Origin of the sequence: Jiangella rhizosphaerae (genome assembly GCF_003579925.1) — a bacterium.
Taxonomy (GTDB): Bacteria; Actinomycetota; Actinomycetes; order Jiangellales; family Jiangellaceae; genus Jiangella; species Jiangella rhizosphaerae.
Map to the genome: position 1 here is coordinate 1 of NZ_QUAL01000154.1, position 55,783 is coordinate 55,783.

Sequence of the window (55,783 nt, forward strand, 5' to 3'; positions counted from 1 at the left end):
CGTCCGCGCCCGTGGCTCCGGCCCGGCCGGCGCCGCAGCCCGAACCGCAACCTGCTCCGCCCGTCGGCGACCCGAGCGGCCCGGGCGACCCCGGCCCTGACGCACCGTCGTCCGGCCGGGCCGCCGCGGCGAAGCAGGCCGCCCGTGCGGTCAAGGAGCAGAGCGGCGCCGCGGCCGCCGGAGCCACGGCAGCCACCGGGGCCGGTGTCGCACCAGCGCATCGGGCCACCGACGACGACGCCGACCCCGACGACGACGCCGATCTGGCCGACGACGGTGTGTCCGAGCGCGAGCTGCTCGAGCGGACTCTCGGCGCCACCGTCATCGCGGAGATCGAGCACGAGTGATCACGTCGTCAACGACCTGGTCAGATCGGGCCGGGTGGGTGACGTAGGCTCGCTGTGACCATGTGCCGTGACAAGACCCCGCGTGGGTGAGGAGGCAGCCGTGTTTCCGCCTGGTTCCGAAGGCTTCGACATGAGCCAGCTGCTGCAACAGGCCCAGCGCATGCAGGAGCAGCTCCTCTCCGCCCAGCAGGACCTCACCGAGGCCGAGGCCACCGGCAGCGCAGGCGGCGGGCTGGTCCGGGCCACCGTCACGGGCGCCGGCGAGCTCACCGACCTGCAGCTCGACCCGTCCGTCGTCGACCCCGATGACGTCGAGACGCTGGCCGATCTCATCATCGCCGCGGTCCGCGACGCGCATGCCGAGATCCAGCGCCGCGCCAACGAACAGCTGGGCGCCATCAACGCCGACGTCGCCGGCCTCCTCGGCGGCCAGGGCGGCGGCGCGGCTGCTGGCGCGCCGGGCGGCCAGGACACCATCCGGGGCGAGATCGAGGGCGACGACAGCGGCGACGACCGCCCGTCCGGCCAGCGCGGCTGAGCCGAGGCGAGCACCATGTACGAAGGCGTCGTCCAGGACCTGATCGACGAGCTGGGGCGGTTACCCGGCGTCGGGCCCAAGAGCGCCCAGCGCATCGCCTTCCACCTGCTCGCCGCCGACGCCGACGACGTCCGCCGGCTGGTCGCCGCGCTCACCGAGGTCAAGGAGAAGGTCCGGTTCTGCACGGTGTGCGGCAACGTCGCGCAGCAGGAGCAGTGCCGCATCTGCCTCGACCCGCGCCGCGACCCGTCCGTGCTCTGCGTCGTCGAGGAGCCGAAGGACGTCGTCGCCATCGAGCGCACCCGTGAGTTCCGCGGCCGCTACCACGTGCTCGGCGGCGCCATCAGCCCCATCGAGGGCGTGGGTCCCGACGATCTGCGGGTACGAGAGCTGATGACCAGACTGGCCGACGACACCGTGCAAGAGATCATCCTGGCCACCGACCCGAACCTCGAGGGCGAGGCGACGGCGACGTACTTGGCCCGGATGATCAAGCCGATGGGGTTGCGCGTCACGCGGCTGGCCAGTGGACTGCCAGTGGGCGGTGATCTCGAGTACGCCGACGAGGTCACACTGGGCCGAGCATTCGAGGGACGGAGACTGCTGGATGTCTAGCGCTGTTGCACGACCCGCCGACGACCCTGCCGTCGAGTACGGCGACTTCGCCGCGGAGATCGCCGACCAGATCGAGAGCTTCCTGCTGGCCGTCCGCGAGATCGCTCGCGGCGCCGACCCCGGCAGCACGCTGTCGCTGCTGCTCCTCGAGGTCAGCCAGCTGTGCCTGGCCGGCGGCCGCCTCGGCGCCATCAGCGACGTCGTGCCCGACGAGCGGTTCGAGCCCGATGCCGGCCCCGACGCCGACGTCGACGAGCTCCGGCTGCGCATCGCCGCCCTGCTCGAGCCGGTCGACGGCTACGTCGAGGTCGTCGACCCCGTCGACCCCGAGCGCGGCGCCACCGGGTTCCGGCTCTCCGACGACCTCGCCAGCATCGCCCAGGACCTCCTGCACGGCCTGTCGCACTACAAGGACGGCCGGGTCATCGAGGCGCTGTGGTGGTGGCAGTTCTCCTACCTGTCCTCCTGGGGCTCGACGGCGGGCGCCGCGCTGCGTGCGCTGCACTCGCTGATCGCCCACACCCGCCTCGACCACCATGACGAGCAGATCGAGGTCGCCCAGGAGGCGCTGCTCCCTGTGGAGGCCGAACTCTGAGCAACCCGTCCCGCGATCCGGACGTCTCGGGGCACAGCCAGCAGGTCGCCTAGACTGCCAGAGGCACTGATGGCTGTGGGAGGAGTGTGCCGTGGGGCTGGTTGTGCAGAAGTACGGGGGTTCCTCCGTCGCTGACGCCGCCGCCATCAAGCGGGTGGCGCAGCGCATCGTCGCCACCAAGAAGGAGGGCCACGAGGTCGTCGTGGTCGTCTCCGCCATGGGCGACACCACCGACGAACTGCTCGATCTGGCCCAGCAGGTCTCGCCGCTGCCGCCGGCCCGAGAGCTCGACATGCTGCTCACGTCCGGCGAGCGCATGTCCATGGCGCTGCTGGCCATGGCCATCGGCGACCTCGGTCACGAGGCCCGGTCGTTCACCGGTAGCCAGGCCGGCGTCATCACCGACTCCGCGCACGGCCGCGCCCGCATCATCGACGTCACGCCGGGCCGCATCCGCCAGGCGCTCGACGGCGGCGCCATCGCCATCGTGGCCGGCTTCCAGGGCGTCAGCCAGGACAGCAAGGACATCACGACGCTCGGCCGGGGCGGCTCCGACACCACGGCCGTCGCGCTGGCCGCGGCGCTGGACGCCGACGTGTGCGAGATCTACACCGACGTCGACGGGGTCTTCACCGCCGACCCGCGCATCGTGCCGGCGGCGCGGCGCATCCCGAACATCTCCTATGAGGAGATGCTCGAGTTGGCCGCGTGCGGGACGAAGATCCTGCACCTGCGCTGCGTCGAGTACGCGCGCCGCTACGGCATCCCGATTCACGTGCGATCCAGTTTCTCGACGCTCACCGGCACGTGGGTGTCCGATTCCGAGGGAAGTGAGCAGGCCGACATGGAGCAGCCGATCATCTCCGGCGTCGCGCACGACAGCAGCGAGGCGAAGATCACCGTCGTGGGCGTTCCCGACAAGGTCGGCGAGGCGGCCACGATCTTCAGCTCGGTCGCCGCGGCCGACGTCAACATCGACATGATCGTGCAGAACGTCTCGGCCGTCGACACCAACCGCACGGATATCTCGTTCACGCTGCCGGCCAGCGACGGGCGCAAGGGCGTCGAGGCCCTGACGGCCATCCAGGCCACCGTCGGCTTCGAGTCGCTGCGCTACGACGACGGCATCGGCAAGGTGTCGCTCATCGGCGCCGGCATGCGCAGCCACCCGGGCGTGAGCGCGAAGTTCTTCAGCGCGCTCGCCGACGCCGGGGTGAACATCGAGATGATCTCGACCTCCGAGATCCGCATCTCGGTCGTGGTCCGCGCCGACGACATCGACACCGCGGTCACCGCCATCCACCGGGCCTTCGACCTCGACGCCGACCAGGTCGAGGCGGTCGTGTACGGGGGGACCGGGCGATGAGCGACAACCGTCCCACCCTCGCCGTCGTCGGGGCCACCGGCGCCGTCGGCACCGTCATGCGCGACATCCTGTCGACCCGCCAGAACGTCTGGGGCGAGATCCGGCTCATCGCGTCGGCCCGCTCGGCCGGCCGCCGCCTCACCGTCCGGGGCGAGGAGGTCGAGGTCCAGGCCCTGACCGCCGACGTCTTCGACGGCGTTGACGTCGCGATGTTCGACGTGCCCGACGAGGTGTCCGCCGAGTGGGCGCCGGTCGCGGCCGAGCGCGGCGCCGTCGTGGTCGACAACTCCGGCTCGTTCCGCATGGACCCCGACGTCCCGCTGGTGGTGCCCGAGGTCAACGCGCGCATGACCCGCAACCGGCCGCGCGGCATCATCGCGAACCCCAACTGCACGACCCTGTCGATGATCGTCGTGCTCGGCGCGCTCCACGCGGAACTGGGGCTGACCGCGTTGAACGCGTCGTCGTACCAGGCCGCCTCCGGCGCCGGCCAGGCCGGCATCGACACCCTGCACGACCAGCTCAACAAGGTCGCCGGCAACCGCGAGCTGGGCACGCACCCCGGCGACGTCCGCCGGGTGGTCGGCTCCGACCTCGGCCCGTTCCCCGCGCCGCTCGCGCTGAACGTCGTCCCGTGGGCCGGCTCGCTGAAGAACGACGGCTGGAGCTCCGAGGAGCTGAAGATCCGCAACGAGTCGCGGAAGATCCTCGACCTCCCCGACCTCAAGGTGTCCGCCACCTGCGTCCGCGTGCCGGTCGTGACCACCCACTCGGTGGCCATGCACGCCACGTTCGAGAACGAGGTCACCACCGAGCGTGCCTGGGAGATCCTGCGCGACGCGCCCGGCGTGGTCCTGTACGACGACCCCGCGCGCGGCGAGTTCCCGACCCCGGCCGACGTCGTGGGCACCGACCCGACGTGGGTCGGCCGCATCCGTCGCTCGCTCGACGACCCGTACTCGCTGGACCTGTTCGTCTGCGGCGACAACCTCCGCAAGGGTGCGGCGCTCAACACCGCGCAGATCGCCGAGCTGCTGGCCGCCGAGCTGACCACCGCCTGACGACGGAGCGCGGCCGGCGCGGTCAGGGTGCCGGCCGCACCGCCGCGAGCGTGGCCGGCCCGCCCGTCCCCCACCTGCCGGTCAGGACGTGGGCGTCCGCCGGCTGCCCGGTGCCCAGGACACGGAGGACGATCACCTCGAGGCCGCCCGCCCGCACGACCGTCGTCGGGCCGTCGTCCAGCGGGGTCAGCGGTGTGTCCTCGGGCAGCGCGGGGTCGGCCTCGCTGCCGCTGCCCGTCACGCGGGCCGTCGGCTCGCGGGGCACGAGCTCGCCGTCGACGTCGACCAGCTCCTCGGCCTGCGGGGCTCCGGCGAGGACCGCGCGGGCCAGCGCCGCGACCCAGACCGGGTCGGCGCAGCCGTCGTAGACCCAGCGGGCGCCGAGGACGGAGTGCTCGGTGGTGCCGACGAGCGCGTGCTCGGCGCCGGCCAGGGGGGCGCCGCGGTAGGTCAGCGGTACGTGCAGCACCGTGCCGTCGTCGGCCTGCAGGATGTGCGCCTCGAGGCCGACCTCGCCCGCGGGATCGTCGAACCGGTAGGCGCCGGCCTGCTGGAGCGCACCGGCGCCCGCGGCCCACGGCCGGCCGGGCAGCCAGGCCGTCAGGAGCTCGAGCTTGGTCGGGCTCAGCGTCGCGCGGTGGATGAGCGCCATCAGGCGAGCTTCGCCTTGACGGCGGCGGCGACCTTGCTGCCCTCGACCCGGCCGAGGACCTGCGGCTGCACGAGCTTCATGACCTTGCCCATGTCGCGCGGCGACTCGGCCCCTGCCTCGGCGATGGCGGCCGTGATGATGACGTCGAGCTCGTCGTCGCTGAGCGGCTGCGGCAGGTACTCGGCGATGACGGCGGCCTCGGCCTCCTCGTTCTCGGCGCTGTCTTCGCGGCCGCCCGTCCGGAACGCCTCGGCGGCCTCGCGGCGGCGCTTCACCTCACGGGTGAGCACGGTGGTGACCTCGTCGTCGGTGAGCTCGCGCGCGGAGGCGCCGGCGACCTCTTCGGTGCCGATGGCGGCGAGGACCATGCGCAGCGTCGCCTTGCGTACGTCGTCCCTGGCGCGGATGGCGGAGGTCAGGTCGGCTCGGAGTCGGTCCTTCAGGGCTGCCATGGGTCTTAGTCTGCCCTAGCGTCCGTGCGACGGCGGCAGGCCCGGCGCGGAGCACGGCGCCGGGGTCGACGCGGACTGCTCCGCTCCCGCGGGGACGGTGACGGCTTCGGCTTCCGCCGGTTCCGTCAGCGCCCTCGGGCGCAGCGACATCGCGGCGACGGCGCCGACTGCCAGCAGCGCGGCGCACACGCCCATGGCGATCCGGTAGGCGTCGGTGAGCAGGTCGGGGTCGGCGTAGGCCTCGCCCGACAACCCGGCGACGGCGGGCAGTGCCGCGACCGCCAGCAGCCCGGCCGCGCGGGCGACACCGTTGTTGACGCCGCTGGCCACGCCGGCCAGGTGCTGCGGCGCCGATGCCATGACCGTCGCCGTCAGCGTCGGGACCAGCGTGGTGAGCCCGATGCCGAGCAACGTCACGCCCGGCAGGACACCCAGCAGGTAGCTGTCGCCGTCGTCGACCATGATCAGGAGCGCGACTCCGGCCGCGCCGCACACCGAGCCCGTGACCAGCGGCGGCCGGACCCCGAACCGCTTGGCGAGGTCGGCCGAGCGGCCCGAGAAGAACAGCATGAGGATGGTCGTCGGGATCGTGGCGATGCCCGCTTCGAGCGGTGTCCAGCCGAGCGTCACCTGCAGCTGCAGCACCAGGAAGAACATGACGCCGGACAGCCCCGCGTACACCGCGAACGTCATGAGGTTGATGCCGCTGAACGTGCGGTCCGAGAACAGCGTGAGCGGCACCATGGGGTGCGCGGCGACCCGTTCGCGGTAGAGGAACCCCGCCGCAGCGGCCAGCGACAGCACGGCCATGCCGACGTTCAGCGCCGACGCACCGGAGTCGGGCCAGCTGATCAGGGCGTAGGTGCTGGCTCCGAGGGCGACCGCACCGAGCACGGCGCCTTCGACGTCGAAACGGCCGGCGGCCTCGTCGTCGCGGCTCTCCGGCGCGCTGACCACGATGAGCCACACCGTCAGCGCCGCCAGCGGGACGTTGATGGCGAACACCCAGCGCCAGTCGTACTCCAGCAGCCAGCCGCCGAGCAGCGGCCCGATGACGCCCGAGACGCCGGTGAGCCCGGCCCAGGCGCCGATGGCCCGCGGCCGGTCGTCGGGATGCATGGCGGTCTGCAGGATGGCCAGCGCCCCGGGCGTCAGCAGTGCGCCGCCGATGCCCTGCAGTGCCCGTGCAGCGATCAACACCTCGGCCGTCGGTGCGAGCGCACATAGCACCGAGGCGGCCGTGAACCAGACCACCCCGAGCAGGTAGATGCGCCGCCGGCCGAGGCGGTCGCCGAGCGAGCCGCCGAGCAGGATCAGCGCCGCCAGCGTGAGCGTGTACGCATTGACCGTCCACTGCAGCTGAGCCAGCGTGGCGTCGAGTTCGCGGCCGATGGTCGGCAACGCGACGTTGACCACGGTGCCGTCGAGGAAGGCCATGCCCGAGCCGAGCGCCGTCGCCGCCAGCAGGGCGCGGCCGCGCGGGGTGGCGAGCCGCACTCCGTCCGTCATGGGCAAGCAGCGTACGCGGGTCGGGTCGGGTGTGGGAGATTGGAGGCATGGTCGGGAAGCGGGTTGCGCTCGGGGTGGCGGCAGCGGCCGCCGCCGGGCTGGTCTACTCGGCCGGCTACGAGGTGAACTCCTATCGGCTGCGCCGGTTCGACGTGCCGGTGCTGGCGCCGGGGAGCCGGCCGTTGCGCGTCCTGCACATCTCCGACCTGCACCTCACCCCGTCCATGCACCGCCGGGCGGCCTGGATCCGCGGACTCGCGGCGCTCGAGCCCGACCTCGTCGTCAACACCGGCGACAACCTCGCGCACCCCGAGGCGATCCCGACCGTGCTCGAAGCCCTCGAGCCGCTGCTCTCCGTGCCGGGTGTGTTCGTCTTCGGCTCCAACGACTACTTCGCGCCGCAGTTCAAGAACCCGGCCCGGTACCTGCTGCCGCTGGAGCGGATCCAGCGCAGCAACGCCCGCACCCACGCCACCGCCGTCGACCTGCCCTGGAAGGAACTGCGCGACGAGTTCCGCTCGGCCGGCTGGCTCGACCTCACCAACACCCGCGGCACCCTGACGGTCGACGGCCGGCGGCTCGCCTTCGCCGGCGTCGACGACCCGCACCTGGGCCGCGACCGGCTGAGCGAGGTCACCGGCCCGCCCGCCGCCGGCGCCGACCTCGCCGTCGGCGTCGCGCACGCGCCCTATCTGCGTGTCCTCGACGCCTTCCAGCGAGACGGCTACCGGCTGCTGCTCGCCGGCCACACCCATGGCGGCCAGCTGTGCGTGCCCGGCTTCGGCGCGCTGGTCACGAACTGCGACCTCGACACCGCCCGGGTCAAGTGGGTGTCGCGGCACCCCCGCGCGGGCGGAGCGGGAGCGGCGTGGATGCACGTGTCGGCCGGCCTGGGTACCTCCCCCTACGCGCGGGTGCGCTTCGCCTGCCCGCCTGAGGCGACCCTGCTGACGCTGACGGGCGAGCGCTGAACCGAACCGGCCGCACCCGGCAGCCGACCGAGTGCTGAACCGGATTTCGATCCTGCGCCCGCCTCGGATATGCTGGCTCAGCACTTCGGGGTGTGGCGCAGCTTGGTAGCGCGCTTCGTTCGGGACGAAGAGGTCGCAGGTTCAAATCCTGTCACCCCGACCAGCCATCATCGCAGCTCACGAGCCCTCTTCGGAGGGCTCTTCCGTTTCTCCGGGGTCGCTCTCGTCGGCCGGAGTCAGCGGAAAGTCAGCGAAGGCGTCTGTGAGCCGCTGGTCGAAGCCCAGCCGTGCGTGCGTGTACAGATCGAGCGTGGTCGACGGGCGCTCGTGTCCCATGACCCGCTGCACGTCGTTGACCGGCACGCCGTCGGACACCAGCCAGGTCGCGTACGAGTGGCGCAGGTCGTGGAACCGCAGCCCGCCTGAGCAGCGGCGGGCGACCTCGTTGACGGCGTGCTGTTCCTTGGCGAACGTGGCCCGGTGCTCGTGCCCGGCGTCGTCGCGCCAGGTGGCCTCGAACTGGTCGATCGCAACCTGAGCCACGTCGCCCAACAGCCCGGCCCGCACGAGCGACGGCCGCCAGACCCGAGCCCTGAACAGCGTCCGGCGCGGCGGTCCGCCGACCTCGTTGGTGAAGACCTCACCGGCCGGACCGGGCGCGTAGGTGGCCTGGTGGTGACGAAGCGCCTCGACGACGAACGCTGGCAGCGGAACGACGCGTCGGCCAGCGCGTGACTTCGGAAACGGTTTGCCCGTCACCGTGCCTGCGACCTCGACGGCGACCCGGACGACGTGCACCTGGCGCGCGGTCAGCTCGATGGCGTCCCAGCGCAGCCCGACGCACTCGCCCCACCGCAGGCCCGTCCCGCCGGCCACTGCCACGAGTGCCGCGTACCGGTCCGGGATGACTGGGAGGAGCTTGTGCAGGAACGCCTCACGCGAAATGGTGCGTTCGTCGGTGTCCTTACGTCGACGCTTGGGCATGCGGACTCCTTCGGCGGGGTTGAAGGCGATGATCCGGTCACGGACGGCGGACCGGAGCACGGACGACAAGAGGCGGCAGCACTCCCGCACGGTCGCGGCCGACCGCCTCGTCGACAGCTCAGCGACCCACGCTTGGACTGACGAGTGATCGATCTTTGCCAGTGCGACCGTGCCCCATCGCGGGACGACGTGCGTTCGCAGGATGGAGCGGTCACGTGCCGCTGTGGTGATCTCGTCATGACGACCGGCGAGCCAGGTCGGCAGGTAGTCACCGAGCTTCACCCGGCCCGCGTGCGGGTCGACGTAGAGCCCGCGGTTCCTGGTCGTTTCGACCTCGGCGAGGAACCTCGACGCGTCACGCTTGGTCGGGAACGTCTTGGCACGCTGTCGGCCGGACGGGTCGCGCCAGTTCGCCCGCCAGCTCCCGGCGTCCGTCTTGACGATGTGGCCCATCAGAACAGCCCACCTTGGCCGGGGAGCGGCGGTCCGGGCTCCGGGTCGGGCTCGATGGTGACGTTCTCCAGCCAGTCGTGGAACGCCTGTTTGGGGATCACCCAGCGTCCGCCGAGCTTGCGCGCCGGGATGTCGCCAGACCGGACGAGGGCGTAGGTGCCGCCGAGGGCGAGGTTCAGCAGCTCCGCGACCTCGGCGACGGAGTAGACGAGGGCGTCGACGCGGGGTTGTTGTCCTGGCGGGCGGTGGGCGTCAAGGCGGATCACGTTGTCGGGCATGGCGAGGTTCCTTCCGGGGAGGACGGGTCGGTTGCCGAAACATCACCGGACGGCGGCCCGGTGGCCTGTTTGGCGGCGTCGTACTGCTCGCGCCAGCGGCGGCGTTGCTCGATCGACTTCGCGACGGCCCACACGTAGGAGGGCGCGTCAGGGTCGCCGGGACGGACCGGCGTCCAGACGTAGCGGGCCTTGCCGTCCGGTGCGGTGGCGGTTGCCGAGAGCTGGTCGTGGTCGTCCATCTCGATGCCGGCTTCGGCGAGTACGGCCCGGACGACGGCGGCCCGGTCGGCGCGGTGCTCGGTCAGCGTCTTGCCGGTCCACTTGCGCGAGACGAGTACACGGCGGCCGCCGAGCCCGAGGTGGTCGCGGTCGTGGGCCTTGGACGGGCACCGGCCGGGTTCCATGCCCGGCTTGGCGTTCTTCGGCTGGGTGCCGTAGCGCAGCCAGTTCGCGCACGTCGGCGAGCACGGCAGCCACCGGACTTCCTCGGCGAGCCGGTCGATGTGGGCGCGACGGGCGGCCGAGATGCGGTTCGGGTCGTCGATGTCGAGCGGTTCGGCGATGGACTTCGTGAGGTACTTCGTCAGATAGCCGACGCGTCGGTCAGCGGCCGGCGTCCCGGCGAGGATGCCTTGTAGGTCGACCTGGACGCCGAAGCGCAGCAGGTGGACCGGCTCGGGTTCGTCGCCGAGGTCGAGGCCGTCGCCGTTGTCGACGTAGTCCATGGCCTCGTCCCAGGTCGGCAGCATCCAGCCGCTGTCGTCGACGTAGCCGCCCTGTTCGTCGTCCCACGCCGGCCGGCCGTCGCGGTAGTGGTGGGTGTGGTCGATGCCGGGCCACCAGACCTGGTGATACGTGGCCGCCGCGACCTGCTTGATGAGCTTGCGTGGGATCGCACCGCGGATGGCGGCGTGCAGGTGCGGTGCGAGCCGCCGCTGTGGCTCGACGGCGGCGAAGTACTGCACGTTGTAGCCGGTGGCGCGGCGAAGGTTCTGCCAGAACCGGTCGACGAGCTTCGGGAAGTGCATCGCGTCGAGCGCGGCGCGCCGGTAGTCGTAGCGGTCCGGGTCGACGGGGACGCCCTCGTCGGTCACGCGCCCGTAGGACGGCATCGTGAGCGTGAGGAACATCGACGGCCGGTACGACTTCCCGTCCGGGGCCTCGAAGGTGCGTCCGACGGTGTGCTCCGAGACCGGCAGCCGGGGCAGGTCCGGCACGTCCTCACGCCGCCTGGTGGACCGTACGCGCCGCTCTGTCGGGTCGGCCTCGTCGTCGGCCGCGTGCGTCTCGTCGTCGCTCTCAGCGGCGTCGGGGTCGTCGAGCTCGGGTTCGGTGTCGAGGTGCCATCCCTCGCGGCATTGCTGCATCCGCAGCCGGCGAGCCCGTTCCGCGCACGAGGGGCAGACGGCCTCACGGGTCGCGCCGCACGCGATCGTCACGGTCCGCACGTCTCCGGTCGTCGTGTCGGTCACGCGCGACAGCACCGGACGTACGCAAGCGCCGACGAGGACGGCGGCACCGCGGACCAGTTCGTCGGACAGGGCCGGGCCGAGCGCCATCACGGCCGCCCTGCCGGTCGCGGCGTGACCATGAACTCGGGCTCGTCGTCCTCCGGCCGGTACACGGGCAGGGGCCGGCGCAGCTCGGCGGGATCGACGGCCGGTGTGGCCTCCATCAGGCCGTGCACGCAGTGGCACGCGTCAAGCGGGCCGAGCACGCCGAAGCCGTCGCAGTCGATGCACACGATCCACACCGACCTCTCGTGCAGGCCGACGCAGCGCGGCGACGCACACCACCGGTAGCCGCACCAGATGCACACCTGGGCGAAGTTCAGCCGCAGCGGGCGGAGCGTCGCCGCCATGGCCGAGGCGAGTGTCTGGGTCGTCATCGTGACCTCCGGGGATAGGGGATGACTCCATCCGACACTCAACACGTTATAACAAGTAGGACGACTGGACAAGGCAGTATCCGACACGCCACGCTGACCGCCACAGTTAGGCGGGCGACCGCCCAGGTGGAACACTTGTTCTGTCGAGTAGAGGGGAGGGCCTGTGGCGGACTTCAGGGGTCGCCCTGCCTACCTGCAGATCGCTGACGACATCCGCAGCCAGATCCTCGACGGCACGTTGCAGGCCGAGGACCGGTTGCCCAGCGAAGCCGACCTCATGGCCGACTACGGCGTCTCCCGCATCGTCGTGCGCAACGCCGTCGAAGTCCTCCGGTCCGAAGGACTCGTGGTCAAGCAGCAGGGACGCGGCAGCTTCGTCCGCGCGCAGCGGCCACAGCGCACCCGCGTCGTCGGCGACCTCTACAGCGAGCGCCCCGAAGCCTCACCGTTCGCCGCCTCAGCCCGAGCGTCCGGCCAGGTGCCGGAGTGGGAGTACCAGACCCGCCGCACCACCGCCTCCAAGACCATCGCCGACCGACTCGGCATCCAGGCCGGTGACCCCGTGATGCGCACCAGCTACCGCTTCTTCGCCGACGGCGAGCCCGCGATGCTCTCCACCTCGTTCGAACCGCTGGCCATCACCGAAGGCACGCCCGTCGAGCAGCCCGAAGGCGGCTCCGTTACCGGCGTCGTGCCCCGCATGGACGCCATCGGCATCCACATCACCCACGTCGTCGAGGACGTCACCGGCCGATCCGCACGCCCCTACGAGGCCGAGACACTGAAAGTGCCGGTCGGCGTGCCCGTGCTCGCCATCGAACGCACGTACTACGCCAAGAGCCGGCCCATCGAAACCGCCGACATCGTCGTCTCCTCCGACCGCTACGTCCTGTCCTATCGGCTCCCCGTGCCACCACGGACGGATCAGCCGACGCCGCGATGACGCTCCAGAACGTACACGACGACGTTGCCAGGCTGGCGGATCTGCTGAGTGAGTGATGCGCACGGGTTGTTGCGCCTGCAGCAGACCCGGCCGTCTCATTCGCGGCTGAGGTCGAGGCCATGGAGATGCCCGTTCTGCGCGACCTGTGCGAAATGTCAGACCCTTTTGGGAAGCTTCGCTTTATGGCCTCAAGCAATGACAAGGACGTAGAAGCCGAGCCCGATGAACTACCTGACGTCGAGCCAGACGTAGGCCAAGACGCGGACCCCGACCAGGCGTGGAGGGCCCTAGGCCTTATCAATGACTGGATCAAGCACGCAGAGGCGAAGGTCGGCGCGACCCTTGCCTCCAGCGGTGTTGCCGGAGTGATGCTCTACAACCTCGTGAAGGAGCAGAGCGACCCCGGCGTCTGGTTGAGTGCCGTCGCGGTGGCATGCACCGCGGCGATCATCGCGGCGGGCAGCGCGGCGGCGATGGCCCTTGTGCCAAGAGTCTCGATTGTCAGCAGACGGAGAACGAGAGAGGCGCAGAATCCGCCAATCACCCGTGGTGACGGGCCCGCAGCGGTACCGGAAGACCCGGTGAACCTTCTGTTCTTCTCCAACATCGCCCGGCATTACGAAGGAGACGGCCCCTCCTACGTGCAGGTGCTTCGTTCGTTAACCGCCGACCGTGAGGCATTGACGCAGCAGATCGCCCACCAAGTTCATGCGAACGCCATCGTCGCGCACCGCAAGTTCGCCTGGGCGGACCGGGCGATCAAGTTCCTCGTGGTTGCCCTCGTGCTGCTCGGAGCGCTCGCCATGATCATCGGACTGAAAGGCGGCTAGAGGTGGAAGCGACCAACAAGCCCTACGATCATGTCGCGGGCGTCGGACGGATTGACAGCATCCTGTCTATTCCGCAGAGCAACTACGAGGAACTCGACACTCTCCCAAGTCGGGATAAGCTGACCTTCACTAATGGATATTACGCGAACAAGACCGTGGCTGTCTTTGTCGACATCAGGGATTCGTCGTCACTGCCAGACATCTACAAGCGGCCTGCCCTTGCGAGGCTTTATCGAGCATATATCTCGGAGATGGTGGCGATCCTGAACTCACACGCGAAGGCGGTAGAAGTGAACATTGTGGGCGATGGCGTATGGGCGATCATTAACGCTCCATGCAAGTCGGACATCGATGAGGTGTTCGAGACGGTAGCCAAGATGAACTCACTGATGAAGGTCCTCAATTACAAGCTGAAGAAGGCGAACTATGGGACGCCGATTAGGGCGGGCATTGGCGCCTCGTTCGGCCGAGCGCTAATGATCAAAGCGGGCTTGAGCGGCAGCGGAATCAACGATGTTGTCTACATGGGCGATGTCGTCAACCGAGCTGCAAAGCTCGCGTCTAAAGGGAGCAACGGTTACGGAGCGGCCCCGATCTACCTATCGAACGTGTTCGTAAGTAACCTGAAAGACGAGTATCAGGCTTGGACTACGAAGGACTGGACCCACGATTGCTACACTGCCAGCGTCATCAACAGCGCCATGGACGAGTGGTACGAGAACAACTGCAAGTAGTGCCGAGGCCGGCCTTTAGGGACAAATGCGAAGCGCCAGCGTTGCTGGATTGAGCTATTTAGGGTCAAGCGGCGCGCTGCGCGCGCCGTGCCCTGCCCGGCCTCCGGGCCGGGCGTGCGGCCTGGCGGCCGTTCCAGGCCCAGTCGGCCGGCGGGCACGCGAGCCGACACCAACTCAGCCACACGCACAGTCACGTTGGTGGCGTCCCCCTCATAGCGGCCATTCTTTGGCCTCAGCTCCGCGCGTCAAGGGCGCCTGCGGCGTCACTACGTGATCGCTACGCGACCCTTGACTCGCTGCGCGCCAGCCAACGACCGGCAGCTATGAGGACGACGCCGTAGAGTAGCGCAACGCGAGACGTCTTACCTCGTCGCTGAGACCCACGGCATGCTGGCTAATTCGAATCTTGGCTCAGCTTTCGTATCAGGAAGTTCACCCACGCATCGGTATATACGTACCGTTGAAATGCCGCGTTGTAGCGGCAGAATTCAGATCTTGTGCGCTCCGGATGGTCAGCACCCTGAGGCGGGCGAACCTTCCAACGCTTCCACCAAGCCGTGTGATGGCTCACGTTGTAGGCGGTGCCAAGCGCTTCATTTACTGCACGCACGACATCAGTTGGTAACCTCGTTCCGAGATCTGCAACAGGAACCTGCTTCTCTCGAATAATGGCCTGCATCTGGTTCATAACATCAGCCTGCGCAGGATCCATATCCTCCAATCGAACGAAGCTGATAGCTGCGTCTGCCTCGCTCTTCGGGCCGGTCTGCGGTAATAAGTAGATTCTGAACTCGTAAGCCTGGTGGGCTACCAACTCCGGATCAAGTCGAGCGTCGAAATCCTGGACGTAGTCCAAAATCGTGCGTGGTATGCGACTTCGTACGCCCTTGATGGCCTTAACAGCATCATCAGTGATCGTCGACAGAAATAGAGGAAATCGCAACTGGTCGCTCAACGCTTCATCAGATCCGAAATTCTCCACCAGTACCGTCTCGAAATTGAGGAGGAGCGCCTGCGTCCGGCCAGCAACAAGTGATGCTATATCTCGGTCGTAACGATGCTCAATCTTGTTCCTTAGGCCGATGAAGAACTCTACGTTTCGGCGCCGGGGATCTTGGTCATTCGACATATACTCGGCAAGTATAGCGCTGAGCGGCTTCGTCACCCAGTCGCCGTCCGCCGTTCTCATTCTTCGGTTCGCCTTGTTCCTGGCGTAAATGTCAAGATTCTGCGACTCATATATCGCTTGCAGGAGCTTCAGCCATGCCATGCACATGTGGACGACGAATGCCTCGAACTGGCGCTCTTGGCTCGATCGGTTGTACAAGTCGACAGCTAGCCGCGCCTCAGCTTTCGAGGCTTGTAGCTGGTGCCACCAACGCGGCCTGGGTGCCATACCTGGTCACTATGGCACAGATTCGATCAAGAAGGACCAGCTCGCGCGCGAGCGCCTATCCCCGCTCGCAGGCCCGGCACGTAATCGTTCGCAGCGAGCGACCACGTGCCGGGCGGCGCGCCCGTCCTGTACCTCCGTGCGCGTGGTTCTTGCCAACGCACGTGCTAGCACGAGGCATGGACGCCTCTGGACAGGGCGAGGAACGATGAACCGTACGCCGCCGCGTTTACGCACGTTAGGCGACAGCCACCGGACGGAACAGCGTGTGGCAAGCCGCCTACGGATCATGTAACGGTCGTCGTATCAGACGCTGTGCAGGCGGAGGGGCTTGTTCAGGGCGTCGGCCAGGTGGGCGAGGTCGCCGGGGTCGCTGGTGACGACCAGGTCGCCACGTGACAGCGCAGAGATAACGACGGTGGCGTCGACGACGTCGCTCGTTCTCGCGGCTCCACATGCTGCGCCGGCCTCGCGGGCTAGCTGTTCGGTCATCGGCTCGATCTTGCAGCCGCGCAGGAGCCGGGAGAGCTGGTGCTGTGGGCCACCGCGCCATGCTTGCGCCAGGACGGCAGCCGGGACGACGGGGCGGATTTCGTGGCGTAGCGCGTCACGGTGCAAGGCCCATATGTCGACTCGGTTGGCTTCCGCCGCGACCAGCGCGCCGGTGTCGTAGGTGATGCCCATCAGTCGGTGATGACGCCCTCGCGGACCAGCACGTCGTGCGCCTTGCGTGCCTCATCGGCGGGGATCGGTCCGTGCTCGGCCTCATGCTCCTCAACGGCGAGCAGGCCATCGAGGACGGCGGCGCGTTCGGCCGGCATGATGGCGGCCAGGCGCTCCCCGTGGTCGGTCAGGTAGATGACCTCCCCGGTGGACGTGGCTCGGCTGATCACCTCACTGAGGTGATCCTTCGCGTCCTGCACCGGCATCTCGGACATAGTCCCAGCGTACGGCAGAAGCTCAGCAGACACAGCAGTCCTCACTTTCGGTCGAGACGACGAACGCTCGGGAACTATCGCTCGTCGTCGCAGCTTGTTGCACGGAACGGCTGGCCCCGTCGCACCATTGGCGGATGCGACGGGACCAGCCGGCACATCGCTAGACGTCGTCGCGGCTGGCTCGTCGCTGGATGCGTTCGACGGCCTCGCGGATCGCCTCGTGGAGGAGTTCGGCCTCATGAGTTCCGAGGCGGACCACGGTGCTGCGGCCGTGACGTGGCACGGTCGTCAGCTCGACTCCGGTGGTCGAGCTGTGCGGGCGGACGACGTTGACGCCAAGGATCCAGCGCCCGGAGTCGGCCGGGATCGACTCCACGTAGTGCCGGTGCACGGTGTGGACGCCGGCCTCGTCGCACCACTTCACCGAGCAGTCCTTCCCGTAGCCGTTGGCAGTCACGACGCGTCCTCGGTCTCGGCGCGCTGGATCTTGCGCAGATCAGCAACGACGGACTCCAGTTCGCCCAGCGTCACCCCCGCTTCGGACAGCACGCCGGCGACTCGGTCGACGACCTCGCTGTGGGCCTGGCTCCTCAGCGTGTAGCCGTCCTCCGGGTGCAGCACGCCCGGCCTCATCAGCTCAAAGCCGCCGTCGCGCTCTGCCAGGCGGTTCAGCCGCTCGATGATCTCGACATCGGTCGCACCGGGCAGGTACCGCTCACGGACATGCGCGAGCAGCTTCGGTGTCCACATCGCCTGCTGCGCCACATCAGCGATCCGCACCAGCTCGGCAGCGAGCCGGCGAGCCTCCTTCGGCACCAGATCGAACGAGGCGTACATGTCGGTCTCGAACGGCTTGATCAGCACATCGATGCGGGCATCACCGTGCAGCAGGTGCGCGACCATCTCGCCGATCCCTTCGGTGAGGAACGGCGCGCGGGTGATGATCTCTCTCTTGTCAGGTTCGGGTAGCGTGACCACGGGTCTCTCCCTGGATAGCTCAGGTTGGGATCAAGTCCCCGGCCCGGTGTTGGCGCACCGGCCGGGGGCGACTAACGGATGAGGTCGACCAGCGACGATGGCGGTCCGCGCGCCCTGACCTGATGAGGCGCAGGAGTCAGCAGAAAGTCAGCACATCGACTGACGAGCACACGACAAGCACAGCGACGGGCAACACCGTCAACCGGCGCGACCAGCGGCGACGAGCAACCGACGACAACGGGCGACAAGACCCACCCGCGTTCGGGACGAAGAGGTCGCAGGTTCAAATCCTGTCACCCCGACCACGCGAAATCTCAGCCCACGAGCCCTCTTCGGAGGGCTCTTCTGCTTCTCAGGGGTCGGCCTCAGCCGTCTTCCATGAGGATGCGCTGGAGGTCGATCGGGTCCGCGGTCGTGATCTGACCGGCGTCGGGAGCGGTGATCGCCGCCGCAACGCCGAAGTCCCAGAACTCGACGACCTTCCAGACCTCACGATTGCCTGCGGTGTTCTGGATCGCGATCCGGCGCGCCAGGCCCGCGTCGTCCAGCCACACCTCCGCGGGCACCTGGCGCAATCGACGAAATGGCCCTTCCGGCACACCTATGCCCGTATGCAGAGCCTCGTCCGCCGCCACGAGATCGACGGTGAGCCGATGACGAGTGGTGGCGACGCCACGGATGGTGTCCGTACCGGCCTCGACGACGTCATCGCCGGCACCGAACAGGGCATCCAGCGGCCACAGCGGATCCTGATGGCTGCGTGGGCCGTCCCGGTCCTCGTCGGTGACGGCGAACCAGGAATCACCCGAGCGCATCAACTCGGTCGCTCCGTCGTAGAGCAGCTCGCGCGGTCTGGCGAATGCCTCTGGCACGCTCGGCATGTTCTCCGGCATGTATCCGGGGATGAGCAGTTGGGTCACCTGTGTCATGCGAGCAGCGAAATCGGCCACGCCCTCGCCGAGCAGGTCCCACTCTTCGAGTGTCGGCGCACCGCGATGCAGCCCATACGACAGCCGCGCCGAACCGGCCGCCGACGCACGTGGGGCAGCGCCCTGTACGCGAGCAATGACGGCCTCGGGGCTCCCCGCCATGATCCGATTCCCCTCGTCGCTAGGTATCCAACCTATCCGGCTCGGTGTCTGCGAGGGAGGGCAGTCACAGCGTCTGCGGTCAGCAGCTCTCCGGACTGGGGCGTCGCGACGCGCTGATGCAGGCGCACGCTCTGGAGCAGCCCGACGGCGGTCAGGTTCGCCAGCATCGCCGAACCACCGTAGGAGACGAAGGGCAGCGGGATGCCGGTGACCGGCATGATCCCGAGGGTCATGCCGATGTTCACGAACGTCTGGAAGGCGAACCAGCAACCGATCCCGCCTGCCATCAAAGCACCGAACAGGTCATCAGCCCGCGCGGCGATCACACACGTCCGGTAGATCAACGTGGTGAAGAGCAGGAGGAGCACCGCGGCACCGGCGAAGCCGAGCTCCTCGCCCGCCACGGTGAAGATGAAGTCGGTGTGCTGCTCGGGCACGAACTGGCCACTGGTCTGTGTTCCGTGGAAGAGGCCCTGGCCGGTGAGGCCGCCGGACCCTATCGCGATCCGCGCCTGCTCGGTGGTGTAGCCGGCGCCCAGCGGGTCCAGGTCGGGGTTCGCGAACGCCGCGAAACGGTCGATCTGGTACTGGTCGAGCAGGCCCAACCGGACGACGGCGACCGCACCGGCTGCCGCCGTCAGCGCCAGTCCGGTGAGCCAGCGCACCGGCACCGCGGCGATCACGAGGATGCCGGCGACGATCACGGTCAGCACCATGGCCGAGCCGAGATCGGGCTGGAGCATCACCAACCCGATGGGCACCGCGGCCAAGCCGAGAGTGTGCGGCACGTCGCCACTCCGGAAGCCGTCTCCGGACGCACGCCGTTCGGTGAGCAGCAGCGCGAGGCTCACGCACAGGGCGACCTTGGCCGGCTCGGACGGCTGCAGGGAGAACCCGCCGCCGAGGTCGATCCACGAGTGTGACCCGTTGACCGTGCGGCCCAGCGGGCTCAGCACGAGGAGCAGGCCGACGACGGCGGCGAGATAGACGACGGGACCGTGGATCCGCAGCTGGCGGTAGTCGAACCGCGTCACGATTCCAGCCAGGGCGAGGCCGATGGCGAGGCTGGCCAGGTGCCGGTAGAGGTACGCGTTCGGGTCGCCGCCCGCGCTGAGCTGACGCGCGTGGGTCGCCGACCAGACCAGTAGGGCTCCCATGCCCGACAGAGCCAGCACAGCGGCGAGCAGCAGCCAGTCCAGCCGCCGGAGTGCCGCGATCACGGCTGACCCACCGTGCTGTCCGGCCTGATCTGCGGCAACCCGGTCGGGAGCTCGCCACCGGGCAGCACCGGTTCCCGGCCGATACCGAACAGGGCCTCGTAGATCTTGCGCACCGACGGTGCTGCCGTGCCGCTCCCGGTGCCGCCCTGGGACACCATCATCACGACGGCGTACTGCGGCTGGTCGGCCGGCGCGAATGTCGCGAACCAGGACGTGGTCTGGTTCCCGTACACCTCGGCAGTGCCTGTCTTGGACGCGACCGGGTACTCATCGTGCGGCCAGCCGGCGAACGCCCGGGCCGCCGACCCGTGGGTCGTGACCCCGACGAGCGCGTCCCGTAGGTAGTCGAGGGTCGATCTGGAGACCGGCAGCTGCCCGGTCGCCTCCGGCTCGAAGGTCTTCACCGGATGGCCGTCCGGTCCGAGGACCGCCTTGGCCACCTGCGGGCGCCACAGCGTGCCGCCGTTGGCGATGGCCGCGTACGCACGGGCCAATTGCAGCGGCGTCACCAGCGTGTCACCCTGACCGATGGAGAAGTTGACCGCGTCGCCCACCCGCCAGCGGAATCCGTCCGCGCAGTTCTCCTTCGCCAGTTGCTCGAGAAATCGGGCCCGCGCCGGTTCTGACGGCGCCAGTTCCGGGTAGCCGGAATCGGCGCGTCGGCAGGTTTCGTCCTTGGTCCGTTCCCAGTGCCGCCGCTTGTAGTCGCGGTCCGCGATCCGTCCGGGCGACTCGCCCGGCAGGTCGACGCCGGTGGGCTGGCCGAGACCGAAGGACCTGGCCATTCGCTGCATCGGGTCGGACGGCCGCTCGACGGGCTGGTTCCCTCCGTCACGTAGCCACATCCGCTGGGCGATGTCGTAGAACACCGTGTCGCACGACACCTCCAAGGCGCGGGCCATGGTGATGTCGCCGTAGTCCTGCGACTCGAAGTTCCGGAACCGCCGCCCGCCGATGGTGAGCGAGCCCGGGCAGGGGTAGGTCGACGTGAGCGAGAACCCGGCGGCCGCGGCGGCCGCGGCCGAGATCGGCTTGAAGGTGGACCCTGGTGGCGCGCCGCCACCCTGGAAGGCGCGGGACAGCAGCGGCCCGCCGGACTCCTCGTCCACCAGCCGCTGGTACTCGGTGGGTGTGATGCCGTCGACCCAGACCTGCGGGTCGTACGACGGGTAGCTGGCCATCGCGACGATGCGGCCGGTGCGCACGTCCATCACGACCACCGCTCCGGCGTCGGCTTCGTACCGGCGACCGGTGTTGTCGTCGATTTGGCCGCGCGCCCGCTCGATCGCCGCGTGCAGTTCCTGCTCCGCGACGGCCTGGACCTTGGCATCGATACTCGTCACCAGGTGGTTGCCGGGAACCGGCGCTACCTGCTCCACCGTGCCGGTGACGCGGCCGGCATGATCCACGGCGAGCCGGGTCACACCTGGGGTGCCGCGCAGAAGGTCGTCGTACTGCTTCTCCAGCCCGGCTCGGCCGACCAGATCGGCGCGCTGCAGGCCCGGGTCGCGTAGGCCGCGCGCCTCCTGCGCCGCCATCTCCTCCTCGTCGGCAGGCTGAAGGTAACCCAGCAGGTGGACGGCGCGGGCCCCCTCCGGCGCGGGGTAGTCTCGCGCCGCCACGAGCTCGGCGGTCACGGCCGGATAGTCCTCACGCCGCTCCATGATCTGTAGCGCGGTCTGCGCATCCACACCCTCTGCCACCGGCACGGGTTGGTAGGGCGAGCCGTTCCAGCAGGGCTCCGTCACACCTGGACCGCACGGACTGATCTGCTGGCGCAACTCGGTCGCGGGCAGGCCGAGCAACCGGCCCAGCCGCTCGAGCACGGCCTCGCCTCGGTCGGGCTGCCGCTCCAGGTCGGTACGGTTCACCGAGATGACGAAGCGGCTCCGGTTCTGCGCCAGCGGCCGGCCCAGGTCGTCGAGGATGAGCCCGCGCGCCGCGGGGGTGACCACTTCACGGATGCGGTTGTCCTGCGCGTCCTCCCGGTACCTGTCGCCGGCGACCACCTGCAAGAACGCGAGCTGGACCCCGAGCGCCGCGAACAACGACAGGATGAGCACCCGGACACCGAGCAGCCTGTGTCGCGTACGCTTCACGGCAGCCGCCCCGAGGATCGACCGAGCGCCAGCCGCGCCATCGCGGGCACGACGACCGGTGTGAGCAGCAGCGCGTAGACGACCTGGCCGACCAGCAGCCCGGGCACCTCGCCGACAAGCGTTCGTGCGCTCCCGAGCGCGCCGGCACCGAGAGCGTAGGCGACGGGTGACACAGCCGCCGCCACAGTGACCGCGAGGTAGGCCGCCACACCCCGCCGTGTGGCATCGGCCGCCAGCCCGATGACGTAGCCCGCCAGACTCATGCACATGGCCCAGGCGCCGATCGGGTGGTTGGCAGGCGGCGCCAGGTCGAGGGCCAGACCGGCGAGGAAGCCGAGCAGGGTGCCCGCCCCGGACCCAGCCGCGAGCGCCAGCCCGGCGACGGCGACCAGGACGAGGTCCGGCGCCGGCCCCGGCAGCGGAAGCCACGGCAGGAACGCGTGCTGGGCCACCACCGCGACGATCAGCACTGCCGCGGCCGCCATGGCTCGAACCGGACTCATCCCTCACGCTCCCTTCCGTGTGATCGGGCGAGGCGACCTCCGGGGTGCTGCGTGGGTTGCCGCGGTGGACGGCTCGACCACGACACCGACGACGTCCAGCGCCGTGAAGTCGACGTGCGGCTGCACCGTCGCGACCGGGGTCGGCCGGCTCGCTCCTGCCCGGACCTGCTGGATCTCGCCGATCGGGATACCTGCGGCAAAGGGCTGGGCACGCGGTGATCCGAGCGTGACGACGTCGTCACCGGGCTGGACGGCCGCCTGCGGATCGAGCAATCGGAGGGTCGGCCGGCCATCGCCCGCACCGGTGAGCACACCCATCTCGGCGGTGTCGGCGATCCGGACCCCGACCGTCGAGCCGGGGTCGACGGCCAACAGCACGGTCGCCGAGTCTGCTGACACCTCGACCACTCGCCCGACGAGTCCGTCGCCGTTGACGACCGTCATGTCGCTGCGCACACCGGCCCGATGGCCCAGGTCGATCGCCACCGTCCGGGCGAATCCCTGCGCCGGCCCGAAGGCGATGACCCGGGCCGGCAGCACCCGATAACGCCCGCGGTCCGCGGTGCCGAGCAGCTGCTGAAGCTCCTGGGCGACGCGGGCGTCGACCTGGGAAGCCAGCGCCTGCTCGCGCAGCTCGGCGTTCTCGCGGCGAAGTGCGGCGACCTGGTCGTCCTGGCCACCGATCCGGCGCATCGTCTGTGCGAGGGCTCGGCCCATCGACCCGAAGATCTGTTCGGCCGGAGCGAAGACCGTCGCCGTGGCCTCACGCATGGGAGCGAGCGACGCCGGTGCTCTGACATCGGTCACGAGGAGCCCGAGCGCGGCGACCATCGAGAGCCCGAGGAGGAGTCGCGAACGTCCGCGCTGCCGCGACGTCGGGCGCCGCGGCGATGCCGATCGCCCCCTCATCGTGCGTATGCGGCCTGTAGCGAGCGAGCGCGGGACGACGCCAGTACCGGCCGGAGCGCCTCGAACTCCTCGACGCACTTGCCGGCGCCGAGCGCCACGGAGTCGAGCGGGTTGTCCGCGATGCGCACCGGTATCCCCGTCTCCTGGCGCAGGCGCGCGTCGAGCCCCCGGAGCAGGGCACCGCCGCCGGTGAGCACGATGCCGCGGTCCATGATGTCGCCGGACAGCTCGGGCGGACACTCGTCGAGGGTCGCGCGCACCGCGTCGACGATGGATCCGACCGGTTCCTCGATCGCCTCGCGGAGCTCATTGGCGGAGATCTCGATCGTCTTCGGCAGACCGGTGACGAAGTCCCGTCCTCGGATCTGGGGCGGCCGATCCTCCCTCGGCGTCGTCCGGGCGAAACCGATCGTCTTCTTGAGCTCCTCGGCCGTCCGGTCGCCGAGCAGCAATGAGTGGTGCTTCCTGACGTACTGCATGATCGCGTTGTCGAGCTCGTCGCCGGCGGTCCTGATGGACCGGGCGACGACGATGCCGCCCAGCGAGATGACCGCGACCTCCGTCGTGCCGCCACCGATGTCGACGATCATGCTCCCGGTGGCCTCGGCCACCGGCAAGCCGTCGCCGATGGCGGCGGCCATCGGCTCCTCGATGAGGTGTACCTGCCGGGCTCCCGCCTGGCTGACGGCCTCGACGACGGCCCGGCGCTCGACGGCGGTGACACCTGACGGCACGCAGACCACCACGCGCGGCTTGGCGAAGTGATGGCGGTGCACCTTCTGGATGAAGTAGCGCAGCATGCGCTCGGTGGTCTCGAAGTCCGCGATGACCCCGTCCTTCAGAGGGCGCGTCGCCACTACATGTGCCGGCGTACGGCCGATCATCTTCTTGGCTTCCGCACCGACGGCGAGGACGCCGCCCGTATCGATGTTGATCGCCACCACCGAGGGCTCGTTGAGCACGATGCCCCGCCCCCGGACATAGACGAGGGTGTTCGCGGTGCCCAGGTCGACACCGATGTCGCGACCGATGAACGACAGCGTCGCCATGGCTGCCGAAATCCTCCTGTAGTCGTGTGGTCAGTCGATTCGTCTCGGTAGGAGCCGCCGGATACGTCTGGAGTCGTTACCGGCCACGGCGTGTGGTGCCGCGCCGGGATGGTCGGGTGCGCGTCGCCCTGCGGCCCGCCCGGCGGACTGCCGGTCGAGCTCACGCAGAACACGGAGCGCATACATCCAACGTTCGTGTTCGGATCGGTCCATCAGCGATGCGATCCACCACAACACCAGCGGGCCGAGCGCTATAGCGATGAGAAGCAGAGTCTGCATCGTTGATCCCATAGGGCAGCTGTCTCATGGGGCGGACAGGGCGAACGGTGCCGGAACCGGCGGCGGCGCCCGGTTCCCAGAGTCACGAGGGCGGCCGGCCTCCCATCCGGCCGCGAGTGACCAGCCGCGATGCATGTCTGCCTCGGACCGCGAGTGGCGCCCGCGGCGCCGGGTGCGCTCGAGCTTCAGGTGGCCGCCGATCTGCCGCAGAGTCCTTCTGAGGTCGATGAGCGCGTCGACGGCGCACCGGCCGAGCGCCACGTGCTCGATGTCCATCACGACGGTGCGGCACCCACGGCCGACGAGATGCTCCAGAACGGCGGCGACGAGCGGCGCGGTGCGCAGGTCGAGCAGGCCGCGAAGGGCCAACCGTGCGCGTTCACCGTCAACGCACTGCTCGACATCCACGGCGAGGCGCACGTCGTCAGCCGCATCCGAACGCATCGGCGGGCTGGCTTCCTCCCGGTGAGGAATCCCCCCGGTCAAGAGCGAATTCTGCTCCGAGATCACTGCTGGACTTCCCTCGGTTCCACTCTGACGCGATCCGGCACACGACGAGCGTGGTCGGCACCGCCCCGGATGCCCGAAGGGCGGCGTCAACCACCTCGGGGTGGCCGAGACTCCAGTGCGGGTCGCACGGAGAGCGGGACGCCTTCACACTCGTGGCGTCCGGTTATCTCCTTCCGCCTCAGTCGAATATCTACATACCATAGTTGTAGGTTCTATGGAACCTGCGAGCTCGATGACGACGACATCCGCGAGAAGGCGAGGTGCAGCGATGACGTGGGATGGGTGGACCGACGAGGTCACTCTGGAGCAGGCCGAACACGTGGATCTCTCCATCGAGGGGCCGGAGGCGGACCTCCTCGAACAGCAGGTCGCCGTAGTCGAGGAGGAGCCGCCGTTGCTGGGTACCGGGCTACCGGTCGAATCCGACGAGGCAGACGCGCTGGACCAGCGTCGGGTGGTGCCATGGCCAGATGAGGACGAGGCCCTGCTGGTGGGTGTGGGCGGCGTATCCGCTACGCCGCCTCGGCCTCATGCCACCTGACGCGTTCGGAGCGAGGACCTGCCTGGACTCACCCGGCCCGACCACCACAAGAGAGGCGCGGCTCGAGACCACGACGCGGGACTTGACCGCATGTGTAAGGGAACCTGATAATCGAGCTGTAGGTTTGTCGCCACATCCGAGGTGCTTCGTGAAGCTACCGCTCGACGACGCGCAGGCTCCCCTGTTCACGATCGGGCAGGTGTCGGACATGCTGGGAGTCCAGCATGCATTCCTGCGTCGTCTCGACCAGCAGGACGTCGTCCATCCGACCCGGTCCCAGGGTGGGCAGCGGCGCTACAGCCGGCACCAGATCGACCAAGTGATCGCTGTGCGCACCCTCCTCGAGGAGGGTCTCACGCTCGCCGGAATACGGCGAGTGTTCGAGCTACAGGCCAGGGTGGCCGATCTGGAGGCCCAGCTCGCCGAGTTGCGCGGCTGACGTTCCCCGGCACGACCGCGATCCAGTCCCGGCCTACGAGCGGACGGCCGGAGGAGCGGGTGGCCGCCAGGCCGTCGGCGTCGGTCATAGCAGGTGAGGAGTTCTCCGCGGCCGGCTTCGCGGTGACCGCGCGCGGCGGCCGGCACGCCACCGTCTACGGCGACGAGCCGGACTGCACGAACCTCGGGTACGTCGTGGACGGTGACCTCTACCACCCGGGCGGATCGCTGCCAGACTGGTTCCCGGGTGTGCCCGCTCCATGGTGGTGCCGGCCGAGGTGGTGGACCGATGCGCGCGATTCGAGTGGTCATCGCCGACGACGACGTGTTGCTCCGGGAGGGTTTGGCGAGCCTGCTGGAGCGCAACGGGTTCGAGGTGGTGGCGCAGGCAGGCGATGCGCCGGAGCTGCTGGACCTGGTGCATCGGCTCGAGCCGGAGCTGGTCATCGTCGACATCAGGATGCCGCCGGACCACTCGACGGAGGGGCTGGAAGCCGCGCACCTGATCCGGGCCGACCATCCCGACGTCGCGATCATGGTGCTGTCGGCGCACGCCGAGGTCGAGCACGCCATGCAGCTGCTCGCCAGCGGTAGCGGCATCGGCTACCTGCTCAAGAGCCGGGTCACCGACGTCGCCGAGTTCGTCGACACGCTGCAGCGGGTGGCGAGGGGTGCGTCCGTCGTCGATCCGGCGCTGGTGCAGGAACTGGTGGGGGCCCGGCGACGGCACGATCCGCTCTCAGTGCTCACGGATCGTGAACGCGAGGTGCTCGCACTGGTCGCGGAGGGCCGGTCCAACGCCGGGGTGGCCAGGCGGCTGTGGGTGACCAAGGGAACAGTCGAGAAGCACGTTCGCAGCATCCTCACGAAGCTGGACCTGCCGGAGACCGACGAGGACCACCGGAGGGTGCTCGCGGTCCTCACGTTTCTCGAGCAGCAGCGCTGACGTCGTCGGCGCGGACCGCCAGCAGACGACCCGCCTCGCGCACGACCGACGGAATCGCGTCGAGCGGCACGTTGAGCATCCGCAGGAGGTCCTGTGTCGACAGGGCGTCGTCATAAGCCAGCATGACGGGTCTCCTTCCACCGCCTTGGCGGACCAGCATGCGCCCTGGCGCGGGCCCGTGTCGTCACGGCCAGCCGCCAACTGCCCTTCCGGCTAGCTGGAAGAGCGGAATGGTGGCTGGCCGCGATGTGCGCACGGGCCACGCGGCGCGATGCTGGAGCACGAGCCGTCGATGTCGAGAACGTGTGGGGAGGTCGCGATGAACCGCCCGGCAGACGTGGTCGAGTTGTTCCCCCACACCGCGCCTCGCACCAATTCTCGCGGCGGCGCCCATGACGTCGTGGTGCCGGGCCGGAAGCATCCCCCCAGCGCTGACCCCTGGCGCCACGACGCTCAAGCCGGCGATCCCCTCCACGCCGGCTCGCGCGCGGCCGACCACCGCGCAACCCTCGGCGTCGCCGCCGACGCCCAGTTCGCCACCGTGCACGGAGAACACCACACCGGCCTGCTCCGGGTCCGGCTGGCGGGAGATGGCGGCGACGCTGAGGAGTACGTCTTGGACGTCCAGCAGGCACTGCACCTGTCGCAGCGCCTGCGGGACGCGGCCACGGCCATGCAGGCGTTCCTCGCGGTGCGGACCTTCGGCCCCAGCCGGGTTTCCGGTTAACAGGCATGCCACCTGCATGCCCTGGTGCAATGCTGGTGGAGTGGTGCGGCGCTGTGTCATCGTTGACGACAACGAGCGATTCCTGGCAGCGGCGCGTTCGAGCCTCGAGCGCGGTGGCCTGGAGGTGGTAGCGACGGCGACGACGACCACAGACGCACTCGAGAAGATCGACGCCCTGAAACCGGACGTCGTGCTGGTGGACATCGCGCTGGGAGCCGAGAGCGGTCTCGACCTCGTCCGGCGGATCGTCGAGGCGACGCCGTCGGGTCCGCACGTGGTGCTGATCTCGACACATCGCGAAGAGGACGTCGCGGAACTGGTGTCGGCCAGTCCCGCGGCCGGGTTCGTCTGGAAGGCCGACCTGTCGGCGAGGGCCGTGCGAGATGTGGTGGCGGCAGGAGAGTAGTGAGGTATCAGACGTACTGACCGGCCGGCCACTGCAGCGGTGGGCGGCCGGGGTGGCTACCGGTGTGGTTCTCGTGGTCGTGGCGACGGGTGTCGTCTGGTTGCTGAACCGGCAGTTCACACCGCGCGGGTTGCTCGTCGTCTACCTGCTCGCGGTGCTGCCCGTGGCGATGCGCTGGGGTGCCGGTCCCGCGATCCTGGTCGCCGCCCTGGGCGTGGGGACGTTCCTGGTGGTCATCGCGCCACCGCGGACCGGAGGGCCGGCCCTGGTGGCGCTCGGCGTGTTCGTGGCGACGGCGGTGATCGTGGCCGGGCTGGCGGCGGGGTTGCGCCGGTCGATCCGCGAGTCGCAGGAGCTGGCGGCGGAGCAGTCCGCGCTGCGGCGGGTCGCCACTCTGGTGGCAGAGGGGGTCCCGGCGCCGGAGCTGTTCGAGGCGGTGAGCCGCGAGGTCGGGCTGCTGTGTGACGCCGACCTTGCTCGGCTGGAACGCTACGAGCCCGACGGGACGGTGACCGGTGTCGGCTCGTGGGCGCGGGTGCCCGCCCGGCTCGCCGTCGGCACGCGCATCGAGCTGGACGGGGTCAGCGTGGCCCGCGAGGTGCGCCGCACCGGTGGGCCGGCCCGGGTTTCCGGGTACGCCTACGCGGATGGCGCCGTCGCCGCGGAGGCGCGCGAACTGGGCATCCGATCGTCGATCGGTTGCCCGATCATCGTCGACGGCCACCTCTGGGGCGTCGTCGTGGCGTCGTCGAAGAGCGCGAAGGCCTTCCCGCCGGGCACGGAGGCGCGGATCCAGCGCTTCACCGAGCTGGTCGCCACGGCCGTCACCAACGCCGAGGCCCGCGCGGCCGTGCGCCGCAACGCCGACGAGCAGGCCGCGCTACGCCGGGTCGCGACGCTGGCCGCCCGGGGCGACGCCGATCCGAGCCCGGTCTTCGCGATCGTCGCCGACCAGGTCCGCACGCTTCTGGGCGCCGACTGTACGTCGGTGTTGCGGTTCGAGAGCGACGAGACGGCGACCTACCTCGCCGCTCGCGGCTGGCGCGACGCGGAGCGGCGCAAGCCAGGGGCGAAGTGGTACCCGGAGGAGCCGTCGGTCATCGAGAACGTGCGCCGCACCGGCCAGCCGGCACGGCTGGACTACTCCGACGTGAAGGTGATCCAGGAGCTGCCGCCGAGCCTGCGTAGCGAGGGCATCCGGTCGGCGGTGGCCAGCCCGATCGTCGTCGAGTCGCGGCTCTGGGGGAGCATCGGCGTCGGGTCGCGCACACGGCTGCTGCCCGCCGACACCGAGCAGCGGCTGATCGCGTTCACCGAGGTCGTCGCGACCGCGATCGCCAACACCGAGAGCCGCACGGAGCTGGCCCGCTCGCGCGCCCGGGTCATCGCCGCGGCCGACGCCACCCGCCGCCGCCTCGAGCGCGACCTGCACGACGGCGCCCAGCAGCGGCTGGTCTCACTGGCGCTGGAGCTGCGCAACACCCAGGCGGAGGTGCCGGCCGAGCTGCCCGAGCTCAGCACGGCTGTCGGCCGGCTCGCCGACGACGTCACGCAAGTGCTGGACCAGCTGCGCGAGCTGTCGCGCGGCATCCACCCGGCGATCCTGTCCGAGGGCGGCCTGGGTCCGGCACTGCGCACCCTCGCCCGCCGCTCGCCTGTGCCCGTCGACCTGACCGTCCGCCTCGAGAGTCGCTACCGCGATGCCGTCGAAGTGGCCGCCTACTACGTCGCCTCCGAGGCCCTGACGAACGCCGTCAAACACGCCGAGGCCGACCACGTCGAGATTGTGGTCGAGGAGCGCGACGGCGTCCTGCATCTGCTCGTCGCCGACGACGGGGGTGGCGGCGCCGACCAGACCCGTGGGACCGGGCTGACCGGACTGTACGACCGGGTCGCGTCGCTCGGCGGCACCATGCGGGTCAGCAGTCCGGTCGGTGACGGGACCCGCATTCAGGTGCACCTTCCCCTGCAAACGTCCTGATCACGTCGCTACGCTGGCATGATGACCACGCAGCGCGATCCGTTCGCCGTCCGTGGCATCGGGCTGGGGCTGGCCGCGCTCGGCCGTCCGGGCTACCTGACGCTCGGTCACGGCCGCGACTTCACGGCGTCGGCGAGCGTCGACGAACTGCGCCAGCGCACACACGCCGTCCTCGACGCCGCCTGGGCCGCGGGTGTCCGCTACGTCGACGCCGCCCGGTCGTACGGGCTGGCCGAGCAGTTCCTCGGCGAATGGCTGGCCGCAAATCCCGGCCGGCGCGCCGAACTCACGATCGGCTCGAAGTGGGGCTACACCTACACGGCGCAGTGGCGCGTCGCCGCGCCCGTCCACGAGGTCAAGGACCACTCGCAGGCGACCTTCGAGCGGCAGTGGGCGGAGACCCTCGACGCGCTGGGCGGGCCGCCGGACGTGTACCTGGTGCACAGCCTCACCTCCGACAGCCCCGCCCTCGACGACCGCCGGCTGCTGGACCGGCTGGCGCAGCTCGCGGCCGACGGCGTCCGGGTCGGCTTCTCCTCGAGCGGGCCGGACCAGGCGGCGGTGATCGACCGTGCACTGGCCATGACGGCTGACGCCGCGGCCCCGTTCGGGGCGGTGCAGGCCACGTGGAACCTGCTCGAGCCGTCGGCCGGCCCGGCACTGGCCCGTGCTCACGACGCCGGCTGGTTCGTCGTCGCCAAGGAGGCCGTGGCCAACGGCCGGCTCACCACCCGCGGCGACGTCGAGTCGTTCCTCACGGCGGCACTGGAGGCCGGAATCGCACCCGACGCGCTGGCACTGGGTGTCGTCGTACGGCAGCCGTTCGTCGACGTCGCGCTGAGCGGCGCCACCACCGTCGACCAGCTGCTCAGCAACCTGTCCGACGCCGGCACCGACGGCGTCGTCCTGCCGGACCTGGCCGAGGACCCCGTCGCGTACTGGAAGATCCGCTCCGGCCTCGCCTGGACCTGACGGCACCATCGCGGCTCGCCGAGGACGACCGCGCCGTCCTGGTCGACGCCATGCGTGACAACACCACCGGCGACGAGCTGATCCGGGCCGGGGTCCCCGACGGCTGGCCGGTCGCGGACAAGACCGGCTCGGCCGGCCACGGCGGCCGTAACGACATCGCCGTCGTCGAGCCGCCCGGCGCCGCCCCGATCGTGCTCGCGATCTACAGCAACCGGCTCGACCCCGAGGCGGAGTCCGATTCCGCGCTCATCGCCGCCGCGGCCGAGATCGTCGTCGGGGCGCTCACCGGCTGACTGACGGTCACCGGCTCACGGCTCCGACGGGCGCAGCCGCGTGCCGTACCGGGCGAAGAGCGCCTCGTTGTGGGCGTCGCCCTCGGGCACGTTCGCCGAGACCAGTACCGGCACCTCCTCGCCGGCCGCGAGCAGCTGGCCACACACTTCGGTCACGAGCAGCTGGGCGATCAGCACGCCGGTCAGCGACGACGTCGGCGTGATGCGCACCCCGTTCGGGAGCGCCAACGTGGCGTCACCGCGCGGGGAGCCGTTGTCGATCACCACGTCGGCCAGCTCGAACAACCGCTGCCCCGACGGGTGCCGCGACGTGATCCGGCTGCTGTGCTCGACCGACGTGATCGCGATGAGGGGGTGCCCGCCCGCCTTGGCCAGCCGGGCCATCTCGACGACGGAGCCGTTGCCGCCGGAGTTCGAGGTGATGACGAAGACGTCGCTGGGGTGGATCTCGGCGAGGTCGAGAATGCGCTGGGCCAGTGCGGGGTCGCGCTCTACGGTGGGGTCGAGGATCTCGCGCGGGTCCGCTCCGCCGTACATGACGAGGTCCTTGATCGACAGCGCGTTCGCCGGGACCAGCCCGCCGGCTCGGCCGACGATCTCGGCGGTGATGGAGCGCGAGTGCCCGGTCGCGAAGGCCTGGATCAGGCCGCCGGCGCCCAGGGCATCGGTGATCAGCCGCGCGGCCGCGGAGATGGCGTCGGCCTGCGTGGCGATCAGCCGGTCGGCCGCCTCCCGCAGGATCCGCGCGGCGGCGGCCTGGCCGATCGGCTCGAGGTCGGTGCTGGTCACGTGATCATCCTCCGTGGCTGGATCGATGGGCGAGCTCGTGCAGTGCCCCGGCGACGTGGTCGGCGGCGTCGGGGCGGAAGGGCGAGATGAGGACCTCGTAGGCGGGCGTGCCGAAGTCGGCCGCGGCCGGGAGGTAGCCGGCGTAGCCGTTGGCGTACCCGAGCAGCACCGCAGGTGCCGCGGCGTCGCGCAGCGACAGGAACGGCTCGCCGCCGATCCCTTGCATCGTCAGCCCGCCGAGGCGGACGACGCCCAGTTCCAGCGCGACCGGGTCCGGGCCGACGGCGTCGGCCGCGGTGTCGTCGTGGGTGCGTGCGGCAGCCGCCTCGACGCCCTGCAGCGCCGTGACCGCGGCGCGGCCGGCCGGGTCGTCGTCAGCGAGCTCGGCCAGCTGTGCGGCGAACTCCGCGCGCAGGCCGTCGAGCCGGTCCCGGTCGTCCTGCCGGGCCGGTAGAGTCAGCGTCCGCCGGGCCGCGACGATGCCGTCGTCGGCACTCCAGCTGCGGCCGGGCGTGGCGACGAGCGCGGACAACTGCCCGGCTGCCAGCTCGGCGAGGCGCCGCCCCTCGTCGACGGTCTGGGCGGTGCGGGTCCAGCGAGTGCTGATGTCGCCGGCGGCGCCGGTGGCGACGACGACCCAGGGCGACCCGCCGAGTGCCGCTCGCAACTCCTCCCGGATCCACGCCGTGAGGTCCCCGCTGACCACCGTCGACGACGCCGGTAGGACCGTCGGGTGGACCGGCACGACGGCCAGCACCCCGGTGGGCCGGCCGGTGGGCCCGAAGCGCAGTACATCGACCGGTACCCGCCGGTCACCGGCGTCGGTGGCGCGCCGTGAGCCGACACCGTCGAGCCCGCCCGAGATGTGGCTCGCTTCGCACTCGGCCTCGTTCGCGACCGCGCGCCGAGCCGCCTTGTCCGCCGCGTCGGCGACGGCGGTCAGCCAGGTGCCGGGCGTCGTGCCGCCGCCCGGGCGCGAGCCGACGTCGGGGCCGGAGTGCGTGTGCGTCGCGCACACCCAGACCTCATCACCGATCCGGCGCCGGACCTCGGCGGCCAGGTCGGCATTCACACCGACCAGCTCGGCCACGACCAGCAGGAACCGGTCCGGCCCCGAGGCGATCGACACGCAGTCGACCTGAAGCGGCGCCAGGACGCCGGCCGATGGCGAGGTGCGCGCGGCGTACCCGCCCATGGGCGTCCCGTCGGGCACCCTCAGCAGGGCCGTGCCGTGACCCACCCTCATCGCAGTGCCTCGACCAGGCGCCGGGTGATGGCCATGGGGTTGGTGACCGCGGTTCCGACGACGACGGTGTGCGCGCCGGCCTCGAACCCGGCGAGCACCTCCTCGCGAGTCCAGAACCGGCCCTCGGCGACGATCGGGCAGTCCAGCTCGGCAGCCAGCGCCTTCACCAGGTCGAGGTCGGGCCCGTCGCCGGCGGCCGAACCGGGGCCGCCGGTGTATCCGGACAACGTCGTCCCGACCAGGTCGGCCCCGGCCGCGCGGGCGAACCGGCCCGACTCCAGTGAGTCGACATCGGCCATCACGGGCACCCCCAGCTCGTCGTGGATCCGGGCCACCAGGTCGGTGAGCGAGCCGCCGTCGGGCCGTGGTCGCGCCGTCCCGTCGAGCGCCACCGCCGATGCCCCCGCCCGCACCACCGCTGCGGCGGAGCCGAACGTGGGCGTGATGTAGACACCGCCGCGGTCGCCGGTCTTGTTGATCCCGAGGATCGGCAGGTCGACGACGGCGCTGATGGCGGCCACGTCGGCCGGACCGTTCGCGCGGATCCCGGCTGCCCCGCCGGCTACGGCGGCCCGCGCCATGAGCGCCATCGGCCCCGGTCCGTGCAGCGGATTGTCCGGGCCCGCCTGGCAGGAGACCACGACGGAGCGGTACGGGAACACGGCGTCAGACATGGGCGTCACTCCCGGCGGTCAGCATCAGCGGTGTGTACGGTCCGAGGCCGTCGGCGAGCAGCCGCACGGCGCCGTCGAGCGGCGGCCCCAGCGGCTCCTGCACCCGCACCTGCGGAAACCGCGCCCGTACGGCGTCGACGAACGGCCGGCGGACGAGGTCGTCGATGGTGAACAACCCGCCGGTGTAGGAGAGCGGGACGTCCGAGCCGCCGTCGGGGAATGCCCGGGCCAGCACCGACGCCGTCGTCGCCACCAGGTCGTCGACGGCGCCGGCCCAGATGTCGCGTGCCACGGGGTCGCCGGCGCGGGCGACCGCCGCGACCCACGGCGTGCAACTCGCGACGATCCGCACGGGCGCGGGCGAGGTGTAGATGCGCTGCGACAGGCCGGCGAGGTCGCCGAACGCCTCGCGTGCGGCGCCGGTGAGCGCGGTGGCCGGGCCGCGGCCGTCGCGCTCGGCCATGACCGCGCGCAACGCCGCCCGGCCGACGGCGAACCCACTGCCCGAGTCGCCCAGCAGGTACCCGTGGCCGTCGGCCTGGTGCGCGGACCCGTCGGCGGCGATGCCGAGGCACACCACGCCGGTACCGGCCGTCGTCACGACCCCGGCGGCGCCGCCGAGCGCACCCGCGTGCGCCGTCACCATGTCCGGCCCGAGCCAGACCTCGGTGCCGCCCAGCCGGTCGCTGATTCGCTCGGCCAGCCGCAGCCGGCGCTCCGGCTGCAGCGGCGCGGCGGTGAGGCCGAGGCAGATCCGCTCGATGCCCGCCGGTGCGCCGAGGGCGTCGTACGCCTCGGTGACGGCTTCGGCGACGCTGTCGAGCAGGTCGGTCCGGCCGCTGTAGGCGAAGCCGCCCGCGTGCGCGATCTCGGCGACCGCGCCGTCGCGGACCAGGGCCATCCGCAGGTTCGTCTGCCCGCCGTCGACGGCCAGTTCCAGGCTCACTTGATCCCCGCCGTCATGGTGATCCCTTCGACGAACTTGCGCTGCAGCACCAGGAAGAGCAGCAGCGTGGGCAGCAGGGCCAGCAGGGCCGCCGCCATCATCATCGGGATGCCGCCGGAGCCGAGGTTGTTGGCCTGCATGGCCGCCAGCCCGACCGGCAGCGTCTGGTGCTCGGCGTCGTTGCCGACCAGCAGCGGCCACAGATGGCTGTCCCAGTTGGTCATGAAGATGAACAGGGCCAGCGCCGCCATGGGCGAGACCATCATCGGCGCCACGACGTTCCACAGGATGCGCAGCTCGCCGGCGCCGTCGATGCGGGCCGCCTCGAGCAACTCGTCCGGCAGGCCGTCGATGCTCTGGCGCATGAGGAAGATCCCGAACGCGCTGGTGGCCGACGGGATGATCAGCCCGGCGAAGCTGTTGACCCAGCCCAGGTCGAACACCAGCGCGTAGAGCGGGACGTAGATGACCTCGAGCGGCACCATCAGCGTCGCCAGCACGACCAGGAACAGCACGTTGCGGCCGCGGTAGGTGAACTTCGAGAAGCTGTAGCCGGCCAGCGTGCAGGTGATGACGTTGAGCACCGTCACCGACACCCCGACCACGGTGCTGTTGAGGTAGTACCGGGCGAACGGCGTCTCTTGGAACGGCAGCGCGAAGTTGCTCCAGAGCCACTGCGACGGCAGCCAGCGCATCGGGTTGGCCAGGATCTCGTCGGCCGGCTTCACCGCTGACAGCGCCGCGTAGACGAACACCGACGCGAACACCAGTCCGCCGGCCAAGAGCAGCAGGAGGACGACGACCCTGCCGACCGGCCGGCGCCGGCGGGAGACCGGACGCGCCGGCGCCGCCGGGCGCTGCGCCACTGCGGCGCTCATGCCGACCTCCTCAGCGCCCGCAGCTGCACGAATGTCACCATGAGCAGCAGGACGAACATGAGGACGGCGACGGCGGACGCGCGGCCCATGCGGGCGCTGGCGAACGCCGTCTTGTACACGAACAGGTTGATCACCTCGGTGCCGAAGCTGCCGCCGGTGAGCACCACCTGCGGGCTGAACGACTGGAAGCCGCGGATGACGGCCATGACCAGGACGACGACGCTGATCGGCTTGAGCAGCGGCAGGGTCACGTAGCGCAACCGCCGCAGCGAGCCGGCGCCGTCGAGCGCCGCCGCCTCCTGCAGGTCCTTCGGAATGTTCTGCAGGCCGGCGAGGAAGATGATCAGGAAGAACCCGACCTCCTTCCAGATCGCCGCGATGGCGATGGCCCACTTGGCCCAGGTGCTCGACGTCAGCCACGGGATGTCGGTGTTCAGCGTCTGGTTGAGCAGGCCCTCGGGCTGCAGCACCAGCCGCCAGATGACCGAGACCGCCACCCACGACGTCGCGACCGGCGCGAAGTACATCAGCCGGACGAACGCGCTGCCGCGCATCCGCGTGTTGAGGCCGAGTGCCAGGACCAGCGCCAGCAGCACCGCTGGGCCGTAGGTCACGACCACGTAGAACAGCGAGGCGCCGAGCGAGGCGAGGAACCGGTCGTCGCCGAAGAGGAAGGTGAAGTTGTCCAGCCCGACCCAGACCGGCGGGCTGGTCAGGTTGTAGTCGTACAGGCTGAGCTGGAACACCCGCAGCATCGGATAGATCGCGAACGCCGCGAAGAGCACCAGCGCGGGCAGCGCGAACAGCAGGCCGACGGCGTCGCGGCGACGGCGCCAGCCGGAGGCGGCGGGCGCTGGGGGCCGGGCCCGCGCGGTGCGGGCCCGGCCCGGTGCGGTTCGAGTCAACGCCATGCGACTAACTCGTGACGCTCTGCTCGACCGACTCCGAGGCCTCCTCGAGACTCTCGGCCGGCGGCTGTCCATCGAAGATCGACCGCTCGACCGCCGCCTTGATGGCGTCCTGCACCTCGCTCCAGTGCGGCCCGACCTCGTCGAACTTGCCCTGCTGGTAGGCCTGCGACCAGACGTCGATGAAGGGGATGTCAGCTGCGGCGGGCGACTGCTCCCAGTCCTTCAGCGGCTGCACGAAGCTGACGTCGGAGAGCCAGCGCTCGTGCTGCGACGTCATGTACTCGATGAACTTCCAGGCCTCCTCCTGCTGCTCGGAGGCCTTGTTCACGGCGAAGTAGTAGCCATACCAACGCCCGGACGGGTTGGCCGGGTCGACCTGCGGGAGCGGCACGACGGCCAGGTTCTCGAACGTCTCGGGATTGTCGATGGCGATCTGCTCGACCGCCCACGGGTAGATCATCGTCATCGAGCGGCGGCCCGACGCGAAGTCCTCGAACGGCGACGTCGCCTCGCGCGAGGCGGTGTCGGCGTCGCCCACCTGGTCCTCGCGGATGAGGTCGTACCAGATCTGCAGCGCCTCGACCGATTCCGGCTCCGTCAGCGCCGACCCGGTGCCGTCCTCGGTGAGGATGGAGCCGCCGGTCTCGTTCAACAGGGTCTGCAGCTGCTGGGTGTACCAGCCGGAGTGCAGGTAGACGAAGTTGAAGCCCTCGTGTCCGGCGGCGACCAGCTGCTGGCCGTACTCGGCCACGTCGTCCCAGGTGGCGGGCGGGCTGGCGGGGTCGAGCCCGGCGTCGGCGAAGTGCTGGGTGTTGATGGCGAACGCCGTGGCGTTGAACTCGCTCGGCACGCCGTAGAGGGTGCTGTCGTCGCCCTTCGCGCCGTCGAGCGTGCCGTCGACGTAACGGCCCTCGAGCTCCTCGACGGAGCCCGCGCCGAACGCCGCCGGGTCGATGGGCGCCAGCAGGTCCTTCGGGATGTACTCGCCGCGCAGCGCGCTGTCGTCCATGTTGATGATGTCGGGGCCGGACCCGTTGCTCAGTGACGTCAGCATCTTGGTGCCGAAGTCGTTGTTCGGGATCGTCTCGTAGGTGATCTTCACGTTCGGGTTGGCCTCTTCGTACTCCGCGATGAGCTGCTCGTTCAGCTCGGTCATCGGCGGGTGCGTGTGGGTCCAGTAGGTCAGTTCGATCTGGTCGCCCTCGCCGGTGGAGCCGCCGCCGTCGTCGGAGCCGCAGCCGGCGGCTACCGCCAGCAGCGCGAGGGCCGGTATCAGGACCGTGCGGGCGCGCGGACGTGCACTCATGGGTTGCTCTCTTTCGTGGGGCCGCCCTCGACGGGGCGGAGATGTCGGTCAGGCGGGTCGCCGGACGCGGCGCATGGCCGGCGCCGGAACCGGTCGCAGCTCGGCCGTGAGCTGGAACCGGTCGCCCCGGAAGATGTCGGTGCCGCACTCGACGACCCGGCCGTTGGCGCCGAAGGTGACGACGTCGAGCTGGAACGCCGGCCGCCCCGGCTCGGTGTGCAGCAGCGCGGCGTCCTGCTCGTCGAGCAGCGTCGGCTCGATGGTGGTGCGCCCGGTCATGATCGGGATGCCGTAGCGGCCGGCCAGGAGGTCGTACCAGGAGCCGTTGAGGTCCGCGGGCGTGAGACCGGGCACGACGTCGTCGGCCACCCAGGTGGTCTCCAGGCCGATGGGGTCGCCGTCGGCGGTGCGGAGCCTGGTGAAGCGGACGATCGGGGTGTTGACGGGGATGCGCAGCGTGCGTGCGTGCCGCGGGTCGGCCGGGAGCCGCCGGAACTCCAGCGTCTCGCTGCCCGGGACGAGGCCGCGGCTGCGCATCTCTTCGGAGAACGAGGTCATGGCGAGCCGGCGGTTCAACTTCGGTCGCGCGACGAAGTTGCCCCGGCCGTGCTCACGTACGACGAACCCGGCCGTCGCCAGGTCGTCGAGGGCCCGCCGCAGGGTCATGCGGGCCACTCCCCAGTCGTGCGCCAACCGGCGTTCCGACGGGAGCGCGACGCCTTCGTCGCCGTTGTCGATGAGTTCGAGCAGGCGCCCGCGGACCTGCGCGACCTTGCCGGTCGCCGACCCGAATGCGTCGTTCGCCATGTCCGTGTGCTCCTCGACTGTGGTGAGGTGCGCACCTTTATAGTCGCTGCCGCAGGAGGGCACCAGGCGAAGGGCGAAGCTGCATTAGACCAGTCGTGCCCGGCTGAGCCCGGTGATGCCGCAGGCCAGCGCCCTTTCCGGCGGGCCGGGCCGCAACTGGTCCAATCGTGCTCAGCGCAGCAGCGACCGGGCGGTGGGCGCGAGCCGCAGGGTCAGGGGCGGTCGGGCCAGTCGCCGGTCCAGCTCGGCGCGCAGGCCGGTCTGCCGCTCCCACGCGGCCAGTTGATCGGCGTGCGCGGTGGCGTCGTCGAAGCGGGCCACGCAGACGAACGCGTTCTCGCCGGTGCGCACCGGCAGCGCCGGGTAGGTGTTCGGCGACGGGTCGGTCTCGAGCCGGGCCAGCGGGACGACGCCCAGTGCAGGCTGGACCTCGGCGGCGAAGAAGCGGCCGAACTCGCGCAGGTCGCCCGCCACCGAGTACACGGCCACCGCCACCAGCGACGACGGCGTCAGGGTCGCGTCGGCGGGTGGTCGCTCCGCGGCGCCGCCCACCCCCGGGAGCGGAAAGCCCGCGCCGTCGTCGGCCGGACGCAGCAGGTGGACGTCGTCGCTGTCGATCATGGTGGCGTTGGCGGCCGCGCCGTGTTCCTTCCAGACCGGGCCGGAGTAGAACGCCGTCAGGGCCGCCGCGCGCGACGGCATGTCGGCGAAGCCACGGAACCAGACGAACCGGTCGGGCCGGTCGAGGTCGCGGAACTGCCCGACCAGGCGCATGCCGAGCACCTCCTGCGTCTCGACGAACTCGCGGTCGAACAGGGTGACGAGGTCGTCGCGGCGGTCGGCGTGCACGGTGTACTGCCGCAGCTCGACGACGGGGCAGCAGAGGTCGCTGGTCATGCGGCGGACGATAGCGACCGGCACCGACACACACGGCCGGCGCGCGACCAGCGCCCGCAGCACCGTCTGCACCGCCGCGGCGAGGTGTACGGTGCCGGACAGGGGGTCGGCATGAGCGCACCACGCAAGGACTTCGACGCGGCGCTCGACGTCGCCAGCAGCAGGGCCCGGGCCTGGCTCGACACGCTCGGCGAGCGGACGGTGCGGGCCGTCGTCTCCGCCGACGACGTGCGGGCGGCGCTCGGGACGCAGCTGCCCGACGGACCGAGTGATCCCGCTGACGTGGTGCGGCTACTGGCCGACGCCGCCGAGCCGGGACTGGTGGCGACGCCGTCGGGCCGGTTCTTCGGGTTCGTCATCGGCGGCACGCTGCCGGCAGCGCTCGCGGCGGACTGGCTGGTCAGCGCCTGGGACCAGAACGCCGCGCTGCGCGCCGCCAGCCCCGCCGGCACCGCCGTCGACGACATCGCGGCGGCCTGGCTGCTCGACCTGCTGGGGCTGCCGTCCGGCGCGGGCGTCGGCTTCGTCACCGGCGCGACCATGGCGAACTTCGCCGGCCTGGCGGCCGCACGCGACGCCGTTCTCGCGCGGGCCGGCTGGGACGTCGGCGCGCACGGACTGGCCGGGGCGCCGCGGGTCCGGGTGCTGGTCGGCGAGGAGCGGCACGACTCCGTCGACTCCGCACTGCGCTACCTCGGCCTCGGCGCGCCGGAAGCGGTCGCCGTCGACGACCAGGGCCGGATGCGGGCCGACGCGTTCGCCGCGGCCCTCGCCTCGGGTGACGCGGCCGGGCCGGTCATCGTCTGCCTGCAGGCCGGCAACATCCACTCCGGCGGCTTCGACCCGTTCGCCGAGGTCATCCCGGCCGCTCACGCCGTCGGTGCCTGGGTGCACGTCGACGGCGCGTTCGGGCTGTGGGCGGGCGCGTCGCCGCACACCCGGGACCTGGTGGCGGCAGCCGGGGCGGCCGACTCGTGGGCGACCGACGCGCACAAGACCCTCAACGTGCCGTACGACAGTGGCATCGTCGCCGTCCGCGACCCCGCGGCGCTGCGGTCGGCCATGAGCTATCACGCGGACTACCTGGTCACCGACGCGACCTACCTCGAGCCGTACGAGCGGGTTCCGGAGCTGTCGCGGCGGGCGCGGTCGGTGCCGGTGTGGGCGGCGCTGCGCTCGCTCGGCCGGTCCGGGCTGGCCGGTCTGGTCGACCGGTTGTGCCGCCACGCGACCGCGTTCGCCGACGGCGCGCGAGCCGTCCCGGGCGCCGAGGTGCTCAACGACGTCGTGTTCACCCAGGTCTGCCTCGCCTTCGGCGACGACGAGCGGACCCGCGAGGTGGGCCGGCGGCTCATGGCCGACGGCACGGTGTGGATGACCGGCTCGCTGTGGCGCGGCCGCGAGGTGCTGCGCATCTCGGTGAGCAACTGGTCCACCGACGACGCCGACGTCGCCCGCGGCCTCGACGCCCTCGCTCGAGCGGCCCGGACCGGATGAGCGCTCGTGCGCCCACACTGGATGGTTGAGGGATCGGTGCCGCCCAGGCGACACCGATCCCTCAACCATGAGCGGAGGGCCTCAGCTCGCGTAGCGGGCCAGCAGGTCCGCGAGCGGTTCGCGCCGGTCGCACGCCGCGAACGCGAACGACGCGCCCAGCTCGGCGGCCTCGTCGGGGGTGACGCCCTCGAAGCAGCGGGCGAAGTCACCGGCCATGGGCTCGGCCAGCAGGATGTGCCGGACCAGCACGTCGACCCAGCGCTTGCGGCCCCACGGGAACGGCGCGTAGTCGGGGAATTCCTTCTCGAACAATTCGTCGATGGGGTCGAGCACGGAGCGCACACCGTCGTCGACCGACCCCCAGGCGTCGACCCCCAGCCGCGCCTTCTTCTTCAGCACCGGCGCGATGCGGCGCAGGTACGGTGAGTCGGCCCGCGCATACGTCAGCCCCTGCAGCCCGATGTCCTTGTACGTCCACAGCGCCCAGCTGGCCCCGTGCTCGCGGTACAGCGTGAGCTGGTCCTCGAGCAACCGGTAGCGCTGCTCGTCGCGGGCGGGGTCGCCGGTGTAGACGGGACCGAACTCGCCGATCCAGATCGGGGTGCCGGTGTTGCGCATGAACTCGGTGCGGGCAAGGAACGTCTTCTCGACGTAGGCGCGGTCGACGTACTGGCCGCGGCTCTCACCGGGATACGGCCCGCCGTCGACGAAGCCGGGCAGGGCGTAGTCGTGGGCGGTGTAGACGGTGTTCGGCAGCGGGTCGCCGAACATGTGGAACTCCGTCGAGTACCGGTTGCCGTCGAGGAAGAGCACGTGGTGCGGATCGACGGCGCGGATGGCCGCCTCGAGCCGCTGGTAGAACGGGCCGACCACCTCGCCGGTGGCGTCGCCCGGCTCGTTGACCGGGTTGTAGCCCGCGACCCACGGGTTGGTCTTGTAGCGGTCGGCCAGCGCCTCCCACAGGTGCACCACGCGGTCCTGGAAGTGCCGGTGGTTCCAGAACTGCGCGTAGTGCGTGGGGTTGTCGCTGTGCCAGTGCTGGTTCTGGGCGCCGGGCAGCGCGTGCAGGTCGAGGATCGTGTAGATGCCGTGGCGGGCGCAGGCATCGACGACGGTGTCCAGCCTGCGGAAGCCGGACTCCTTCAGCTCGAACGGCCGGTCGTCGTCCTCGAAGTGCCGGTAGTTGAACGGGACGCGCAGCGAGTTCAGCCCCAGGGAGGCCAGGTGGGCGGCGTCGTCGTCGGTGAAGAAGGAGGTGAGGAACGAGTCGAAGAACCGCTCGTAGGCCTCGTCGCCGAGCACGCGGCGCAACGCCTTGCGCTGCAGTGACTCCGTCGACGGGTAGCCGGTGATGAAGTTCTCCATGTTCATCCAGCCGCCCAGGCCTAACCCACGCAGCACCAAGGGGGATCCGTCGCCGCCGACGAGCCGGGACCCGTCGACGGCGACGAAGCCGGACACCGTCATCGCACGCCGTACAGGTAGTCCAGCGCCAGCTGGTCCAGCCGCTCGAACGCCATGCCGCGCTGCGCCGCCTCGTCCGGGTCGAACTCGTCGTTGCGGAAGGAGTCGACGGTCTCGCCCGGCGCCGCGGTGGGCGTGGCGAGCTGGTCGAGCCGGGCCGCCGCCAGCGCCTCCTGGACCTCGGGGTCGGCGCGGAACGCGGCGGTCTTCTCGCGCAGGATCAGGTAGTTGCGCATGCAGCCCGCAGCCGACGCCCACACGCCGTCCATGTCCTCGGTGCGCGGTGGCTTGAAGTCGAAGTGCCGCGGGCCGTCGTAGCCGCCGGACTCGATGATGTCCACGGTCCAGAACGCCCCGCGCGCGTTCCCGGCGCCGAAGCGGAGGTCCTGGTCGTAGCGCGGGCCGGTCTGGCCGTTGAGGTCGATGTGGAAGAGCTTGCCGTGCCAGAGCGCCTGGGCGATGCCGTGCGCGTAGTTCATCGACGCCATCTCCTCGTGCCCCACCTCGGGGTTGAGGCCCACCAGCTCGGGGTGCTCGAGCTCGTTGATGAAGGCGATGGCGTGGCCGATGGTGGGCAGCAGGATGTCGCCGCGCGGCTCGTTCGGCTTCGGCTCGATGGCGACCTTGATGTCGTAGCCGCGGTCGAGGATGTACTGGCCGAGGAGGTCGAACGCCTCCTTGTAGCGGTCGAGCGCGGCCCGGATGTCCTTGGCGGCACCGGACTCCGCGCCCTCGCGGCCGCCCCAGGCGACGAACACCTTGGCGCCCAGCTCCGCGCCGAGGTCGAGCTGGTCGGCGGCCTTGCGGATGGCGAAGCGGCGCACGTCGCGGTCGTTGTTGGTGAACCCGCCGTCGCGGAAGACGGGGTGCGAGAACAGGTTCGTGGTGACCATCGGCACCTGCAGCCCGGTCTCCTCCAGCGCCTGGCGGAACGGCTTGAGCGCGGCGTCGCGCTCGGACGGCGACGCACCGAACGGGATGACGTCGTTGTCGTGGAACGTGATGCCGTAGGCGCCCAGCTCGGAGAGCTTGTGCACGGCGGCGGCAGGGTCGAGCCGCGGCCGGACGGCGCCGCCGAAGACGTCCACCCCCTCCCAGCCGACCGTCCAGAGGCCGAAGGAGAACCTGTCCTCACGGGTGGGGGTGTAGTCGTTCATGTGCGCGGCCTCCAGCCGAAAGTTTCTTGGGTGTTACGCCACCCTAGGCCCGCGCCGATCGCGACCGCAAGGGCTGGACGTGGGTTGATGATGGACCATTGACGTGCAGCTGTGACGCTCGTTACGGTGGCGGCTCCGAAACTTTCGGACGACGGACGGAGACGCGCTGTGTTGCTGGTCAGGTTCGCCACCCCCGACTCTCCGGCCGCGAGCGTCGGCGTCCTCGACGGCGGCACCGTCACCACGCTGGACGGTGTGGGGTCGCTCGGCGAGCTGTGGTGGCTGCCGCTGACGTCGCTGCGGCCGGTGGTCGAGGGCGCGTCGGGACCGTCGTTCCCCCTTGCCGGCGTCTCGCTGCTGCCTCCGGTCGACGGCGGCACCGAGGTCTGGGCCTGCGGCGTCACGTACAAGGTCTCCGAGGAGGCGCGGATCGAGGAGAGCGAGCGCGCCGCGTCCGTCTACGAGCTGGTCTACGACGCCGAGCGGCCGGAGCTGTTCTTCAAGTCCGTCGCCTGGCGAGTGGTCGGCCACGGCGAGCCGATCGCCGTCCGCGCCGACTCCCGCGTCGACGTGCCGGAGCCGGAGGTCGCCGTCGTCGTCACCGCGCACGGCGAGATCGCCGGGTACACCGTCTGCGACGACGTCTCGTCGCGGACCATCGAGGGCGAGAACCCGCTCTACCTGCCGCAGGCCAAGGCCTACCTCGGTGCGTGCGCCGTCGGCCCGGGCATCCGTCCGGCGTGGGAGGTGCCCGACCCGTACGCCTTGCCGGTGTCGATGACGATCGAGCGCGACGGCGCCGAGGACTGGTCCGGGACGGCGAACACCGGCCAGTTGCGCCGGCGGTTCGACGAGCTGGTGTCGTTCCTGCTGCGCGCCGACGTGTTCCCCGACGGCGCCGTGCTGTCGACCGGCACCTGCCTGGTTCCGGCCGCGCCGTGGACGCTGCGTTCCGGCGATGTCGTCCGCATCGACGTCGGGGGCGTGGGTGAGCTGGCCAACCCCGTCGTCGAGGGCGTCGAGGCGATGTCGTGGCTGGTCGACGCCCGCGACGACGTCCGGCTGCGTGCCGCGGGCAGGCCGGCGCCGTGACGACGGAGCGCGCGCGGGTGACCATCGCGGAGATCGCCCGCGAGGCCGGCGTCTCCGAGGCGACGGTCAGCAAGGTGCTCAACGGCCGGACGGAGGTCGCGCCGGCCACCCGCGCTCGCGTCCAGGACCTGCTCGACGCCCGCGGCTACGAGCGCCGCGGAACCCGGGTCGAGGAGCGCACCGGCCTCATCGATCTCGTCATCTCCGAGATCGACACACCGTGGTCGATGGACGTGCTGCGCGGCGCCGAGCAGGAGGCGCGCCGGGCCGGCGCCGCCGTCGTCGTCACCTCCACCGAAGGCCGCGACGACGCGAGCTGGCTCGACCGCGTCACGGCCCGCCGCTCCGACGGCGTCCTGCTGGCGCTGGCGCCGTTGCCGGCCGGCGGCGCTCGCCGGCTCACCGCGGCCGGCATCCCGTTCGTGCTGGTCGACCCGGTCGGCGGGTTCGACCCCGCCATCCCGACCGTCGGCGTCACGAACTGGGCCGGCGCGCTCGCCGCCACCGAGCATCTGATCGGGCTGGGGCACCGGCGCATCGGCGCCATCACCGGTCCACCGGAGCTGGTCTGCAGCCAGCAGCGCGTCGAGGGGTACCGCGCCGCGCTCGGCCGGGCCGGCCTGCCGGTGGACGAGGCTCTCGTCCGCTTCGGCGACTTCCGCCCGGGCGGCGGCGCCGAACAGGCGCGGACGCTGCTCGACCTGCCGGACCCGCCGACGGCCATCTTCGCCGGCTCGGACCTGCAGGCCACGGGCGTCTACGCCGAGGCGCACCGCCGCGGGCTGCGGCTCCCCGACCAGCTCAGCGTCGTCGGCTTCGACGACGTCGCGCTGTGCGAGTGGGTCTCGCCCGCGCTCACGACGGTCCGGCAGCCGCTGCTGGAGATGGCCCGCATCGCGATCCGTACCGTCCTCGACCCGCCCGGCACCGACCAGCCGCTGCGCATCGAGCTCGCCACCAGTCTGGTCACCCGGGAGAGCACGGCCCCACCCCGCTGATCTCCCTTCCCTTGTGGGACTCGCCGCCGCCTGGGTCCTCGCGGTCGGCGTTTGTGGCGGGCCACAATGGCCGGGTGGTCGCTCCGGAGATCTCGGCGCGCGAGGCCGAGGTGCTCGCGGCGCTCGGCGAACACCTGACCAACGCCGAGATCGCCGCCCGGTTCGTCATCTCCGTCCGCACCGTCGAGAGCCACGTGTCCGCGCTGCTGCGCAAGTTCGGCGCGAGCGACCGGCGGGCACTGGCCGCGCTGGCGCCGTCGGTGGTGTCGGCCGGTCCGGCCGCGCCCGGCCTGCCGGCGCCGCTGACGTCGTTCGTCGGACGCGAGGCCGAGCGGGCCGCGCTGCTGGAAGCGGTCACGTCGCAGCGCCTGGTGGTGGCGGTCGGCCCGGGAGGGGTGGGGAAGACTCGGCTGGCGCTGGCCGTCGCGGCCGACGTCGCGGACCGGTTCGCCGGGGGCGTCTGGTACACCGACCTCGTTCCCGTGCCCGACGGTGACGCCGTGCCGGCCGCCGTGGCGACGGCGCTGGGCCTGGGCGAGCAGCCGGGCCGGAGCGTCCTGGAGACGGTGACCGGCTGGGCGCGCGGACGCTCGGCGCTGCTGGTCCTGGACAACTGCGAGCACGTGCTCGACGGCGTCGCCGGGTTCGTCGAGCCGTTGCTGGCCGCCGCGCCCGGGTTGACGGTCCTGGCCACCAGCCGATCCCGGCTACTGCTGCCGTTCGAGTGGGTGGTGCCGGTCGGTGGCTTGGGCGACGACGCGGGGGCGTTGTTCGTCGAGCGTGCTCGTGCGGCCGGTGTCGTGCTGGACGCCGGGTCGGCCGGGCCGGTGGCGGCGATCTGCGCCGCGCTCGACGGCAACCCGCTGGCGATCGAGCTGGCCGCGGCCCGGTTGCCGGCCGTCGGGCTGGACGGGCTGGAGAGCGGGCTGGGCGACCGGCTCCGGCTGCTCGACGGCGCGCGTCGCGGCGGCGGGCGGCACGGGTCGCTGCGCTCGGCGCTGGACTGGAGCCACGACCTCCTCGACGACGTGGGACGGGCGGTCCTGCGGCGGGTGTCGGTGTTCGCGGCGCCGTTCCGGGCCTCCGACGCCGCGGCGGTGGCCGGGGGCTCTGCCGCGACGCTGGCCGCCCTGGCCGACGACAGCCTGCTGGTGCCGGTGGCCGGCGGGGACGCGACCCGATACCACGCGCTGGAGACGATCCGTCAGTACGGCGCCGAGCGGCTCGTGGAGGCGGGTGAGGACGAGGAGGTCCGGGCCGCGCACCTGCGCTGGTGCACCGAGGAGGGGACGGCGCTGCTGGCCGCCGACGCCGCGGCCCCTGACTGGCGCGGCCGTTTCGACCTCCTCGTCGACGACCTCCGCGCCGCCGTCGCCTGGGCCGCCTCGGTGGAACCCGCCGCCATCTCTCCAGGCTCCTCCGCGGCGGAGGCGGCATCCCTGCTGGGCCGGCTCTGTCACCGTCGCGGGCTGCCGGCCGAGGCGCAGCGCCGGTTCGAGCAGGCCGCCACACTCGCGCCGGACGACGCAGGCGCGGCTACCCAGCTCCGTCTCGCCGCCGGGTCGGCGCGGTCCCGGCTGGCCGGCGACGACGCCCTGCGGCTGCACCTCGCCGCGGCCGAAGCCGCCGAGCGCGCGGGCGACACCGTCCTGGCAGCCCGCCAGTACGCCCACGCGGCCGAACTCGTGCACCGCTCCGCCGGCATCCTGACCGAGGTGCCGCCCGCGGCGACCGCGGCGGCCTGGCTGGCCACCGCCCAGCGGCTGGCAGGCGACGACCCCGGGACCCGTGCCCGCTGCGCCGTCGTCGAGGCGTTCGCCGCCGCGGACACCGACCCGCACACCGTCGCCGTCACCGAACGAGCCCTCGAGCTGGCCCGGGAGAGCGGCGACCCGATCGCCGAGAGCGCGGCCCTCGACCAGCTCACCGGCCTGCGGCTGGCGCGCGGCGAGGCACGCGCCGCCCTGGAGAGTGCGCTGCGGCGGACGTCGTTGTTGGCCGGGCCGTCCGATCCCGAGCGCGGCTTCGAGCTGTCCGACGCGTACGGCATGGCGACCGAGTCGGCGATCGCCGCCGGCGACCTCCGGCAGGCCCGCCAGGCCGCCGAGACCCTCCGCGGCCTGCCGTCACAGCGCGAGGTCGCGCACGTCGGCACCGCGCGGCTCGTCGTCGTCATGGTGCTGACCGGCGACTGGACCGAGGCGATCGCCGTCGGCGAGCTGTTCCGGGAGAGCTGGGAGCGGGCCGGCCGTCCGCGCATCCCGTCGTTGCGCAGGGTCGCCGCCGCACTCGGCGCGGTCCACGGGGCGCGGGGCGACGCCGCGGCGCAGGCCGTCTGGCACGACGTCGAGGCGGGTGTGGGTGCGGTCGAGCGGCGGCCGCACGACCAGCGCGCCGTCGAAAGCGTCTTCACCGCGCTCGAGATGCTGCACCTCGACCGGCCGGCCGACGCGGTCGCCGTCCTGCACCGGCCGCCCGACGAGTTCCGCGGCTGGTTCGAACTGATCTGGCGGCCCTGGTACGCGGCCGTCTGGGCCGAGGCGGCCGTCCTGGCCGACCTGCCCGACGCGGCCGAGCGGGTCGGCCGCGCACGCCCGTTCACCACCGACAACGTCGTGGCCGCCGCCGTCGTCGACCGGACGGCCGCGCTGGCCGGCCGCGACCGTGACGGCGTGCTCGCGGCCGCGGAGACGCTGGACGCGGCCGCCTGCCGCTACCAGTGGGCGCGCAGCCTGCTCCTGGCCGGCGGCGAGCACCGCTCCCGCGGCGCCCGCGCCCTCGCCGACCTGGGCGCACCCATCCACTACTGATCCCTTCTCCCTCGTGGGCCGCACCGCCGCCTGGGACCTCGCGGTCGGCATCCACGGAGGCATTTCCGTGGTCGATCCGTGCTCACCACGGATGTCCGCCGGTCCTCGCGCGGCGATCGTGAAGTCATCGCGAAAAAAGTTCCGCCGCGGATGTCGAGAACGGGTTCCGCTCTCCGACGTACCGGGTGAGACCGCCCAGAGGAGAGACGATGACGATCACCATCCAGCACCCGCAGACCTCCGCCGCCACCGTGCTGCGCGGTGCCATCGCCGGCGCCGTCCACGAGCCGGGCGACGCCGGGTACGACCGGCACCGCAAGCCGCTGCTGCCGACGCTCGACCCGCGGCCGGACCTGGTGGTCGAGGCGCGGTCGACGGCTGACGTGCAGGCCGCGGTGCGGGCGGCCCGCGAGCACGACCTGCCGTTCTCCGTCCAGGCGACCGGGCACGGCACGTACGTCCCCAACGACGGCGGCCTGCTGCTGAAGACGACGGCCATGTCGTCGGTGTTCGTCGACCCGAGCCGTCAGGTCGTCCGCGTCCGTCCCGGCACCGTGTGGGGCGACGTGCTGGCGGCGACCCGGCCGTACGGGCTGGCACCGCTGTCCGGCTCGTCGCCGACGGTGGGCGTCACCGGCTACACGCTCGGCGGCGGGATGGGCTGGCTCGCCCGCAAGCACGGCTTCGCCGCGGACAGCGTGCTGTCGGCGGACATCGTGACGGCCGACGGCACGCTGCTGACCGTCAGCGCCGACCGGCACCCCGACCTGTTCTGGGCGATCCGGGGCGGTGGCGGCGGCTTCGGCGTCGTCACCTCGCTGGAGTTCCGCGTCTACCCCGTCGCGCAGGTGTACGGCGGCATCTCCTGGTTCGACGTGACGCGGGCGGCGGCGGCGCTGCGGGCCTACCGCGAGTGGGCCGCCACCGCGCCGGACGAGATGAGCAGCGCCGTCGTGCTGACGACGATCCCGGACGTCGAGGCGATGCCGGCCGAGCTGCGGGGCCGCCGGGCGCTCGGCATCAAGACCATGTACACCGGCCGCGCCGATGATGCCGAGCGGCTGCTCCGCCCGCTGCGCCTCGCCGCCGGCCCGGCGCTGGTCGACGGCTACCGGAGCATGGACTACGCCGACGCCGCGATGGGCGGCACCCCGGCACGGTTCTTCGACTTCTTCCCGGCCCTCGGCGACGAGGTCGTGGACACGGTGGTCGAGGCGGCAGAGGCCGGGTCGACGGTGGAGATCCGGCACTACGACGGCGCGACCGCCCGTCCCGGTGTCGATGCCGGACCGGTCAGCCACCGCGGCGTGCCGTTCAGCGTCATCCTCGACAAGCCGACGCCGGAGTTCGTGAACCGGCTGCGTCCGCACGGCATCGGCGGCGCGTTCCTCAACTTCCTCGCCGACACCACGCGGACGGCGGCCGCCTACACCCCTGCCGACTACGCCCGGCTGTGCGCCGTCAAGGCCGCCTACGACCCGGAGCGCTTCTTCGGCCAGGGCCACGCCGCCCTCGCCGCCTCGGAATGATCACGTTCACCACCCGATCCCCTGCGTCACGAGGACTTCAGGCCTCGTGACGCAGGGGTAGGCCTCGTGATGCAGCGCGGCGCTCAGACCGAGGCGAGGGCGCGGACGCGGGACAGGCGGTCGCGCCACCACTGCTCCCGCTTGGCGTCGGTGAGCCGGAACTCGGCCAGCTTCGGCGGGTCGGGGGACGGCGGCGCCGCCGGGACGGGGAGCGAGCCACCGAGCGGCCGCAGGCCGGCACCGTCGGCGACCACGTCGCCGGTGAACAGCGAGAGCGTCCCGAGCCCGCAGGCATAGGGCAGCTCCGGCAACGCGCCGGCCAGGGCGAGCTGACCGGCCAGCCCGACGCTGGTCTCCAACGCCGACGACACGACGCACGGCAGGCCGGCCGCTTCCGCGACCCGCAGCGCCCGGCGCACCCCGCCCAGTGGCGTCCCCTTGATGACGGCGACGTCGGCGGCGCCCGCGACGGCGACGCGGAGCGGGTCGTCGGCGCGGCGGATCGACTCGTCGGCCGCGATCGGGACGTCGACCGCACGCCGCACCGCCGCCAGCTCCTCCAACGTCCGGCACGGCTGCTCCGCGTACTCCAGCCCGCCCGCCGCCCGGTCCAGCAGCCGCAGCGACCGCACCGCGGTGTCGACGTCCCAGACGGCGTTGGCGTCGACCCGGACCCGCCCCGCGGCGCCCAGGGCCGCACGGACCGCCTCGACCCGGGCCAGGTCCTCGGCCAGCGAGTCCGCGTGGTCGGCGACCTTCACCTTCGCCGTCGTGCAGCCCGACGCGGCGACGATCTCATGCGCCCGCTCGGGCCCGACCGCCGGGACCGTGCAGTTGACCGGGATCAGGTCGCGCACCGGCGCCGGCGGCGGCAGCGTCGCCTGCTCGACGGCGGCCTGCAGCCAGGGCACGGACTCGGCGTCGTCGTAGTCGGCGAACGGGCAGAACTCGCCCCAGCCGGCCGGCCCCTCGATCAGCATGCCCTCGCGGACGGTGATGCCGCGGAACCGGGTGCGCAGCGGGATCGCGTAGACCAGCGCGCCCGCGAAGTCGAGGTCGGCCACCGGTCCATGCTGCCAGGGTTTGATCAGCGCACCCACGGGCACCCTAGGGGCGAGAGGCGCATGGCATGGACTGGTTCTCCGCCGAGGGCTACTGGCTGAGCCGGCTGGTCTTCCAGCGGGCTCTGGCCCTCGTCTACCTCATGGCGTTCGTCGGCGCCGTCCGCCAGTTCCGCGGGCTGCTCGGCGAGCGGGGCCTGACGCCGATCCCGAGGTACGTCGCACGCGTCCGGTTCCGCCACGCGCCGAGCCTGTTCCAGTGGCACTACTCCGACCGCTTCTTCGCAGCGGTCGCGTGGGTGGGCGTGCTGTGGTCGGCGGGCCTGCTGCTCGGCCTGGCCGACGATCTGCCGGTCTGGGCGAACCTGCTGGTCTGGGCGGTTCCCTGGGCGCTGTACCTGTCGATCGTGCAGGTGGGGCAGGTCTGGTACGGCTTCGGTTGGGAGTCGCTGCTGTGCGAGGTGGGGTTCCTGGCGATCTTCCTCGGGCCGGCGACGGTGCCGCCGCCGGTCCTGGTGCTGGTCGCGCTGTGGTGGGTGCTGTTCCGGCTGGAGTTCGGCGCCGGGCTGATCAAGCTGCGCGGCGATCGCTGCTGGCGCGACCTGACCTGCCTGTACTACCACCACGAGACGCAGCCGATGCCGAACCCGCTGAGCTGGTGGTTCCACCGGCTGCCGCGCTGGGCGCACCGCGTCGAGGTGGCGGCGAACCACGTCACGCAGCTGGTCGTCCCGTTCCTGCTGTTCCTGCCGCAGCCCGTGCGGACCGGCGCCGCCGTCGTCGTCATCGTGACGCAGGGATGGCTCGTGCTCAGCGGCAACTTCGCCTGGCTCAACGTGCTGACCATGGTGGCGGCGACGACGGCGGTGGGCGGCGGCCTGTGGTCGGCGGTCCTGCCGGTGGACGCCCGCGCCGAGCTCGCCGACCCGCCCGGCTGGTACGTCATCGTCATCATCGGGCTGGCCGCCGTGCTCGTCGTGCTGAGTTACTGGCCGGTGCGGAACCTGCTCTCCAGCCGGCAGGTGATGAACACCAGCTTCAACCCGCTGCTGCTGGTGAACACGTACGGGGCGTTCGGCAGCATCACCCGGATCCGGCACGAGGTCGTCATCGAGGGCACGACCGACGCGGTGATCGGGCCGGACACCGTCTGGCAGGAGTACGAGTTCCGAGGCAAGCCGGGCGACGTGCACCGCCGGCCGCGCCAGGTCGCGCCGTACCACCTGCGGCTGGACTGGCTGATGTGGTTCGCCGCGATCTCGCCGGGCTACGCGCAGCCGTGGTTCCCGGCGCTGCTGGCGAAGCTGCGTGACAACGACGCCGACGTGCTGGCGTTGCTGCGGCACAACCCGTTCCCGCACCTGCCGCCGGCACACGTGCGGGCGCGGCTCTACCGCTACCGGTTCACCGATCGGCGCGAGCGCCGCGACACCGGCGCGTGGTGGCACCGGACGCTCGTCGGCGACTACCGGGCCTGAACATACGCCGGCCCCGGGCGCTCGCCCGGGGCCTCAGCGTTCTTCTGAAAGGTGTCAGCCGGCCTTGATCATGTACTCGTCGCGTGCGGCCTCGAGCAACCCGCGCCACGACTGGACCTCGGGACGACGGCGGAGGAGGGCGCGACGCTCACGCTCCGTCATGCCGCCCCAGATGCCGAACTCGGTCCGGTTGTCCAGCGCGTCGGCCAGGCACTCGGTGCGGACCGGGCAGCCGAGGCACACGGCCTTGGCCCGGTTCTGCGCCGCACCCTGGACGAACAGCTCGTCTGGCTCAGTGCTGCGGCACGCCGCCAAGCTGGTCCAGTCATCGATCCATGTCATCCGGCTGTCACCCCCGTCAACTTGGTGAACACACCAAACCCTCTCTAGTTCACCCCGATGACGTGACGCTATGCAAACCCGAGGGTCATGACCAGACCCTGATCGACCGAAACCACTATCAACCGCTTGGACGATGGCGGCCGAGTCGAGCACCTGTTAGTGAGTGGCGCGCCGACTCTCAGTTAGAGACAGTGCGGCATAACGACGTAAGCTTGCCGTCCATGGCGATACGTCCCTCCGCCGTCGTAGCCACGATACGCCGTGTCCTCCTCGTCGCGGGTGTCGCCGCGCTGTGTGGCGTCCTGCTCGCAGGTCTCGCCCTGCCCGTGGTCGCCGGGCTGGGGCTCACCGCCCGCGAGAGTGCCGACACGTTCGCCGCCATGCCGGCCGACCTCGAGCCCGGCCCCATGGCCCAGACGTCGTACCTGTACGACGCCGACGGCCAGGTGCTGGCCTCGTTCTTCGAGGAGAACCGCGTCCCGGTCGGGCTCGACCAGATCGCGCCGGTGATGAAGGACGCCATCCTCGCCATCGAGGACGACCGCTTCTACGAGCGCGGCCCCATCGACATCCAGGGCACGCTGCGGGCGTTCCTGCGCAACGTCGAGGCGGGCGAGACGCAGGGTGGTGGCTCCACGCTCACCCAGCAGTACGTGAAGCAGGTGCGCATCTCGCAGGCCACCACCCCCGAGGAGGTCGCCGAGGTCCAGGCGAGCAGCGGGGTCGAGGGCTACCGCCGCAAGCTCGAGGAGCTGCGCATGGCCGTCCAGGTCGAGCAGGAGCTCACCAAGGACGAGATTCTCGAGCGCTACCTCAACATCGCCTTCTTCGGCTCACGCTCATACGGCATCGAGGCCGCCGCGCGGACGTATTTCTCCACCTCCGCCGCGGAGCTGACACTGCCGCAGGCCGCGCTGCTCGCCGGCATCGTGCAGCAGCCGGTCGCCTACGACCCCACCCGCGACCCCGAGGCCGCGCTGGGCCGCCGCAACGTCGTGCTCAACCGCATGGCCGCCACCGGCCGCATCACCGAGGCGGAGGCCGCCGAGGCCCGGCAGACCGATCTCGGCCTGAACCTCAGCGCCACGCCGAACGGCTGCGTTCCTTCGTACGCCGGCTACTTCTGCGACTACGTCGTGCACGAGCTGCTCACCATGCCGGAGCTCGGCGAGACGCCTGAGGAGCGCCAGGCGATGCTCGAGCGTGGCGGCCTGCGCGTCGAGACCACCATCAGCGCGTCCGCGCAGCAGGCCGCCCAGGCCGCCGTGTCCGACCGCGTCGCGCCCACCGACTCCGCCATCGGCTCGCTGGCCACGGTGCAGCCCAACAACGGCTACATCCGCGCGATGGCCAACTCCCGCACCTACGGCGTCGAGGGCAACGGCGTCAGCAGCATCAACTACGCCGTCGACGAGAACATGGGCGGCGGCAACGGCATCCAGTCCGGGTCGACGTTCAAGGCGTTCGTGCTGGCGGCGGCCATCGACCAGGGCATCCCGCTCAACACGTCGATCAACTCGCCGCAGCAGGTCAACCTGCGGGTGAATTCGTTCGACACCTGTGAGGGACGCATCCGCAGCAGCGAGACCTGGTCGCCGAAGAACTCCACCGGCAGCGGCACGTTCAACCTGCGCACCGGCACGGAGCGCTCGGTGAACACCTTCTTCGCCCAGTTGGAGCAGCGCACCGGGCTCTGCGCGCCGGCCACCATCGCGCAGAGCGCCGGCGTCATGCGTGCCGACCTCGACGAGAACGGCGAGGTGCAGCCGCTCGCTCAGGTGCCGTCGTTCACCCTGGGCGCCAACGAGGTGTCGCCGCTGTCGATGGCCGCGGCCTACGCGATGTTCGCCAACCGCGGCGTCCACTGCCCGACGACGTCGGTCGTCCGGGTCACCGACGCCGCAGGCAACGTGCTGGTCGACCACACCCAGCCGACCTGCGAGCAGGTCCTCAAGCCTGAGGTCGCCGACGCCGTCAACTCCGTCCTGCAGGGGGTCATCCACAACCCGGGCGCTACCGGCAACCGCATGCGCCTCGACGACGGCCGACCGGCGGCGGGCAAGACCGGTACGACGAACGGTGCCATCGCCGTCTGGTTCGTCGGCTACACGCCGCAGCTGTCCACGGCCGTGGCGGTCGCCGACGTCGACGGCCGGCTGGAGTCGCTGGACGGCCGCACCTACAACGGCGAGCGGATCCGTGAAGCCTGCGGTGGCTGCATCCCCGGTCCCATCTGGAAGCAGATGATGGACGACGCGCTCGAGGGCGCCGAGGAGATCCCGTTCACCGCGCCCGACCCTGAGACCATTCGCGGCGTGACCGTGCCGGTTCCCGACGTCCGCGGCATGGACGCCGACGCCGCCATCCAGACGCTCCAGGACGCCGGCTTCAGCGCCGCCGTCGGTGGGGAGG

At 71.1% G+C, this 55,783-nt stretch carries 56 protein-coding genes, 1 tRNA gene and 2 pseudogenes (1 of these 59 cut by a window edge); 26 read left to right on the top strand and 33 right to left on the bottom strand.

From position 1 onward, the window contains the following. The 6 genes and pseudogenes from DY240_RS32045 to DY240_RS15945 form a co-directional block, all read left to right on the top strand. Window positions 1-347 (top strand): annotated as a pseudogene (locus DY240_RS32045) (DNA polymerase III subunit gamma and tau); the annotation flags it as partial. Window positions 348-477: 130 nt separating this feature from the next. Further along, the gene (locus tag DY240_RS15925) at window positions 478-885 is read left to right on the top strand and encodes a YbaB/EbfC family nucleoid-associated protein (RefSeq protein WP_119660834.1); all 408 of its coding nucleotides are present in this window, start codon (window positions 478-480) and stop codon (window positions 883-885) included. A gap of 15 nt (window positions 886-900) precedes the next feature. After that, a complete protein-coding gene (recR, locus tag DY240_RS15930) occupies window positions 901-1,500 on the top strand; it encodes a recombination mediator RecR (RefSeq protein WP_069110126.1) in 600 nt (199 codons plus the stop codon). Further along, window positions 1,493-2,095 (top strand): DUF5063 domain-containing protein, encoded by a 603-nt coding sequence (locus DY240_RS15935; RefSeq protein WP_119660835.1) that lies wholly within the window; start codon window positions 1,493-1,495, stop codon window positions 2,093-2,095. Before recR ends, DY240_RS15935 begins: the two co-directional genes overlap by 8 nt. 91 nt (window positions 2,096-2,186) lie before the next feature. Beyond that, complete coding sequence (locus DY240_RS15940; protein WP_119660836.1) at window positions 2,187-3,461, top strand: aspartate kinase; 1,275 nt, start codon at window positions 2,187-2,189, stop codon at window positions 3,459-3,461. After that, complete coding sequence (locus DY240_RS15945) at window positions 3,458-4,522, top strand: aspartate-semialdehyde dehydrogenase (RefSeq protein WP_119660837.1); 1,065 nt, start codon at window positions 3,458-3,460, stop codon at window positions 4,520-4,522. Before DY240_RS15940 ends, DY240_RS15945 begins: the two co-directional genes overlap by 4 nt. Before the next feature lie 22 nt (window positions 4,523-4,544). Here DY240_RS15945 and DY240_RS15950 read toward each other — a convergent pair whose 3' ends face one another. Genes DY240_RS15950 through DY240_RS15960 form a run of 3 tightly spaced genes read right to left on the bottom strand, consistent with a single transcriptional unit; the run spans window position 4,545 to window position 7,135 of the window. Continuing rightward, window positions 4,545-5,174 (bottom strand): CG0192-related protein, encoded by a 630-nt coding sequence (locus DY240_RS15950; RefSeq protein WP_119660838.1) that lies wholly within the window; start codon window positions 5,172-5,174, stop codon window positions 4,545-4,547. Next, complete coding sequence (locus DY240_RS15955) at window positions 5,174-5,626, bottom strand: GatB/YqeY domain-containing protein (RefSeq protein WP_119660839.1); 453 nt, start codon at window positions 5,624-5,626, stop codon at window positions 5,174-5,176. Before DY240_RS15955 ends, DY240_RS15950 begins: the two co-directional genes overlap by 1 nt. Before the next feature lie 15 nt (window positions 5,627-5,641). Further along, window positions 5,642-7,135 (bottom strand): MFS transporter, encoded by a 1,494-nt coding sequence (locus tag DY240_RS15960; protein WP_119660840.1) that lies wholly within the window; start codon window positions 7,133-7,135, stop codon window positions 5,642-5,644. A gap of 47 nt (window positions 7,136-7,182) precedes the next feature. Here DY240_RS15960 and DY240_RS15965 point away from each other — a divergent pair, with 47 nt between their 5' ends. Then, window positions 7,183-8,106 (top strand): metallophosphoesterase, encoded by a 924-nt coding sequence (locus tag DY240_RS15965; protein WP_119660841.1) that lies wholly within the window; start codon window positions 7,183-7,185, stop codon window positions 8,104-8,106. Between the two features lie 86 nt (window positions 8,107-8,192). After that, window positions 8,193-8,269: transfer RNA gene (locus DY240_RS15970), tRNA-Pro, on the top strand. A 14-nt stretch (window positions 8,270-8,283) separates the two neighbouring features. Here DY240_RS15970 and DY240_RS15975 read toward each other — a convergent pair. The 4 genes from DY240_RS15975 to DY240_RS15990 are packed head-to-tail and all read right to left on the bottom strand — an operon-like array spanning window position 8,284 to window position 11,709. After that, window positions 8,284-9,543 carry a tyrosine-type recombinase/integrase gene (locus tag DY240_RS15975; RefSeq protein WP_119660842.1) on the bottom strand — a complete coding sequence of 420 codons (1,260 nt, stop codon included), beginning with the start codon at window positions 9,541-9,543 and terminating at the stop codon, window positions 8,284-8,286. Continuing rightward, window positions 9,543-9,821: a helix-turn-helix domain-containing protein gene (locus tag DY240_RS15980; protein WP_119660843.1), complete on the bottom strand. Its 279-nt coding sequence runs from the start codon at window positions 9,819-9,821 to the stop codon at window positions 9,543-9,545. The genes DY240_RS15975 and DY240_RS15980 overlap by 1 nt, the downstream gene beginning before the upstream one ends. After that, a complete protein-coding gene (locus DY240_RS15985) occupies window positions 9,806-11,380 on the bottom strand; it encodes a replication initiator (protein ID WP_119660844.1) in 1,575 nt (524 codons plus the stop codon). The genes DY240_RS15980 and DY240_RS15985 overlap by 16 nt, the downstream gene beginning before the upstream one ends. Beyond that, window positions 11,380-11,709, bottom strand: coding sequence for a hypothetical protein (locus DY240_RS15990; protein ID WP_119660845.1), 330 nt, complete (start codon window positions 11,707-11,709; stop codon window positions 11,380-11,382). Before DY240_RS15990 ends, DY240_RS15985 begins: the two co-directional genes overlap by 1 nt. A gap of 163 nt (window positions 11,710-11,872) precedes the next feature. On the opposite strand from DY240_RS15990, the gene DY240_RS15995 reads away from it, so the two are divergent. From DY240_RS15995 to DY240_RS16005, 3 genes are all read left to right on the top strand, one after another. Next, complete coding sequence (locus DY240_RS15995) at window positions 11,873-12,652, top strand: GntR family transcriptional regulator (protein WP_119660846.1); 780 nt, start codon at window positions 11,873-11,875, stop codon at window positions 12,650-12,652. Between the two features lie 119 nt (window positions 12,653-12,771). Next, on the top strand, window positions 12,772-13,482 hold the full coding sequence (locus DY240_RS16000; RefSeq protein WP_119660847.1) for a Pycsar system effector family protein: 711 nt from the start codon (window positions 12,772-12,774) through the stop codon (window positions 13,480-13,482). A gap of 2 nt (window positions 13,483-13,484) precedes the next feature. After that, window positions 13,485-14,216, top strand: coding sequence for an adenylate/guanylate cyclase domain-containing protein (locus DY240_RS16005; RefSeq protein WP_119660848.1), 732 nt, complete (start codon window positions 13,485-13,487; stop codon window positions 14,214-14,216). Between the two features lie 394 nt (window positions 14,217-14,610). Here the strand turns inward: DY240_RS16005 and DY240_RS16010 are convergent, their stop codons facing one another. From DY240_RS16010 to DY240_RS16065, 12 genes are all read right to left on the bottom strand, one after another. Further along, window positions 14,611-15,612: a DUF3644 domain-containing protein gene (locus DY240_RS16010; RefSeq protein WP_119660849.1), complete on the bottom strand. Its 1,002-nt coding sequence runs from the start codon at window positions 15,610-15,612 to the stop codon at window positions 14,611-14,613. Between the two features lie 303 nt (window positions 15,613-15,915). Then, window positions 15,916-16,293 carry a PIN domain-containing protein gene (locus DY240_RS16015; RefSeq protein ID WP_199701587.1) on the bottom strand — a complete coding sequence of 126 codons (378 nt, stop codon included), beginning with the start codon at window positions 16,291-16,293 and terminating at the stop codon, window positions 15,916-15,918. After that, complete coding sequence (locus DY240_RS32050) at window positions 16,293-16,538, bottom strand: type II toxin-antitoxin system prevent-host-death family antitoxin (protein WP_158602874.1); 246 nt, start codon at window positions 16,536-16,538, stop codon at window positions 16,293-16,295. Before DY240_RS32050 ends, DY240_RS16015 begins: the two co-directional genes overlap by 1 nt. A gap of 169 nt (window positions 16,539-16,707) precedes the next feature. Then, window positions 16,708-17,004, bottom strand: coding sequence for a hypothetical protein (locus tag DY240_RS16025; RefSeq protein ID WP_119660852.1), 297 nt, complete (start codon window positions 17,002-17,004; stop codon window positions 16,708-16,710). Continuing rightward, a complete protein-coding gene (locus DY240_RS16030; RefSeq protein WP_119660853.1) occupies window positions 17,001-17,525 on the bottom strand; it encodes a hypothetical protein in 525 nt (174 codons plus the stop codon). Before DY240_RS16030 ends, DY240_RS16025 begins: the two co-directional genes overlap by 4 nt. A gap of 365 nt (window positions 17,526-17,890) precedes the next feature. Then, a complete protein-coding gene (locus DY240_RS16035; protein ID WP_119660854.1) occupies window positions 17,891-18,616 on the bottom strand; it encodes a hypothetical protein in 726 nt (241 codons plus the stop codon). A gap of 32 nt (window positions 18,617-18,648) precedes the next feature. Then, on the bottom strand, window positions 18,649-19,836 hold the full coding sequence (rodA, locus tag DY240_RS16040) for a rod shape-determining protein RodA (protein ID WP_199701588.1): 1,188 nt from the start codon (window positions 19,834-19,836) through the stop codon (window positions 18,649-18,651). Then, window positions 19,833-21,884 (bottom strand): penicillin-binding protein 2, encoded by a 2,052-nt coding sequence (mrdA, locus tag DY240_RS16045; RefSeq protein WP_199701594.1) that lies wholly within the window; start codon window positions 21,882-21,884, stop codon window positions 19,833-19,835. Before mrdA ends, rodA begins: the two co-directional genes overlap by 4 nt. Before the next feature lie 47 nt (window positions 21,885-21,931). Continuing rightward, window positions 21,932-22,438 carry a hypothetical protein gene (locus tag DY240_RS16050; protein WP_147375352.1) on the bottom strand — a complete coding sequence of 169 codons (507 nt, stop codon included), beginning with the start codon at window positions 22,436-22,438 and terminating at the stop codon, window positions 21,932-21,934. Between the two features lie 3 nt (window positions 22,439-22,441). Then, entirely contained in the window at window positions 22,442-23,209 is a 768-nt protein-coding gene (gene mreC, locus DY240_RS16055; RefSeq protein ID WP_147375353.1) for a rod shape-determining protein MreC, read from the bottom strand. 134 nt (window positions 23,210-23,343) lie between these two features. Then, window positions 23,344-24,387, bottom strand: coding sequence for a rod shape-determining protein (locus DY240_RS16060; RefSeq protein ID WP_119660890.1), 1,044 nt, complete (start codon window positions 24,385-24,387; stop codon window positions 23,344-23,346). A gap of 312 nt (window positions 24,388-24,699) precedes the next feature. After that, the gene (locus tag DY240_RS16065; RefSeq protein ID WP_119660858.1) at window positions 24,700-25,185 is read right to left on the bottom strand and encodes an STAS domain-containing protein; all 486 of its coding nucleotides are present in this window, start codon (window positions 25,183-25,185) and stop codon (window positions 24,700-24,702) included. A gap of 268 nt (window positions 25,186-25,453) precedes the next feature. Between DY240_RS16065 and DY240_RS16070 the strand changes: the two genes are divergently transcribed. The 3 genes from DY240_RS16070 to DY240_RS16085 all read left to right on the top strand — a co-directional run bounded on the left by DY240_RS16070 (window position 25,454) and on the right by DY240_RS16085 (window position 27,110). Beyond that, window positions 25,454-25,726: a hypothetical protein gene (locus DY240_RS16070; RefSeq protein ID WP_119660859.1), complete on the top strand. Its 273-nt coding sequence runs from the start codon at window positions 25,454-25,456 to the stop codon at window positions 25,724-25,726. A 148-nt stretch (window positions 25,727-25,874) separates the two neighbouring features. Next, window positions 25,875-26,165, top strand: a complete 291-nt coding sequence (locus DY240_RS32905) for a MerR family transcriptional regulator (protein ID WP_199701597.1) — start codon at window positions 25,875-25,877, stop codon at window positions 26,163-26,165. A 288-nt stretch (window positions 26,166-26,453) separates the two neighbouring features. Further along, complete coding sequence (locus DY240_RS16085) at window positions 26,454-27,110, top strand: response regulator transcription factor (RefSeq protein WP_119660860.1); 657 nt, start codon at window positions 26,454-26,456, stop codon at window positions 27,108-27,110. On the opposite strand, the gene DY240_RS32055 is transcribed toward DY240_RS16085, so the two are convergent. Continuing rightward, window positions 27,085-27,234 (bottom strand): hypothetical protein, encoded by a 150-nt coding sequence (locus DY240_RS32055; RefSeq protein WP_158602875.1) that lies wholly within the window; start codon window positions 27,232-27,234, stop codon window positions 27,085-27,087. The genes DY240_RS16085 and DY240_RS32055 overlap by 26 nt on opposite strands. A 147-nt stretch (window positions 27,235-27,381) precedes the next feature. Here DY240_RS32055 and DY240_RS16090 point away from each other — a divergent pair, with 147 nt between their 5' ends. The 5 genes and pseudogenes from DY240_RS16090 to DY240_RS33370 all read left to right on the top strand — a co-directional run. Further along, the gene (locus DY240_RS16090) at window positions 27,382-27,837 is read left to right on the top strand and encodes a hypothetical protein (RefSeq protein WP_119660861.1); all 456 of its coding nucleotides are present in this window, start codon (window positions 27,382-27,384) and stop codon (window positions 27,835-27,837) included. A 43-nt stretch (window positions 27,838-27,880) separates the two neighbouring features. Then, window positions 27,881-28,243, top strand: a complete 363-nt coding sequence (locus tag DY240_RS16095; RefSeq protein ID WP_233552761.1) for a response regulator — start codon at window positions 27,881-27,883, stop codon at window positions 28,241-28,243. Beyond that, window positions 28,221-30,224, top strand: a complete 2,004-nt coding sequence (locus tag DY240_RS16100) for a GAF domain-containing protein (protein WP_119660863.1) — start codon at window positions 28,221-28,223, stop codon at window positions 30,222-30,224. Before DY240_RS16095 ends, DY240_RS16100 begins: the two co-directional genes overlap by 23 nt. A gap of 21 nt (window positions 30,225-30,245) precedes the next feature. Continuing rightward, a complete protein-coding gene (locus tag DY240_RS33365; protein WP_119660892.1) occupies window positions 30,246-31,196 on the top strand; it encodes an aldo/keto reductase in 951 nt (316 codons plus the stop codon). Continuing rightward, window positions 31,091-31,489, top strand: a pseudogene (locus DY240_RS33370) (serine hydrolase); the annotation flags it as partial. The gene DY240_RS33365 and the pseudogene DY240_RS33370, both read left to right, overlap by 106 nt. Window positions 31,490-31,504: 15 nt before the next feature. Here DY240_RS33370 and DY240_RS16115 read toward each other — a convergent pair. From DY240_RS16115 to DY240_RS16155, 9 genes are all read right to left on the bottom strand, one after another. Further along, complete coding sequence (locus tag DY240_RS16115; RefSeq protein ID WP_199701598.1) at window positions 31,505-32,278, bottom strand: sugar isomerase domain-containing protein; 774 nt, start codon at window positions 32,276-32,278, stop codon at window positions 31,505-31,507. Window positions 32,279-32,282: 4 nt separating this feature from the next. Beyond that, window positions 32,283-33,524 carry a hypothetical protein gene (locus DY240_RS16120; protein ID WP_147375354.1) on the bottom strand — a complete coding sequence of 414 codons (1,242 nt, stop codon included), beginning with the start codon at window positions 33,522-33,524 and terminating at the stop codon, window positions 32,283-32,285. Beyond that, the gene (locus tag DY240_RS16125; protein WP_119660894.1) at window positions 33,521-34,198 is read right to left on the bottom strand and encodes an N-acetylmannosamine-6-phosphate 2-epimerase; all 678 of its coding nucleotides are present in this window, start codon (window positions 34,196-34,198) and stop codon (window positions 33,521-33,523) included. The genes DY240_RS16120 and DY240_RS16125 overlap by 4 nt, the downstream gene beginning before the upstream one ends. Next, a complete protein-coding gene (locus DY240_RS16130; protein ID WP_119660866.1) occupies window positions 34,191-35,144 on the bottom strand; it encodes an N-acetylglucosamine kinase in 954 nt (317 codons plus the stop codon). Before DY240_RS16130 ends, DY240_RS16125 begins: the two co-directional genes overlap by 8 nt. Beyond that, a complete protein-coding gene (locus DY240_RS16135) occupies window positions 35,141-36,022 on the bottom strand; it encodes a carbohydrate ABC transporter permease (protein ID WP_119660867.1) in 882 nt (293 codons plus the stop codon). Before DY240_RS16135 ends, DY240_RS16130 begins: the two co-directional genes overlap by 4 nt. Beyond that, entirely contained in the window at window positions 36,019-36,933 is a 915-nt protein-coding gene (locus DY240_RS16140) for a carbohydrate ABC transporter permease (RefSeq protein ID WP_158602877.1), read from the bottom strand. The genes DY240_RS16135 and DY240_RS16140 overlap by 4 nt, the downstream gene beginning before the upstream one ends. Before the next feature lie 4 nt (window positions 36,934-36,937). After that, the gene (locus DY240_RS16145; protein WP_119660869.1) at window positions 36,938-38,239 is read right to left on the bottom strand and encodes an extracellular solute-binding protein; all 1,302 of its coding nucleotides are present in this window, start codon (window positions 38,237-38,239) and stop codon (window positions 36,938-36,940) included. 48 nt (window positions 38,240-38,287) lie between these two features. Continuing rightward, window positions 38,288-39,046, bottom strand: a complete 759-nt coding sequence (locus DY240_RS16150) for a GntR family transcriptional regulator (protein ID WP_119660870.1) — start codon at window positions 39,044-39,046, stop codon at window positions 38,288-38,290. 171 nt (window positions 39,047-39,217) lie between these two features. Then, window positions 39,218-39,943 carry an NIPSNAP family protein gene (locus DY240_RS16155; RefSeq protein WP_119660895.1) on the bottom strand — a complete coding sequence of 242 codons (726 nt, stop codon included), beginning with the start codon at window positions 39,941-39,943 and terminating at the stop codon, window positions 39,218-39,220. A gap of 111 nt (window positions 39,944-40,054) precedes the next feature. Between DY240_RS16155 and DY240_RS16160 the strand changes: the two genes are divergently transcribed. Next, window positions 40,055-41,440: a pyridoxal phosphate-dependent decarboxylase family protein gene (locus DY240_RS16160; protein ID WP_119660871.1), complete on the top strand. Its 1,386-nt coding sequence runs from the start codon at window positions 40,055-40,057 to the stop codon at window positions 41,438-41,440. 81 nt (window positions 41,441-41,521) lie between these two features. On the opposite strand, the gene DY240_RS16165 is transcribed toward DY240_RS16160, so the two are convergent. Both DY240_RS16165 and xylA read right to left on the bottom strand, forming a co-directional pair. After that, window positions 41,522-42,907, bottom strand: coding sequence for a glycoside hydrolase family 5 protein (locus tag DY240_RS16165; protein ID WP_119660872.1), 1,386 nt, complete (start codon window positions 42,905-42,907; stop codon window positions 41,522-41,524). Further along, window positions 42,904-44,061, bottom strand: a complete 1,158-nt coding sequence (xylA, locus tag DY240_RS16170; protein ID WP_119660873.1) for a xylose isomerase — start codon at window positions 44,059-44,061, stop codon at window positions 42,904-42,906. Before xylA ends, DY240_RS16165 begins: the two co-directional genes overlap by 4 nt. Before the next feature lie 168 nt (window positions 44,062-44,229). Here xylA and DY240_RS16175 point away from each other — a divergent pair, with 168 nt between their 5' ends. The 4 genes from DY240_RS16175 (at window position 44,230) to DY240_RS16190 (ending at window position 50,490) form a co-directional block, all read left to right on the top strand. Beyond that, window positions 44,230-45,153, top strand: a complete 924-nt coding sequence (locus tag DY240_RS16175) for a fumarylacetoacetate hydrolase family protein (RefSeq protein ID WP_119660874.1) — start codon at window positions 44,230-44,232, stop codon at window positions 45,151-45,153. After that, window positions 45,150-46,151, top strand: coding sequence for a LacI family DNA-binding transcriptional regulator (locus DY240_RS16180; RefSeq protein ID WP_119660875.1), 1,002 nt, complete (start codon window positions 45,150-45,152; stop codon window positions 46,149-46,151). Before DY240_RS16175 ends, DY240_RS16180 begins: the two co-directional genes overlap by 4 nt. 74 nt (window positions 46,152-46,225) lie before the next feature. Further along, the gene (locus tag DY240_RS16185) at window positions 46,226-48,961 is read left to right on the top strand and encodes an ATP-binding protein (RefSeq protein ID WP_119660876.1); all 2,736 of its coding nucleotides are present in this window, start codon (window positions 46,226-46,228) and stop codon (window positions 48,959-48,961) included. A gap of 209 nt (window positions 48,962-49,170) precedes the next feature. Beyond that, on the top strand, window positions 49,171-50,490 hold the full coding sequence (locus tag DY240_RS16190) for an FAD-binding oxidoreductase (protein WP_119660877.1): 1,320 nt from the start codon (window positions 49,171-49,173) through the stop codon (window positions 50,488-50,490). Window positions 50,491-50,573: 83 nt separating this feature from the next. Here the strand turns inward: DY240_RS16190 and DY240_RS16195 are convergent, their stop codons facing one another. Then, window positions 50,574-51,554 (bottom strand): o-succinylbenzoate synthase, encoded by a 981-nt coding sequence (locus DY240_RS16195; protein WP_119660878.1) that lies wholly within the window; start codon window positions 51,552-51,554, stop codon window positions 50,574-50,576. Between the two features lie 65 nt (window positions 51,555-51,619). Between DY240_RS16195 and DY240_RS16200 the strand changes: the two genes are divergently transcribed. Beyond that, entirely contained in the window at window positions 51,620-53,029 is a 1,410-nt protein-coding gene (locus tag DY240_RS16200) for a lipase maturation factor family protein (RefSeq protein ID WP_119660879.1), read from the top strand. A gap of 54 nt (window positions 53,030-53,083) precedes the next feature. On the opposite strand, the gene DY240_RS16205 is transcribed toward DY240_RS16200, so the two are convergent. After that, window positions 53,084-53,371: a WhiB family transcriptional regulator gene (locus DY240_RS16205; protein WP_119660896.1), complete on the bottom strand. Its 288-nt coding sequence runs from the start codon at window positions 53,369-53,371 to the stop codon at window positions 53,084-53,086. Window positions 53,372-53,592: 221 nt separating this feature from the next. Between DY240_RS16205 and DY240_RS16210 the strand changes: the two genes are divergently transcribed. Then, window positions 53,593-55,783: the 5' portion of a transglycosylase domain-containing protein gene (locus DY240_RS16210; RefSeq protein WP_158602878.1), read on the top strand. It continues 245 nt past the right edge of the window; the window shows 2,191 of its 2,436 coding nt (coding positions 1-2,191); its start codon is at window positions 53,593-53,595; its stop codon lies off the right edge, out of view.

Coding starts and splice junctions, on each gene's coding strand:
- DY240_RS16050 (WP_147375352.1), bottom strand. CDS start 22,438: ATGAGTCCGGTTCGAGCCATGGCGGCCGCGGCAGTGCTGATCGTCGCG.
- DY240_RS16085 (WP_119660860.1), top strand. CDS start 26,454: ATGCGCGCGATTCGAGTGGTCATCGCCGACGACGACGTGTTGCTCCGG.
- DY240_RS16165 (WP_119660872.1), bottom strand. CDS start 42,907: ATGACGGTGTCCGGCTTCGTCGCCGTCGACGGGTCCCGGCTCGTCGGC.
- DY240_RS15990 (WP_119660845.1), bottom strand. CDS start 11,709: ATGACGACCCAGACACTCGCCTCGGCCATGGCGGCGACGCTCCGCCCG.
- DY240_RS15950 (WP_119660838.1), bottom strand. CDS start 5,174: ATGGCGCTCATCCACCGCGCGACGCTGAGCCCGACCAAGCTCGAGCTC.
- DY240_RS15985 (WP_119660844.1), bottom strand. CDS start 11,380: ATGGCGCTCGGCCCGGCCCTGTCCGACGAACTGGTCCGCGGTGCCGCC.
- DY240_RS16205 (WP_119660896.1), bottom strand. CDS start 53,371: ATGACATGGATCGATGACTGGACCAGCTTGGCGGCGTGCCGCAGCACT.
- DY240_RS16160 (WP_119660871.1), top strand. CDS start 40,055: ATGAGCGCACCACGCAAGGACTTCGACGCGGCGCTCGACGTCGCCAGC.
- xylA (WP_119660873.1), bottom strand. CDS start 44,061: ATGAACGACTACACCCCCACCCGTGAGGACAGGTTCTCCTTCGGCCTC.
- DY240_RS16000 (WP_119660847.1), top strand. CDS start 12,772: ATGGAGATGCCCGTTCTGCGCGACCTGTGCGAAATGTCAGACCCTTTT.
- DY240_RS16190 (WP_119660877.1), top strand. CDS start 49,171: ATGACGATCACCATCCAGCACCCGCAGACCTCCGCCGCCACCGTGCTG.
- DY240_RS15925 (WP_119660834.1), top strand. CDS start 478: ATGAGCCAGCTGCTGCAACAGGCCCAGCGCATGCAGGAGCAGCTCCTC.
- DY240_RS16125 (WP_119660894.1), bottom strand. CDS start 34,198: ATGTCTGACGCCGTGTTCCCGTACCGCTCCGTCGTGGTCTCCTGCCAG.
- DY240_RS15965 (WP_119660841.1), top strand. CDS start 7,183: ATGGTCGGGAAGCGGGTTGCGCTCGGGGTGGCGGCAGCGGCCGCCGCC.
- DY240_RS16150 (WP_119660870.1), bottom strand. CDS start 39,046: ATGGCGAACGACGCATTCGGGTCGGCGACCGGCAAGGTCGCGCAGGTC.
- DY240_RS16155 (WP_119660895.1), bottom strand. CDS start 39,943: ATGACCAGCGACCTCTGCTGCCCCGTCGTCGAGCTGCGGCAGTACACC.
- DY240_RS16070 (WP_119660859.1), top strand. CDS start 25,454: ATGACGTGGGATGGGTGGACCGACGAGGTCACTCTGGAGCAGGCCGAA.
- DY240_RS16100 (WP_119660863.1), top strand. CDS start 28,221: ATGTGGTGGCGGCAGGAGAGTAGTGAGGTATCAGACGTACTGACCGGC.
- DY240_RS15975 (WP_119660842.1), bottom strand. CDS start 9,543: ATGGGCCACATCGTCAAGACGGACGCCGGGAGCTGGCGGGCGAACTGG.
- DY240_RS16200 (WP_119660879.1), top strand. CDS start 51,620: ATGGACTGGTTCTCCGCCGAGGGCTACTGGCTGAGCCGGCTGGTCTTC.
- DY240_RS16145 (WP_119660869.1), bottom strand. CDS start 38,239: ATGAGTGCACGTCCGCGCGCCCGCACGGTCCTGATACCGGCCCTCGCG.
- DY240_RS15935 (WP_119660835.1), top strand. CDS start 1,493: ATGTCTAGCGCTGTTGCACGACCCGCCGACGACCCTGCCGTCGAGTAC.
- DY240_RS16010 (WP_119660849.1), bottom strand. CDS start 15,612: ATGGCACCCAGGCCGCGTTGGTGGCACCAGCTACAAGCCTCGAAAGCT.
- DY240_RS15960 (WP_119660840.1), bottom strand. CDS start 7,135: ATGACGGACGGAGTGCGGCTCGCCACCCCGCGCGGCCGCGCCCTGCTG.
- DY240_RS16015 (WP_199701587.1), bottom strand. CDS start 16,293: ATGGGCATCACCTACGACACCGGCGCGCTGGTCGCGGCGGAAGCCAAC.
- DY240_RS32055 (WP_158602875.1), bottom strand. CDS start 27,234: ATGCTGGCTTATGACGACGCCCTGTCGACACAGGACCTCCTGCGGATG.
- DY240_RS32050 (WP_158602874.1), bottom strand. CDS start 16,538: ATGCCGGTGCAGGACGCGAAGGATCACCTCAGTGAGGTGATCAGCCGA.
- DY240_RS15955 (WP_119660839.1), bottom strand. CDS start 5,626: ATGGCAGCCCTGAAGGACCGACTCCGAGCCGACCTGACCTCCGCCATC.
- DY240_RS16035 (WP_119660854.1), bottom strand. CDS start 18,616: ATGGCGGGGAGCCCCGAGGCCGTCATTGCTCGCGTACAGGGCGCTGCC.
- DY240_RS16120 (WP_147375354.1), bottom strand. CDS start 33,524: ATGAGGGTGGGTCACGGCACGGCCCTGCTGAGGGTGCCCGACGGGACG.
- DY240_RS16135 (WP_119660867.1), bottom strand. CDS start 36,022: ATGAGCGCCGCAGTGGCGCAGCGCCCGGCGGCGCCGGCGCGTCCGGTC.
- DY240_RS33365 (WP_119660892.1), top strand. CDS start 30,246: ATGACCACGCAGCGCGATCCGTTCGCCGTCCGTGGCATCGGGCTGGGG.
- DY240_RS16090 (WP_119660861.1), top strand. CDS start 27,382: ATGCTGGAGCACGAGCCGTCGATGTCGAGAACGTGTGGGGAGGTCGCG.
- recR (WP_069110126.1), top strand. CDS start 901: ATGTACGAAGGCGTCGTCCAGGACCTGATCGACGAGCTGGGGCGGTTA.
- DY240_RS15945 (WP_119660837.1), top strand. CDS start 3,458: ATGAGCGACAACCGTCCCACCCTCGCCGTCGTCGGGGCCACCGGCGCC.
- DY240_RS16140 (WP_158602877.1), bottom strand. CDS start 36,933: ATGGCGTTGACTCGAACCGCACCGGGCCGGGCCCGCACCGCGCGGGCC.
- DY240_RS15980 (WP_119660843.1), bottom strand. CDS start 9,821: ATGCCCGACAACGTGATCCGCCTTGACGCCCACCGCCCGCCAGGACAA.
- mreC (WP_147375353.1), bottom strand. CDS start 23,209: ATGCGTGAGGCCACGGCGACGGTCTTCGCTCCGGCCGAACAGATCTTC.